The following is a 57671-nucleotide window of genomic DNA, read 5'->3' as shown; positions in this document are numbered from 1 at the left end:
TGGTGGCAACAAGCAAGGTGGTCGCAAACGTCCATCTCGTCCACGCAATCACAATAAGTAAATCAGGAAGATTTGAATAAGCATGAGTCAGGACACCTCTTCACCTTTGTATGCTGCTATCGACCTCGGGTCGAACAGTTTCCACATGCTCGTTGTGCGTCATATCGATGGCAGCGTTCAAACTATGGCGAAGATAAAGCGCAAAGTGCGCCTCGCCGCTGGGTTGGATGAAAATAATAACCTCAGCAGTGAAGCGATGCAGCGTGGCTGGGACTGCCTCAGCTTATTTGCAGAACGATTGCAGGACATCGCACCTGAAAATATTCGCATTGTAGGTACTGCTACCCTGCGCACCGCAACTAATGTGGATATTTTCCTTGAGAAAGCGCATCAAATCCTAGGTTACCCAATCGAGGTGATTTGCGGAGAAGAAGAAGCGGCCACTATCTATAAAGGTGTCGCCCACACATCAGGTGGTATGGGGCGTCGACTTGTGGTGGATATTGGTGGTGCCAGCACAGAGTTGATTATCGGTGAAGGCTTCGATGCTAAAGCCCTCACCAGCCTAAAAATGGGCTGCGTAACGTGGCTAGAGCGTCACTTTAAAGATCGCCAGTTGAATCAGAAAAACTTCGACAATGCGATCGAAGCCGCCAAGCAAACCTTGCAACCGATCCTTAACAACTATCAGTCGATCGGCTGGGATCTTTGTGTCGGTGCCAGTGGTACAGTGCAAGCTCTGCAAGAAATTATGTTGGCGCAGGGCATGGATGAAGTCATCACCCACGCCAAGCTCAAGCGCCTGCAAAAACAGGCAATGCTGGCAGACCACCTAGAAGAGCTGGAAATCGATGGCCTCACCCTTGAACGTGCTTTGGTATTCCCAAGTGGCCTCTCTATTCTAATCGCCATCTTTGAGCTACTAGAAATTGACTCAATGACACTGGCTGGCGGCGCACTGCGTGAAGGCTTGTGCTATGAGATGATTGCACAGATGCGCCAAGACGATATTCGTCAACGCACTATTGCTAGCGTGCAAAAACGTTACCAGTTGGATGTGGCGTATGGCCATCAAGTAGCTAATACAGCACTAGAGCTGCTCAAGCAATGTGGCGATGAACACTGGATTACAGAGCCTCAAGCACACTACCTGTTAAGCACAGTGGCTGAACTGCACGAAATCGGCATGAGTATCGACTACAAGAAAGGCGGCGAGCACAGTGCTTATCTGCTTAAGCATCTCGATTTGCCGGGTTACACTCGAGCACAGAAGTTCTTGATCTCTGAAATGGCTCGTCGTTACCGTGAACAGATCGGCTCACTACCTGATCAGCACGCACTCTCTACAAGCAGTGCCAATCGCCTGTTGCGCCTATTGCGCCTTGCTATACTGCTGACCCATCGTCGCTCCCAACAGCTTCAGCCGAAAGTCAGTTTGACGGCCAATGATGATGTGCTGGAGATGTGCGTTGAGAAAGTCTGGTTAGAGAAAAACCCTCTGACTTGCGCAGAGCTAGAGATTGAAGCAAATCGCCAAAGCGACCTTGGATGGCCACTGACCATCAAAGCATGCTAAGCCTGTCAACCAACGTTAAAAGCTCGCCAATGCGAGCTTTTTTTATATCGATGCCCTACAAAACTTGACCCACTTCTTAGCTTTTGTTCTACCCCATTTTCTGCCTCATTGATCGCTCTACACTAATTTCTAAATCACTGTTATTGGGAGTTGAAATGAAGCAGCTATTGTTAACCGGATTGTCAGGCACACTAGGGCCTAAAGTTGCCGAGCAGTTTAAGAGTCGAGGTTGGGAAGTGATTGCTTGGGATCACCACCAGCACAACCCTGACGATGAACAAGCCAGAGAAGCCTTTTGGCAGCAACACCAAATTGACGCCGTGTGCCATCTTGCCATGGGCAGCGAGGCGTGGGCGGGATGGTTAGCGAAAAAAGCCAAGCAGCAACAAATTCCCTATCTATATTCCAGTACCGCAATGGTTTTTAGTCATAAAAATGATGGCCCCTACGATATTACCCACCCACGAGATGGCGAAGATGAATATGCCCTCTACAAAATTGGTTGTGAAGATACCATATGGCGAAACAACCCAAATGCGATGATCGCTCGAATCGGCTGGCAGTTTCACCCCAATGCCAAAGGCAATAATATGATTGATCAACTGGATGCTCAGCATCGAGAAAATGGTGTGATTGAAGCCAGTACACTTTGGTATCCGGCGACCTCCCATATGAGTGATACTTCAATCGCTTTCTTACAACTGATTGAACGCAACGAACCGGGACTTTATCACCTTGATAGCAACCTAAACTCGAAGCTCTCTTTCTTTGAACTTGTTACCTTAATCAATAAGCGTTACGACAAAGAGTGGCAAATAAAGGTATGCACCAAGCATCAACACGACCAGCGTTTAAGTGATCAGCGAATTGCACTGCCAAGCCTCACGATCCAGCTTGGGGAGCTTTAGGTCACCAATGTTCCAAATGCTTACCAAGCTGTACAGTATTACACTCTCCCCCTTTTCAAGCGGCCGGCGTCCCGGGGGGAGCTGGAGGGGGTTCTTTCATATATAAACAATTGTAAAATAGCAACTTATTTCAGAACCCCTCCCAACCTCCCCTTGGAAAGGGGAGGAGCCAAAAGCAATTCATTTTTTTCGGGTACAGCTTAAGTAGCTTTGGGTTACCTATGATCCAAATACTCTATGCACTGTACAGATACAAAAATACCGCCTCAATGGGCGGTATTTTTGCGGACAATTTGTTGTGAATATTCGACTTAGCGAGTCACGCCGGTCATGGTCAATTCAGAGTCCACAACGGTTAGCTTCTTAACCAAGTAGTTAAGCAACACGCCATACATTGGCACAAACAAACCAAGGCTAATCACCAGCTTAAAACCGTAGTCGACCAGAGCAATCTCAGTCCAGTGCTCGGCCATAAAGGCATCAGGGCTTTGATAGAAAGCAATGCCAAAGAAGGCTAAGGTATCTAGCGCATTACCGATGAGTGTAGAGCAGGTCGGTGCTACCCACCATGCTTTTAGCTGACGTAAGCGGTTAAACACATGCACATCCAAGATCTGACCCAGCATGTAAGCCATGAAGCTAGCCACTGCGATGCGAGCCACAAACAGGTTGAACTCACTCAGTCCCGCCACCCCTTGGAATTGTCCTTCAAAGAAAAGTACCGAAAGTAAATAAGAAACGACCAGCGCTGGCACCATCACTAAGAAGATAATCTTACGCGCCAATTGAGCACCGAAGATGCGTACCGTTAGGTCAGTCGCCAAAAAGATAAATGGAAATGTGAAAGCGCCCCACGTAGTGTGGAACCCAAAAATAGTAAATGGAAGCTGCACCAAGTAGTTACTTGAAGCAATGATCACAAGGTGAAATAGCACTAGAAAACCCAGTGCGTTGCGCTGCTGCGCAGGGGAAAAGTTAGTCATACTTTTGCCTTTTTAGTGTTTTTATTTGGGGGATGAGGGAACCCAAATCGAAGTTAGGCGGATAAGCCTTGGCTTCAGTTAATCAAATTGTCTGCTTGCAGCTCGATAGAGCTGGCCTCTCAAGCGGTGGGCGATTATACATTAATCAAATTGTGAGGCAATGGGTGTTTTTTAGGCAAACGATTTACTCTCGGTAAACGGCTAGCGGTTTACGGAGTTAGCGGCGGACTGCACCACTTTTTAGCAAAGTAGCTAGATACTTTAGTTCTTCTTGGCTTTCAGTGGTGCTAAGAGCTTCTAACCACATAGATGCCGAATAGTGCTCGCCTTTCAACATAAGTTGGCAACCCTCGAAGTCGATCAGCCAGGTGTGCAGGTCGGCGTCTTGTTGGCGCTCAATGACTTTAGCCGACAACAAATCTACAAAAATTTGGCCTAGCTCGGCGAAGCTGTCGTAGTCAAACTCAGGGCATTCGATAATGATGCGTCCATGCTCGGCATCAAAGTGGTTGAGTGAGAAATTAGCCATTGTTGGTGAGGTACTCCTGAATAAGATCTAAAAATGGATCGGCGTATTTATCCAATTTACGCTGGCCCACGCCGTTCACTGCTAGCATCTCCCCATAGGAGGTTGGCATAACTTCGGTCATATCAATAAGTGTGGCATCACTAAAGACAACATAAGGGGGCAAGCCATCTTCATCGGCAATCGACTTACGTAGTTTACGCAGTCTAGCAAACAGTTTCTTATCGTAATTCTTACTAGTGAGCTTGTCCGCTTTGGCGCTTCGAGCAGCGGTGTCTAATCGTGGCACTGCGAGCTCTATTGGCACTTCACCACGCAGCACTGGTCTTGCTTCTTCGGTCAGTTGTAAAGTGGAGTTACGGGTGATGTTTTGGGTCAGTAATCCTTTATGAATCAATTGGCGAATGATACTCACCCAATAGTCATGGCTGTGCTCTCGACCAATACCATATGTGGACAGCTTGTCATGACCCAATTCTCGGATGCGGATGTTTTGCATACCACGCATCACTTCTACCACATAGCCAACGCCAAAGCTTTGATTGACTCGATACACACAAGAGAGTGCTTTTTGCGCCGCTTCTGTGCCATCGAAATGTTTCGGCGGATCTAGGCAAATATCGCAGTTACCACAGGGTTTATCACTGTACTCACCAAAATAATTTAGCAGCACTTGTCGACGACAGGTTTGCGCTTCCGCAAAGGCATTCATCGCATTGAGCTTATGTGCTTCAACGTCCTTTTGTGGGCCGTCATCCTTTTCATCCAGCATACGTCGCAGCCAACTAATGTCAGCGGGATCGTACAGCATCATAGCTTCAGCGGGCAGGCCATCACGCCCTGCACGGCCAGTTTCCTGATAGTAGGACTCGATATTGCGTGGAATATCGAAGTGCACCACGAATCGTACATTTGGCTTGTTTATTCCCATGCCAAATGCAACGGTCGCAACCACCACTTGGATATCATCTTTCTGGAAAGCGTCTTGTACCCAAGCTCGCTCGTCGGTCTCCATGCCCGCATGGTAACCTGCAGCGCGAATATGGTTGTTACACAGCTTTTCAGTCAACATTTCCACTTTTTTCCGACTGCCGCAGTAAATGATGCCACACTGATTTTGCTGAGTTGCAAGGAAGCGAACCACTTGAGAAACCGGCTTATGTTTCTCCACCAAGTTGTACTGGATATTAGGACGGTCAAAACTGCCCAAAAATTCAAAATGGTCTTGAAGATGTAAACGGGAGACGATATCTGCACGAGTGGCATTATCTGCGGTCGCTGTCAGCGCCATGACAGGTACGTTAGGGTACCACTGTTTTAATTCACCTAACTGGGCATACTCACGGCGAAAATCATGTCCCCATTGAGAGATACAGTGGGCTTCATCCACAGCGATCATGGCAATCTGACTTGGGTCAAAACGAGACAGAAAGTCACGATTAAGGATTCGCTCTGGAGAGACATAAAGCAGCTTTAACTGACCCGCATTAATGCGCTGATACACCTTAATCAGCTGGTCTCGATCCATGGTTGAGTTAACACACTCAGCAGCAACCCCATTGGCTTTGAGCTGATCCACCTGATCTTTCATTAAGGAGATCAACGGAGAGATCACTAGCGTTAAGCCCGACTTTGCCAGCGCTGGGATTTGATAGCACAATGACTTGCCGCCACCTGTGGGCAGAATAACCAAGCTATCTTTACCCGAGAGTGCCGCTTCAATGACTTGTTGTTGCCCAGGACGGAATTCTTGATAACCAAAAACGTCAGCTAACACCTGTTTTGGTGTCGGCTGGGAAGTTGTCAGCGGCTGGGCTAACGCAGTATCGGTCATCGTAAACTCTTCGTCTGTGGTAATTTGGCAAGGCGACACATTGTAGAGTCATTCATAGGTGAAGAAAACCGCAATTTGTTAGGTTTATAAACGTCTGGCGCTTATACTGCGCCAATGATAATTAAACCCTCGTGATCTAATGACGTTAGAACAACAACGCTCACGCCAAGGTATCCTTTTGGCAATAGCGGCTTACACCATGTGGGGCATCGCACCCATCTACTTTAAATCTCTTGCACAAGTTAGCCCTTTAGAAATACTTTCCCACCGAGTGGTATGGTCTTTCTTTTTCTTGGCGGCGCTACTTTTTATCGGGCGCGGATGGCGCACCGTAGCCAACACTTTAGCCAACAAGAAAACCACGATGATTTTGCTAATCACCAGTGTACTGGTGGGCGGTAATTGGCTTATTTTTATCTGGGCGGTCAATTCGGGGCACATGCTGGATGCCAGCTTGGGATACTATATCAACCCGCTGCTCAACGTTGTACTGGGCATGGTCTTTCTTAGTGAACGCCTACGTAAGCTGCAATGGTTTGCGGTTGCTCTTGCCGGAACCGGTGTTGCTATTCAGTTAGCGGTATTCGGTTCCGTACCAGTGGTTGCTCTCTCGCTTGCGTTCAGTTTTGGCATCTACGGGCTAATGCGCAAAAAGGTTAACCTTGACGCCAAAACAGGATTGTTCATTGAAACCTTGATGATGTTACCTGCGGCGACCATCTACCTACTGTTTATTGCCGATACGCCGACATCCGATATGTTACTCAATGATTGGCACCTCAATACGCTTCTGATGTGCGCAGGCTTGGTAACAACATTGCCATTGCTATGTTTCACTGGTGCAGCCACTCGCATCAAGTTTTCAACCCTAGGATTTTTCCAGTACATCGGCCCAAGCTTGATGTTTTTGCTTGCCGTCTTGGTCTACGACGAACCCTTTACCGCAGATAAAGGCTTAACTTTTGCGTTTATTTGGGCAGCCTTGGTTATCTTCAGTCTTGATGGGCTACACAGTAGTCGCAAGAACAAAAAGCTAAGTGAGCGCCGCTCATGAATGAGTTAACTACCCTGTCCACCATCGCCCTCGTTCATTTTATTGGTTTAATGAGCCCAGGCCCCGACGTAGCACTAGTGGTACAAAATGCCGCCCGCCATGGTCGTAGTACTGGTATTGCAATCGCCGCTGGCCTATCGGTCGGCATTTTGCTGCACTCACTGTTTAGCCTGACTGGCGTAAGTGTGTTGGTACACCAACACCCAACCCTATTTGCATTGGTGCAAGTCGCTGGAGCTAGCTATCTCTTGTACCTAGGCATTGGAGCACTACGCTCTTTGCGTGGCACTTCAAGCAATGTCTTTGAAAAGCCACAGCAGTTAATCAAAAACAAACGACGTGCCTTTATCAGAGGTTTCATCACCAATATTCTTAACCCGAAAGCGGTGGTGTTCTTCATTAGCCTGATGTCTAGCCTAGTACCTGCGGATATGTCGACCACTGGTAAGGCAATTGCACTGGTGATTTTAGGTGGCTTATCTTTTTTCTGGTTTAGCTTTCTAGCATGGGCCCTATCGACCCAAAGGTTGCAGCGAAAAATGCACCAAGCGAGTCGCTACATTGATGGTCTATGTGGGCTAGTTTTCTGTAGTGTTGGCGTTGGTATCTGGTATTCCGTGCTCTCCGTCACCTTCACCTGACCAGCAACAATCTCAATTCTTCCCTTGGTGTGTAAGAGATATCTCACACGGACGTAAGTATTTATGCTTTTATGCACCAAGCAATGTACCACAACCCATCATAACTCATTGTTTTTAAATGACATGAACAAATAAAAACCAACTAAGGTGCAGATTTTTTCTGTTTGATGCGTTGTGTGAAAAAGGGATTGGAGTAATATTTTCCTTGTCGACAAGATGACGACATGGATTAGGAAGCCGATTGGATTGGCGCTTCTGGACGAAGCCATCACTACTCAGGAAGAGCAGTGAGTCTGGACAAAAAAGGACATTTAAGGACAGCGGCGTTGCTAGGATGGTAACGACAAAGGATTGAATGGACACCTTCAGGAAGAAGGCAAGGACGAAACATCAGGAAGATGTTAAGGACACAATCAGGATGATGGCACGGAAGACTCACTAGGAAGTGATTAAGGATACCATCAGGACGATGGCACGGAAGATTCATCAGGAAGATGAACAAGGACACTGTCAGGATGGCAGCAAGGAACATACATCAGGATGATGAACAAGGACACTGTCAGGATGGCAGCAAGGAACATACATCAGGATGATGAACAAGGACACTGTCAGGATGGCAGCAAGGAACATACATCAGGATGATGTAAAGGACACCGCTCAAGGAACAAGCGATGTGCGCTAGTAGGAAGACTAGCTATTAAGGATGATAGGACACCGTCAGGAAGGCGATGTAAGGAATTAGGCTACGGATTTAAGCCACTATCACGGAAAGATGCATGGAGCACTTTGAGTAGCCGGATTGCTGCGAGTAAGACTACGACCCCGATACGCAAGTATCGGGGTTTTCTTGTTTTAAGAGCCGGTCATCGGGCGCCACGCTAACGGACGCTTTGCTAACGGTAAAGGGTCGTGGTTATCTATTTCCGATAACCGCTTACCGCTCGCCGAATACTAAAAAGCCCCGTCATTCGACGAGGCTCCATATAAAACACTGCGTTTATTAAAAAAACATTAGCCGCCTACAGCGATACGCTTCATGTCTGTCATGTAACCGCGTAGCTCTTCACCGATGTACTCAACAGGGTGGTTACGAATAACTTCATTCACCTTGATTAGAGTTGCGTTATCTACTTGGTTAGACGTTTCGCCTAGACCTTTACCAATAACGTCAGTGTCTACTGATGGCATGAACTTCTCACGTAGTAGTGGAGTCGCAACATTTGCAAACAAGTAGTTACCGTACTCAGCTGTATCTGAGATTACAACGTTCATTTCGTATAGACGCTTACGTGCGATAGTGTTTGCGATAAGCGGTAGTTCGTGTAGTGATTCGTAGTAAGCTGACTCATCGATGATGCCTGAAGCAGTCATCGCTTCAAATGCCAGTTCAACACCTGCACGAACCATAGCAACCATTAGGATACCGTTGTCGAAGTACTCTTGCTCTGAGATTTCTACGTCAGACTCTGGGTAGTTCTCAAATGCTGTTTCGCCTGTCTCTGCACGCCAGCCTAGTAGGTTCACGTCATCGTTAGCCCAGTCAGCCATCATAGTTGATGAGAATTCACCTTGAATGATGTCATCCATGTGCTTGTTGTATAGCGGGCGCATTAGCTCTTTAAGCTCTTCAGAAAGCTCAAATGCTTTAACTTTTGCTGGGTTAGATAGGCGATCCATCATGTGAGTGATGCCACCAAACTTCAGCGCTTCAGTGATGGTTTCCCAACCGTACTGTAGAAGTTTGCCTGCGTAACCTGCATCGATGCCATCAGCAATCATCTTCTCGTAACATACGATTGAACCCGCTTGTAGCATGCCACATAGGATGGTTTGCTCACCCATTAGGTCAGATTTAACTTCGGCAACGAATGAAGACTCAAGACAACCTGCACGGTGACCACCAGTTGCAGCCGCCCACGCTTTAGCGATATCCCAACCTTCACCTTTCGGGTCATTCTCTGGGTGAACAGCGATTAGCGTCGGAACACCGAAACCACGCTTGTACTCTTCACGTACTTCAGTACCAGGACACTTAGGTGCAACCATCACAACCGTAAGGTCAGAACGGATTTGCATACCTTCCTCAACCACGTTAAAACCGTGAGAGTAACCCAGTGCAGCGCCTTCTTTCATTAGAGGCATTACTGTTTCAACAACGTTTGAGTGTTGTTTGTCTGGAGTTAGGTTAACCACCAAGTCAGCTTTAGGAATTAGATCTTCGTATGCACCAACTTCAAAACCATTTTCGCTAGCATTTTTGAACGACTGACGCTTCTCATCAATCGCAGCCTGACGAAGGGCGTAAGCCACATCTAGGCCAGAGTCACGCATGTTCAGGCCTTGGTTTAGACCCTGAGCACCACAACCAACGATGACCACTTTTTTGCCTTTTAGGTAATCCGCTTCTGTTGCGAACTCTTCGCGGTCCATAAAACGACAACGACCAAGTTGATCAAGCTGCTCGCGCAAATTTAGGGTGTTAAAGTAGTTAGCCATATCAAAAAACTCCGTGAATTCTGTTCCTTAGGTCGACGCTCTTCGTCGAATGGTTTGACTATATGTCATATTCTTTGTTGCGAAAAGTGCTATATTCACAACAACTCATTGCAAAAAATGCAACAGATGAATTTTTAATCGGGTCGCCAGATGAACATCAAGAGTATCCAACTATTTTTACACTTATGTGAGAGCAAAAGTTTTTCCCAAACGGCTCAAGCCATGCATGTCAGCCCATCAGCGTTAAGCCGAATCATTCAAAGGCTAGAGGATGAATTTGAGCAACCACTATTCATTCGTGACAAGCGCAGTGTCGAGCTGACACCTGCGGGGAAAACCTTGCTTCCACATGCCGCCACCATTGCAGCCAAGTGGCAAGAAGCCAAGGCTGAAATCACCCAACATGATGCTCTTGCAGGCAAAGTCACCCTATTTTGTTCAGTGACCGCCAGCTATAGTCACCTCCCCGATATTCTGAGTCGCTTTAGAGAGCAGTACCCTCACGTAGAAATTCAGCTGCTCACGGGTGACCCTGCTCAAGCGATTGATAAGATTTTTCAAGACCAAGCGGATATCGCTATCACCGCAAAACCACAAAACATGCCCAATGCACTGACATATGTTGAGCTAGGCAAAGTGGATATGTCGGTGATCGCACCGCTGTTTCCTCAGGCTGGCTTAGTGATAGATGACAACCCTGACTGGTCGTTATTTCCTTATATTCTTCCTGATTCAGGGACTGCGCGAGAAAAAGCAGATAGGTGGTTGAAAAATAAGAAGGTTAGACCTCATATATATGCTCAGGTCGGTGGCCATGAAGCAATTGTCAGTATGGTAGCTTTAGGCTGTGGTATCGGTATCGCACCGGACGTGGTCATCGATAATAGCCCGGTAGGAAGCCGAGTCAGACGCATGGAGCAAATAGAAGCGCTCGAATTGGGTTTGTGCTGCAGGCGAAGCCGACACGATGAACCACTATTAAAAGCGCTGCTGGACCTGTTCCGGCGCAATCAGGAATAATAATAATGATATCCACCCCAATTCTTACGCAAAGCTACTATTCAGACCATTTTGCATCTCGGGGCTACCAGTTCCTTCGTTCCATTGCTGACAGTCACCCTAAGCCTAAAAACTTAATGATTGTTTCGGTGATGCACAGTTACGAAGGTTCACTTCCATACGTCAATGTACTGTCTTCCATCTCCGACACCTTGTTATTTGTGCCCAAAGAGGCCACTTCAAAGGGCTGTGATAGCATCCAAACCACGGTGAAAAAGTTGGCAGGTTGTCATGTGGTTGAACAAAACAACATTAAAAGCGCACTTAAGCAAAAGGTGTTCGCTGTTGAGTTAATCAACAAATACCTCAAACCGCACCAAAAGCTACTCATACTCGACCATGGCGGCTATTTTGCAGAAGTTTCTCCCTACCTATGCCAGGTTTTTGAAAAGCAATTGATTGGGTTTACAGAGCTAACGGCCAACGGCTATTACAAATATCAAGATAAGCCTCTAACCAAACCACTGATCAGTGTCTCTCATCTAAGTATCAAAACCCCAGCGGATTACGAAGCTTCCGAGTGTATCGTGCATTACTCAGATCACATCCTAAGAGAAGAGTTTGGTTTGAAACTCAATAATGACGATCTGCTTAAGATCGGTGTGATCGGAGCCGGTAACTTAGGCCAAGGGGTGATCAAACACCTCAAAGGCAAAGCGATAGGAAATTTAATGATCTCTGACCGAGATCCTCGCAAGCTGACTCACTTTCCTCGCAATGGGGTGAAAGCTGCATCGGTAGAGAAGCTCATTTCGCAATGTACCATGCTGTTTTGCTGCACTGGCAGTGGTGCCCTACCAGAGTCGGCACTTGATAACCTACCCGCAGATCGAGTCATTGCGACAGTCACCTCGGCCGATGATGAGCTCAACCTACCAAAATTGATTCGATCGGGCTGTCTAACCGAAATAAACGGCAATGCACTGGTGAAGGAATATCGTACCCGTAATGGGCGCAGTTTATACCTCCTAGCACAGGGAGAGTCCGCCAACACCCCATTCAAAACCGGCATGGGCGACCCAACGTTGTTCCTATTCGAGGCTGCTCACATGCTGGCAGGGCTAAAACTGCTCAATCAAAAAGTCGAAAACGGCATCCAGTTGATGAGTGAATCCGACGAAATCAGCATCGCTCAACAGTGGCTTGAGCACTTCTATGGGTATGAGTAATTAATGAAGGGTTGAAGGGTTGAAGGGTTGAAGGGTTGAAGGGTTGAAGGGTTGAAGGGTTGAAGGGTTGAAGGGTTGAAGGGTTGAAGGGTTGAAGGGTTGAGCAAGATGATTTTTTGGCTGCCTTTGTCAAATACTTCGGTCGGTCTGCTCTTCCCTTTTACCCTTAGCGCCAGCGTCCGTTAGCGGAGCGTCCCCTTAACCGTAAAATTCAACAAAGCCCCAACGATCGCTGAGGCCTATAAACGCAAAAAAGCCTCGTCAATCGACGAGGCTTTCGTATAAGTGGCGGAGTGGACGGGACTCGAACCCGCGACCCCCGGCGTGACAGGCCGGTATTCTAACCAACTGAACTACCACTCCGCACCAAACTGTTGTATCCAAAGTCTTATATATCTTCGCTTTGGACTTCAAATTGTTGTTGTAACGCCGTCAGATTTTGATTTGAGAAGCGCAGTGTACGTATGTACATGAGCATCGCAGAATCAAAAGATGCAAGTTACAGCAGCAATTAGTGTTCAAATCCTGACGATGTCCTACTCTCACATGGGGAAACCCCACACTACCATCGGCGCTATTGCGTTTCACTTCTGAGTTCGGCATGGAAATCAGGTGGGTCCACAATGCTATGGTCGTCAAGAAAAATAGTGGTGCTAATACCCAGAGTCGAACTGGGGACCTCATCCTTACCAAGGATGCGCTCTACCAACTGAGCTATATCAGCACAAAATCTTTCGATAAGTCGAAAAAAGCCCGCAATTTATGCGGGCTCATTCTAAATTAGAACCTGGCGATGTCCTACTCTCACATGGGGAAGCCCCACACTACCATCGGCGCTATTGCGTTTCACTTCTGAGTTCGGCATGGAAATCAGGTGGGTCCACAATGCTATGGTCGCCAAGCAAATTCTGTTTATCGGTAAACGACCATCGGCATTCGGCCAACGGGGTCTAGCGATAATAATCTGGAAAGCTGTTCTTTGTTCTCACGCCGTCGGCCCTTAGCCGCTCGCCGTTTACCGTCTCTACACATTCAATCTGTTCTTGCTTTGAGTCCATCAAAACCCCTTGGGTGTTGTATGGTTAAGCCTCACGGGCAATTAGTACAGGTTAGCTCAACGCCTCACAACGCTTACACACCCTGCCTATCAACGTTCTAGTCTCGAACAACCCTTTAGGACACTTAAAGTGCCAGGGAAGACTCATCTCAGGGCTCGCTTCCCGCTTAGATGCTTTCAGCGGTTATCGATTCCGAACTTAGCTACCGGGCAATGCCATTGGCATGACAACCCGAACACCAGAGGTTCGTCCACTCCGGTCCTCTCGTACTAGGAGCAGCCCCCTTCAATCTTCCAACGCCCACGGCAGATAGGGACCGAACTGTCTCACGACGTTCTAAACCCAGCTCGCGTACCACTTTAAATGGCGAACAGCCATACCCTTGGGACCGACTTCAGCCCCAGGATGTGATGAGCCGACATCGAGGTGCCAAACACCGCCGTCGATATGAACTCTTGGGCGGTATCAGCCTGTTATCCCCGGAGTACCTTTTATCCGTTGAGCGATGGCCCTTCCATACAGAACCACCGGATCACTATGACCTGCTTTCGCACCTGCTCGAATTGTCATTCTCGCAGTCAAGCGGGCTTATGCCATTGCACTAACCACACGATGTCCAACCGTGTTTAGCCCACCTTCGTGCTCCTCCGTTACTCTTTGGGAGGAGACCGCCCCAGTCAAACTACCCACCAGGCACTGTCCTCAACCCCGATTAGGGGTCTAAGTTAGAACATCAACACTACAAGGGTGGTATTTCAAGGACGGCTCCACTTGAACTGGCGCCCAAGTTTCAAAGCCTCCCACCTATCCTACACATGTAGGGTCAATGTTCAGTGCCAAGCTGTAGTAAAGGTTCACGGGGTCTTTCCGTCTAGCCGCGGGTACACTGCATCTTCACAGCGATTTCAATTTCACTGAGTCTCGGGTGGAGACAGCGTGGCCATCATTACGCCATTCGTGCAGGTCGGAACTTACCCGACAAGGAATTTCGCTACCTTAGGACCGTTATAGTTACGGCCGCCGTTTACCGGGGCTTCGATCAAGAGCTTCGACTTACGTCTAACCCCATCAATTAACCTTCCGGCACCGGGCAGGCGTCACACCGTATACGTCATCTTACGATTTTGCACAGTGCTGTGTTTTTAATAAACAGTTGCAGCCACCTGGTATCTGCGACTCTCGTTAGCTCCATCCGCAAGGGACTTCACCCACAAGAGCGTACCTTCTCCCGAAGTTACGGTACCATTTTGCCTAGTTCCTTCACCCGAGTTCTCTCAAGCGCCTTGGTATTCTCTACCCGACCACCTGTGTCGGTTTGGGGTACGATTCCTTACAATCTGAAGCTTAGAGGCTTTTCCTGGAAGCATGGCATCAATGACTTCACATCCGTAGATGCTCGACATCGTATCTCAGCGTTAAGAAGAACCGGATTTACCTAATTCTTCCGCCTACGTACTTGAACCTGGACAACCGTCGCCAGGCCCACCTAGCCTTCTCCGTCCCCCCATCGCAATTGTAAGAAGTACGGGAATATTAACCCGTTTCCCATCGACTACGCCTTTCGGCCTCGCCTTAGGGGTCGACTTACCCTGCCCCGATTAACGTTGGACAGGAACCCTTGGTCTTCCGGCGAGGAGGTTTTTCACCCCCTTTATCGTTACTCATGTCAGCATTCGCACTTCTGATACGTCCAGCAGCCCTTACAGACCACCTTCAACCGCTTACAGAACGCTCCCCTACCCCGCATACAAAGTATGCAGCCGCAGCTTCGGTTTACTACTTAGCCCCGTTACATCTTCCGCGCAGGCCGACTCGACCAGTGAGCTATTACGCTTTCTTTAAATGATGGCTGCTTCTAAGCCAACATCCTGGCTGTCTGAGCCTTCCCACATCGTTTCCCACTTAGTAGTAATTTGGGACCTTAGCTGGCGGTCTGGGTTGTTTCCCTCTCCACGACGGACGTTAGCACCCGCCGTGTGTCTCCCGGATAGTACTTACTGGTATTCGGAGTTTGCAAAGGGTTGGTAAGTCGGGATGACCCCCTAGCCTTAACAGTGCTCTACCCCCAGTAGTATTCGTCCGAGGCGCTACCTAAATAGCTTTCGGGGAGAACCAGCTATCTCCAGGTTTGATTGGCCTTTCACCCCTAGCCACAAGTCATCCGCTAATTTTTCAACATTAGTCGGTTCGGTCCTCCAGTTGATGTTACTCAACCTTCAACCTGCCCATGGCTAGATCACCTGGTTTCGGGTCTATATCCAGAGACTACATCGCCCAGTTAAGACTCGGTTTCCCTACGGCTCCCCTAGATGGTTAACCTTGCCACTGAATATAAGTCGCTGACCCATTATACAAAAGGTACGCAGTCACCCCACAAGGAGGCTCCTACTGCTTGTACGTACACGGTTTCAGGTTCTATTTCACTCCCCTCACAGGGGTTCTTTTCGCCTTTCCCTCACGGTACTGGTTCACTATCGGTCAGTCAGTAGTATTTAGCCTTGGAGGATGGTCCCCCCATATTCAGACAGGATATCACGTGTCCCGCCCTACTCGATTTCACTGATGATGCGTCGACAACTACGGGACTATCACCCTGTATCGTTGAACTTTCCAGAACATTCGTCTAACGCATTAAAAGCTTAAGGGCTAATCCAATTTCGCTCGCCGCTACTTTCGGAATCTCGGTTGATTTCTCTTCCTTCGGGTACTTAGATGTTTCAGTTCCCCGAGTTCGCTTCACTAACCTATGTATTCAGTTAGTGATGACCGCTTGTGCGGCCGGGTTTCCCCATTCAGAAATCCCAGACTCAAATGGTTTTTACTACCTAATCTGGGCTTATCGCAAGTTAATACGTCTTTCATCGCCTCTGACTGCCAAGGCATCCACCGTGTACGCTTAGTCACTTAACCATACAACCCGAAGGGGTCTTTGCGTATGGCAAACAACCAAGGTTCGTTATCTCATTATTGAATGAGCGAGATAACATTCGATTTTGCCGGACTCAAATTTCCAAGAACACTTGAATGTGTGTTGGTACCTACATCTCTAAGAGATATAGGATTTGAGAACTTTTAATTTGAATAACAACGCATATCCGAAGATATGGGGATTGTTGTTATTCGTCAGCTTTCCAAATTGTTAAAGAGCAATGTTTTCTTTGCTAACAGAGAGCGAAGAATAAACATTTTCTAAGGACTCTTAGGCGACAAAAATTCCAACCACATATTCATTAAACTGAAGTGGTTTGGAAAATCCTAATCCAAAAATTCTTAGAGAATGGTGGGCGATACCGGGCTCGAACCAGTGACCCCCTGCTTGTAAGGCAGGTGCTCTCCCAACTGAGCTAATCGCCCACATAAGTTTTAATTCTTCGTGGAGAAGAATGGTGGGTCGTGCAGGATTCGAACCTGCGACCAATTGATTAAAAGTCAACTGCTCTACCAACTGAGCTAACGACCCAATGGTATCCCGTAGGGGAGTCGAACCCCTGTTACCGCCGTGAAAGGGCGGTGTCCTAGGCCTCTAGACGAACGGGACACTGCGCGAACATGTCTTGGGGGACATATTCAAAACTCTCTTACTTAATAAACCTAATCAATCTGTGTGGACACTAATCAAAGATAATCTTTCGTATAAGGAGGTGATCCAGCCCCAGGTTCCCCTAGGGCTACCTTGTTACGACTTCACCCCAGTCATGAACCACAAAGTGGCAAGCGTCCTCCCGAAGGTTAAACTACCTGCTTCTTTTGCAGCCCACTCCCATGGTGTGACGGGCGGTGTGTACAAGGCCCGGGAACGTATTCACCGTGGCATTCTGATCCACGATTACTAGCGATTCCGACTTCATGGAGTCGAGTTGCAGACTCCAATCCGGACTACGACGCACTTTTTGGGATCCGCTCACCATCGCTGGCTGGCAACCCTCTGTATGCGCCATTGTAGCACGTGTGTAGCCCTACTCGTAAGGGCCATGATGACTTGACGTCGTCCCCACCTTCCTCCGGTTTATCACCGGCAGTCTCCCTGGAGTTCCCGACATTACTCGCTGGCAAACAAGGATAAGGGTTGCGCTCGTTGCGGGACTTAACCCAACATTTCACAACACGAGCTGACGACAGCCATGCAGCACCTGTCTCAGAGTTCCCGAAGGCACACCTGCGTCTCCGCTGGCTTCTCTGGATGTCAAGAGTAGGTAAGGTTCTTCGCGTTGCATCGAATTAAACCACATGCTCCACCGCTTGTGCGGGCCCCCGTCAATTCATTTGAGTTTTAATCTTGCGACCGTACTCCCCAGGCGGTCTACTTAACGCGTTAGCTCCGAAAGCCACGGCTCAAGGCCACAACCTCCAAGTAGACATCGTTTACGGCGTGGACTACCAGGGTATCTAATCCTGTTTGCTCCCCACGCTTTCGCATCTGAGTGTCAGTATCTGTCCAGGGGGCCGCCTTCGCCACCGGTATTCCTTCAGATCTCTACGCATTTCACCGCTACACCTGAAATTCTACCCCCCTCTACAGTACTCTAGCCTGCCAGTTTCAAATGCAGTTCCGAGGTTGAGCCTCGGGCTTTCACATCTGACTTAACAAACCACCTGCATGCGCTTTACGCCCAGTAATTCCGATTAACGCTCGCACCCTCCGTATTACCGCGGCTGCTGGCACGGAGTTAGCCGGTGCTTCTTCTGCAGCTAACGTCAAACACTAACGCTATTAACGTTAATGCCTTCCTCACTGCTGAAAGTACTTTACAACCCGAAGGCCTTCTTCATACACGCGGCATGGCTGCATCAGGCTTGCGCCCATTGTGCAATATTCCCCACTGCTGCCTCCCGTAGGAGTCTGGACCGTGTCTCAGTTCCAGTGTGGCTGATCATCCTCTCAGACCAGCTAGGGATCGTCGCCTTGGTGAGCCATTACCTCACCAACTAGCTAATCCCACCTGGGCTAATCTTGACGCGAGAGGCCCGAAGGTCCCCCTCTTTGGCCCGAAGGCATTATGCGGTATTAGCTATCGTTTCCAATAGTTATCCCCCACATCAAGGCATATTCCCAGGCATTACTCACCCGTCCGCCGCTCGACGCCGTTATCGTTCCCCGAAGGTTCAGATAACTCGTTTCCGCTCGACTTGCATGTGTTAGGCCTGCCGCCAGCGTTCAATCTGAGCCATGATCAAACTCTTCAATTTAAGATTTTGTCGACTCAATGAATACTGAACATTGCTCTTGCTAAATAAATAGCACTAGTAATGTTTGAATTGACTGTGCCGATAACTAAGTTATCGAATTGGTCACTCTGTTCATTGAAATCATTGTTGATACCGAAGTATCTATTTTGATTATCATCAACGAGTGCCCACACAGATTGATAGGTTTAAATTGTTAAAGAGCTTTTTGTCTTTCGACTCACTTTGTGAGTAACCTCTCAAAGTGGACGGCCATTTTAGCGAGTTAAGTTTTAGTGTCAACCACTTTTTTCAAAACTTTTTCAAGCAATTCGCTTGGCTAAGTGACCTTGCTAACTGGCATTTGGTTTCTTTCGAAGCCATCCCGTGTCAGCGAGGTGGCATTATAGAGATCGCCGTCACGTTGGCAACCCTTTTTTTGCATTTTTTCTGATTTTCTTGTTGTTTGGGTATTTTCTATTCAAAAACGCCTATTTTTACTAGTATTCTTGGCTTCAAACCTTAAAAAGCCCCTACTAAAGGAGAAATTATGAGCAGCTTGCGCAGTTATAAAGGTATCGCACCACAGATAGGCTCTAACGTCTATATAGACAGTAGCTCTGTATTGGTTGGGGATATTGTTATTGGTGACGATGTTGGTATCTGGCCACTCGTCGCTGCACGAGGTGATGTTAACTCTATTCGTATTGGTGACCGCACTAATATCCAAGATGGGAGTGTGTTGCACGTTACCCATAAAAACCAAGCCAACCCAAATGGCTACCCACTAATTATTGGTAATGATGTCACTATTGGCCACAAAGTGATGCTGCATGGCTGCATAATTAAAGACCGAGTCTTAGTCGGCATGGGTGCTATCGTGCTCGATGGTGCAGTTATCGAAGATGATGTAATGATTGGGGCGGGCAGCTTGGTGCCACCTGGGAAGGTATTAGAATCAGGCTTTCTTTATGTGGGCAGTCCGGTGAAACAAGCACGCCCACTAAAAGAAGAAGAGCGTGCTTTCTTGCAAAAGTCTGCTGATAACTATGTGCAGAACAAAAATGACTACTTAAATGAAGTAGAGGTTGTTGGCTAACAGTCATTGATTAGGGGCTAGCCGAGTTCAGCTTGACCCTCTGAGTTGAACTCTTCATCTTCTATATACTCTTCCGCAAGCTCTTCTAGGTCGAATCGCAATTCGCTGAAGACCTGAAGTGCTTGTGCTTCTCCTTGTATAGATTGACCACTCAGCTGCTCTAACTTAGCTTTACTGATCACACACTCAATCAAAGCACCAGATTGTTGTGCTGGAAAAGTGATTTGAGCGCTTTGCTCGTCCCACTGCTGAATATCAGGAAAAAGTATCGACTGATTCATCTTCTATTATTGGCCTTCTAAGTTCTTTCTTAGTTCTCGTAAAATCTGTTTAGTACCAGGTCTTAATCCACGCCAAAGCATAAAGCTTTCTGCAGCTTGCCCCACCAGCATACCAAGACCATCAAATGCTTTAGCCGCACCGTTATCGAGCGCCCATTGATTAAATCGAGTAACACCCTTGCCGTAAACCATGTCATAACAGGTGGTATGAGTATCAAAGATACTCGCTGAAATAGCTGGCAAGTCACCGTGCAAGCCTGATGATGAGGCATTAATGACTACATCGAACGCCTGGGTAACTTCCTCCATAGCTATAGAGGTGATGTTTCCATACTCGGAAAACATCTCGGCAAGCGTCTGCGCTTTGGCAAAAGTGCGGTTAGTGATCACTAGTTGTTTAGGATTTTGCTCAAGTAGAGGTTGGATAACACCTCGAGCTGCACCACCCGCACCTATTAGCAAAATTCGAGCGTCTTTGAGTTGTACCTGCATCGCCAGCAGATCCTGAACTAGACCTGCACCGTCGGTGGTATCACCAATGATCTCACCATCATCAAGCTTTTTGAGGGTGTTCACGGCTCCAGCAAGCTTAGCTCGCTCGGTCAAGCGATCGGCAAATTGATACGCCTGCTCTTTAAATGGAGCGGTAATATTACAGCCCTTACCGCCTTGAGTAAAAAAGGCTTTCGCTGCTGGAGCAAACTCCTCTGGTGGCGCTGTTAATGCGGTGTACTCAAGGTTTTGACTAGTTTGGCGTGCAAACAGAGTATGGATAAAGGGAGATTTACTTTGTGAGATCGGGTTGCCGAACACGGCGTATTTGTCAACTTGGTGGTCCATATCCTAGTTTGCTCCATAAACGATAAAAGGGTCACTCTCATGACCCTATCACTATATATAGAGGGAAAAAAGACTTACCAGTTGATTGGTTTTAGGTAATCGTAGAGTTTCGCTTCTTCACTGCCAGCTTCAGGTTGGTAACTATACTCCCAGCGGGCCAATGGCGGCATCGACATCAAAATTGACTCAGTGCGACCACCTGTTTGTAGACCAAACAGAGTGCCTCTATCTAATACTAAGTTGAATTCAACATATCGACCACGACGGTATAGCTGGAACTGACGCTCTCGCTCTCCAAACGCCATCGCTTTTCGGCGCTCGACGATAGGTACATAAGCTTGGGTATAACCTTGACCCACCGCTTTCATATAGTCAAAACACTTATCAAATTCCCACTGATTCAAGTCATCAAAGAACAGACCTCCGACACCACGTGTTTCTTCTCGATGTGGAAGATAAAAATATCGGTCACACCACTCTTTGTGCTCGGTATATAAGTCGTCACCAAATGGTGCACAGATCTGTTTGGCGGTGTCATGCCAGCTTTGGCAATCTTGTTCAAACGGATAAAAAGGCGTGAGATCAAATCCACCACCAAACCACCAGATAGGCTCTTCTCCCTCTTTTTCAGCAATAAAGAAGCGAACATTGGCATGAGAGGTAGGCACATAAGGATTGTTGGGGTGTATGACCAAAGACACGCCCATTGCTTCAAACTTTCTGCCAGCGAGCTCAGGTCGGTGCGCAGTGGCAGAAGCGGGCATTTCTTTGCCTTGAACGTGGGAGAAGTTCACGCCACCTTGCTCAAATACCGCCCCCTCTTTCATCACTCGAGTGCGGCCGCCACCGCCAAGACGCTCGCCAGGTTCACGCTGCCAAGCATCTTCTACAAATTTTGCTTCGCCATCCGCTTGCTCAAGCTGATGGCAAATATGGTCTTGCAGCTCCATCAGAAACTGCTTTACTGCGACTTTATCTATGGCTGACATAATTACTTTTATCCTTATTATTAGGGCGTGCTGAGTATCAAACTCAGCACGCCCTAGATGTTGTAATTCATTTCAACGATTGGCGCTAGCCTTGGCGCAACACTTGTGCGGTTTTTGCGTCTTTTATTTCACTTGGTTTATCTCGACCACCCGTCTCACCTCGGAGCAAAACGACTTGGGTGTGGCCCAACTGTTGCTCTACTTCTTGGTTGGTTTTACATGGCGGCTGTCCGGTTAGGTTAGCACTGGTTGACGTAATGGGTTTTCCAAATGCTGAACACACCTGCTGTACTAGTGGGTGGTCTGTTACGCGTACTGCAATTGAGTCAAACTGGCCTGATACCCAGTTCGAAACCTTATCACTGGCCGGCATTATCCAAGTGACTGGCCCTGGCCAAGAGGCATGCACGGCTTGGAGCTGCTCTTTAGTCAGCTGACTTTCATCGATATAAGGAAGCAGTTGCTGATAGTCGCCTGCAATCAAGATCAGCCCCTTTTCTACTGGTCGCTGTTTTACCGCCAACAGCTTTTGCACCGCTTGGGCATTATCTGGATCACAACCCACACCAAAAACCCCTTCGGTTGGGTAGGCAATCACTTCACCTTGCTGCAGTGCTCGCAGTGCCTGTTCAAAATTCTCCACGCTGGCTTCCTATCTATCTATGATTTTCAGGCCAGAGTGTACAAACTAATTCCGCTGCTGACTAAATCTATTTGTTTATAAAATATGTCAGATCTTAACCGACACTCACGCAAACGTTTTCCTTGTCACAAAATCTACGTATAATGCGCGCAAATTATCAGCGCATCCAATTTAACGCTTTGAAGGAGTTTGAGATGAAAGTCGGTATCATCATGGGTTCTAAATCTGACTGGCCTACCATGAAACTTGCAGCAGACATGCTGGACAAGTTTGGTGTTGAGTACGAAACAAAAGTGGTTTCTGCTCACCGTACTCCACAACTGCTTGCTGACTACGCAAATGGTGCAAAAGATCGTGGCATTAAAGTGATCATCGCTGGTGCTGGCGGCGCAGCTCACCTTCCAGGTATGGCGGCAGCATTTACTAGCCTACCAGTACTTGGTGTTCCTGTTCAGTCTCGTGCTCTTAAAGGCATGGACTCTCTACTATCTATCGTACAGATGCCTAAAGGCATCGCAGTAGGTACTCTGGCTATCGGTGAAGCAGGTGCGGCAAACGCAGGTATCCTAGCGGCGCAGATCCTAGGTACGCACGATGAAGCGATCATGGCAAAAGTTGAAGCGTTCCGCGCTGAGCAAACTGAAACGGTTCTAGCGAACCCAAACCCAGCTGAGGACTAATCCCATGCACGTGCTGGTACTAGGTGCTGGTCAGCTGGCTCGAATGATGTCACTTGCTGGCGCACCACTAAATATCAAGATCTCTGCATTTGATGTGGGCAGCGAGAATATCGTGCACCCACTGACGCAGCAGGTGATCGGTAACGGCCTGCAAGCCGCTATCGATAGTGCTGATGTGATCACGGCTGAGTTTGAACATATCCCTCACGATGTGCTGGATGTGTGTGAGAAGAGCGGCAAGTTCTACCCAACCACTGACGCTATCAAAGCCGGTGGTGATCGCCGCATTGAAAAAGCACTACTCGATAATGCGGGTGTGAAGAATGCGAAGTATGCAGTGATCGAGACTCGTGAAGATTTCGATAAGGCGATTGCCCATGTTGGCATCCCTATGGTGCTGAAAAGTGCTCTAGGTGGTTACGACGGTAAAGGTCAATGGCGTCTAAAAGATGCTGCCGATGCGGATCAGATCTGGACTGAAATGGCGCAGTGCATTGCAGACACCCCAACTCAAGCTATCGTTGCTGAAGAGTTTGTGCCTTTCTGCCGTGAGGTTTCTCTGGTCGGTGCTCGCAACCAAGAAGACGAGATTGCGGTTTACCCGCTGGCTGAGAACGTACACACCAATGGCGTACTAAGCCTATCAACCGCTATTGAAGATGAAACACTGCAAGCACAAGCGAAGCAGATGTTCACAGCGGTAGCAGAAAGCCTCGATTATGTTGGCGTGCTTGCACTTGAGTTCTTCGATGTAAAAGGTGAGCTACTGGTTAACGAGATTGCGCCGCGCGTACACAACTCGGGTCACTGGAGCCAACAAGGCGCATCGGTTTGTCAGTTTGAGAACCACCTACGTGCGGTATGCGGTATGCCTTTGGGTGATACTCGTCTACTACGCCCAACAGCGATGGTGAACATTCTCGGTGAAGACACGCTGCCAGAAGAAGTATTGGCAATGCCAAGCTGTCATATCCACTGGTACGGCAAAGATAAACGTCCTGGTCGTAAGATGGGGCATATCAACGTATCGGCGGATAGTCAGCAAGCGCTACAACAAGCACTGCTTGAGCTTGGTCAGGTACTAAGTGCCGAGGCTTTCCCGGCACTGCCTCGCTAAGCAAATAACTTAGATGATATAGAAACGGCGCATCGAATGATGCGCCGTTTTTTTCAGGTTTTATGCTTGGGTGTGCTGACACTTACGATCTGCACATTGCAGCTTAATGCCACTGGCGAGCTTCTTCTCAATTAAGAGTGGGAACTGGCACTTCGAGCAGACCCCACGCATTGGTTTGTGATTGACCGCAAACTTGCATTTAGGGTACTGATCGCAAGCATAAAAAGTTTTACCATAACGAGATTTACGCTCGGTTAATTGGCCTTTACCACACTCAGGGCAAGCGACCTCGAGTTGTGATTTTTCAGTTGGCTGATCCAAAGACTCGATGTGCTGACACTGCGGATAAGCACTGCATCCAATGAACATACCGTAGCGGCCTTGGCGAAGCAGGAGTTCGTTACCACACTCTGGACATGGAACACCAAGTTCTTTGACCACGTGACCATCATTTTGATGCAGGGGCTGAATATAGTCACAACTTGGGTAGTTTCCACAGCCAAGAAATGGGCCGTGCTTGCCATGTTTCAGGCTCAACTTACCATCACACTGGGGGCAATCTTGGCTCTCTAGTGCGTGTTCATGAGCCGAAAATAGGCTGTGATCGATTTTACCGCTCAATTAATGCAGCACTCCAGTTTCTGTGGTGTACAACAACTCTTCCATCTGGGTGTACGCATTTTCATTGCCAGGTACATTAAACAACACCAACAATACAATCCACTTTAGATCATCGAGTTGGAAGTCCTGTGTTTCCAATCCCATGACTCGGTCTAGGACTAACTCACGAGTTTCGTTCGTCAGCACTTTGACCTGCTCTAAGAACAACAAAAAGCCACGACACTCAATATCTAGGCGCATGCACTCTTTATCGGTATAAATACGTGTCGAAGTCGACGACCCCGTTGCAATGGCAGATTGAGCATCGGTTTGCTGCAATGCAGCCAACTCTTCTAACCAATTCAGGGCTTTGTAAATTTCATCTTGGTGGAAACCAGCGCGTTTAAGCTCATCTTCCAGCTCATCTTGGTCGACATTCAGCTCCACATCGCTGTGGATGTATGTCTCGAATAGATACATCAGAATATCCATCATAGCTAGCCCCTCCCCTTTCGAATATAGCCACCAGGTACAGCAGCAACGTGCCCATCGAGCTCAAGCTCCAGCAGTTGCATCATGACTTCATGCACAGGTATATGGGTGCGCTGTGCAAGAATATCAACGGGTGTTGGTTCAAACCCTACGTTAGCCATTAGTTGAGGAAATGGCAATTCTTGTACATCGTCTTCTACTTCAAATATAGATGTTTGTTGGCTTATTGACCATGTCACCAAAGATTCAACTTCTTCGAGTAACTGTTGACTACACTGGATAAGCGAAGCGCCATCTCTTATCAAGTCGTTACACCCTCGTGCGTTGGGGTTATGAATGGAACCGGGTAAGGCAAACACCTCTCGCCCTTGCTCCAGTGCGTATCTTGCGGTGATGAGAGAGCCACTCTTTTGCGCTGCTTCAATCACCAGCACCCCAGCAGATAAGCCACTGATAATTCGATTGCGACGTGGAAAGAAATCCGCTCTTGGCGGTGTATCGGGTGGCAATTCTGATACCAAGGCACCATTTTCTGCAACTTGCTGAGATAACCGCTTATGTTTAGCTGGGTAGAGCCTATTGAGCCCACAACCTAGTGCGGCGACCGTCGTGCCTTGCGCATCAAGTGCACCTTTATGTGCTCGGCCATCAATGCCTAACGCTAAGCCACTGGTGATGGTGAACCCGCTTTTTGCTAAGTGGTGGGCAAAATGGTAAGCGTTGTCGAGCCCATCCGGAGAGGCGTTACGACTGCCGACAATGGCTATCTGTGGCTGCTTTAAGGTATCTAGGTCACCTTTGACGTATAGCACCGGAGGCGCTGCTGGCGCCTGTGCCAGCAATGGCGGATAGTGCACGCTGTCTAGGGTAATAATGTGATGCTCTGTACTCGCTTGTTGCCACTCCAGTGCACTCACAACACTGGGGTGATTGTGATCTGACACTACCTTAGTTTGAGTGGTTGATAAGCCGTAGGTGGCAAGCTCGCTTTGATCGGCGGCAGCTAACTGCTTGGCACCGACTTTAGCCACCAGTTTGGCGACCTTTACAGCGCCTAAACCGGGAGCGGCGCACAAGCGAATCCAAATATCAGGTGAATTCACTCTTGCGTCTCAGGGGCTATCAACAGGGTCTGATTGGCGATCGGCTGATGACTGGCGGTGACTTTAGCCAAACTGTAGTGATGATAACTTTTAAGCACCATCGCCAAACCTAAAGTCTGATTGGGCAGACTGGCTAACTCTTGTGACTCAACTAGCCGAAACACTTGGCCTAATTCAATCCCGTCGGCATAACCTTTGTCTATCACCACGATGGCGTCTTGGTAGCTGTAGTGACTATTCTCAGTATTACCCAAAATGGTCGCTGTCAGCTCTGATGGTGCAGGCGTTGGCTCGATAGGTTCATCCGTCGACAACAATACGGGAAGTACCCAATCCCCAGCTTTGACTTCCAAGGTATTGCCTTCAATTTGTGCAATCCGACTTTGGTTATCTTTTATATCGACTAGGGTAACGCTGCCAAGTTGCTTTAATACCAACATGTCGTCATCGCGCCCTATTACTGAATGTGTTGAGACGGTTCGGTAGATGGCATAGCGAGTATTTTCTACCGCATGCTGAAGGTGCACCAAGTCGCCAGCACTAAATAGAGTGCGTTGATTAAGGCCCGATTCAATCTGATTCGCACCTTCTAGATCGCTTGATGACACCAACCTGATTCGCTGTATTTGCTGCTCAGTTTGTGAATTGATCACGGGAGCGATCGCCACAGTATTGGGGGCATCTTGTCTGGATAAGCGCAGCGTCGGCACGCCATCTTTCCAAGTTAACCACAAGCTATCACCGGGATAGATAAGATGGGGATTTTGAATGTACTGATTTGCTTGCCAAAGCTCGGGCCAACGCCATGGAGATTTGAGATACAGCTCGGAAATATCCCACAAAGTGTCGCCTTTTTTAATCGTGTATTGGCTGGGTGCGTCTTGGCGAAAATCTAAGCTGCCTGCCCAGGCAAGACTATTGCTCATCAGGCATGCTAAACTGATGCTCATAACACGGCTAACCTTGCTCAATTTCCCTTTCATCCCAATAGCTCCCTAGCGGCAGATTGCTTTGGATGCTGTCATTTGGGGTATAAAATGTCTAGAATTGAGCCAATCAGGATTTAGCTGCTTCGGCACAGTTCAACATTTAGAGTGTATATGTCTGTATTACAAGTATTAACTTTCCCGGACGAGCGTCTACGTACCGTCGCCAAACCGGTAGAAGAAGTCACCCCAGAAATTCAAACCATCGTTGATGACATGATTGAAACCATGTACGACGAAGAAGGTATCGGCCTTGCGGCTACTCAAGTAGATATCCACCAGCGTATCGTGGTTATTGATATCTCTGAGACTCGTGATGAGCCGATGGTGCTTATCAACCCAGAGATCACCGACAAGCGCGGCGAAGATGGCATTGAAGAAGGCTGTCTATCGGTACCGGGCGCTCGCGCACTGGTTGCTCGTGCATCAGAAGTTTCAGTAAAAGCACTGAACCGTGAAGGTGAAGAGTTCACTTTCGAAGCGGATGATCTGCTAGCTATCTGTGTTCAGCATGAGCTTGACCACCTAGAAGGCAAGCTGTTCGTTGATTACCTATCGCCGCTTAAGCGCAAGCGTATTAAAGATAAGCTAGAAAAAATCAAACGTTTCAACGAAAAAAACAAATAATCACGAGGTTACCTTGAGCCAGTCACTACGTATTGTCTTTGCAGGTACTCCGGACTTCGCCGCCCGCCACTTGGCGGCGTTGTTGTCTTCGGAGCACGAAGTTATTGCAGTTTACACCCAGCCAGACCGCCCAGCGGGTCGTGGCAAGAAGCTAACTGCTAGTCCAGTGAAAAACATCGCGCTGGAAAACAACATTCCGGTTTATCAGCCAGAGAACTTTAAATCTGATGAAGCGAAACAGCAGCTTGCTGAACTAAACGCTGACATCATGGTTGTCGTAGCGTATGGCCTACTGCTGCCTCAAGTGGTTCTTGATACCCCTCGTCTTGGCTGCATCAACGTGCACGGTTCTATCCTGCCTCGCTGGCGTGGTGCTGCGCCGATCCAACGCTCAATCTGGGCGGGTGATAACGAGACAGGCGTGACTATCATGCAGATGGATATCGGTCTAGATACTGGTGATATGCTAAAGATTGCTACCACCCCTATCGATGCAACGGACACCAGCGCTTCTATGTATGAAAAGCTGGCAAAACTTGGTCCGACCGCAATGGTTGAGTGTCTAGCAGATATCGCTGCAGGCACTGCTGTTGCAACCAAGCAAGATGATGAGCTGGCTAACTATGCCAAGAAACTAAGCAAAGAAGAAGCGCTTATCGACTGGCAAGATGATGCTGAGCATATCGAGCGTTGCGTGCGTGCATTTAACCCGTGGCCGATGAGCTACTTTATCGTTTCCGATCAAAACGTCAAAGTGTGGCAGAGCCGAGTGGAAGCTGAGTCTTCAGATAAGCCTGCTGGCGCCATCTTGAAAGCTGATAAGACAGGTATCTATGTGGCAACTGGCAAACAAGTGCTAGTACTAGAACAGTTACAGGTACCGGGTAAGAAAGCGATGTCAGTACAAGATATCCTAAACGCCCGCAGCAGCTGGTTTGAAGTTGGCAGTCAGCTACCCCTTAAGCGAGAGAACTAATGAACGTACGTGCCGCCGCAGCCAAAGTGCTGTTTCAAGTAGTGGATCAAGGACAGTCCCTATCTAACGTATTGCCTGTTGCTCAACAGGAAATCCGCCCAAGAGACCATGCGCTGTTGCAAGAGATTTGCTACGGCGTATTGCGCTACCTGCCACGCTTAGAGTCGACCACCAATGAGTTGATGGATAAGCCGTTAAAAGGCAAACAGCGTGTGTTCCACTTCCTGATTTTGGTGGGCATCTACCAACTGAGCTTTATGCGTATCCCAGCTCACGCTGCTGTCGGTGAAACGGTTGAAGGCACCAAAACGCTGAAAGGTCCACGTCTACGTGGTCTTATCAATGCTGTACTGCGCAACTACCAGCGCAGCCAAGAAGAGCTGGATCAGAAAGCCGTATCTCACGATGCTGGCAAATATGGTCACCCAAGCTGGCTGCTTAAGCTACTGCGTGAAGCCTACCCAGAAAGCTGGGAGCAGATCGTTGAAGCCAATAACCACAAGGCACCAATGTGGCTGCGTGTAAACAGCCAACACCATGACCGAGCGGCGTACCTTGAACTGCTCAAAAATGAAAACATTGAAGCCACTGAGCACAGCCAAGCAAGCGATGCGCTAAAGTTGGCGTCGCCAACCGATGTGTACAACCTGCCAGGCTTTGAGCAAGGTTGGGTATCGGTACAAGATGCGGCCGCTCAGTTATCGGCTGAGTACTTAACACCAAAAGCGGGTGAGCTGATCCTAGATTGCTGCGCAGCTCCGGGTGGTAAAACGGCGCATATCCTTGAGCGTACCGACAACCAAGCCGAGGTGGTTGCGATCGATTGTGACGAGACTCGTCTAAAGCGTGTTTACGATAATCTTGAGCGTCTTAACCTGAAAGCAAAAGTAGTATGTGGTGATGCACGTACCCCAAGTGAGTGGTGGCAAGGCGAGCAGTTTGATCGCATCTTGCTCGATGCGCCTTGTTCTGCGACTGGTGTGATTCGTCGTCATCCAGATATCAAGTGGCTACGTCGTGGCAGCGATATTGAGGCGCTGGCAACACTCCAGAGCGAAATTATCGACGCAATGTGGCAACAGCTGAAGCCGGGCGGTACGCTAGTCTATGCGACCTGTTCTATCACTCCGCAAGAGAATAGCCAGCAGGTGAAAGCGTTCCTTGCACGTAAGGATGATGCCACGCTTATCGACTCTGACCCAAGCAACCCGGGTCGTCAGATCCTACCGGGTGAAGAAGATATGGATGGCTTCTACTACGCAGTGCTGCGTAAGGCAGATTAAGTCAGTGGCGTAATGCCACGACAAAACGAACAACAGGTGAAGGATGAAAATCATCATTTTGGGTGCTGGCCAAGTTGGCGGTACTTTGGCGGAAAACTTAGTCGGCGAAAACAATGACATCACGGTCGTTGACCGAGACAGTGAGCGCCTACGAGAGCTGCAAGACAAATACGACCTTCGAGTAGTAAATGGTCATGCAAGCCACCCAGAAACCCTGCAAGAGGCAGGTGCTCAAGATGCTGATATGTTGGTGGCGGTCACCAATACCGATGAGACCAATATGGCGGCTTGTCAGGTCGCCTTCACCCTGTTCAACACCCCTAACCGAGTGGCACGTATTCGCTCGCCTCAATATCTCGCACAAAAAGATGCCCTATTTCAATCCGGTGCGATTCCGGTCGATCACCTAATCGCTCCCGAAGAGCTAGTGACCAGCTATGTTGAGCGCCTGATCCAATACCCTGGTGCACTACAAGTGGTGAGCTTTGCCGAACGCAAAGTCAGCCTAGTGGCAGTGAAAGCCTACTACGGTGGTCCATTAGTGGGTAATGCACTGTCGACCTTACGTGAGCACATGCCGCACATCGATACCCGTGTGGCGGCTATTTTCCGTCAAGGGCGTCCAATTCGTCCGCAAGGCACCACCATCATTGAAGCCGATGACGAAGTGTTCTTCGTCGCAGCCAGCAACCACATTCGCTCAGTAATGAGTGAAATGCAGCGCCTCGAAAAACCGTATCGCCGCATCATGATTGTTGGCGGTGGTAACATCGGCTCAAGCTTGGCTAAGCGCCTTGAGAGTCAGTACAGCGTTAAGCTGATAGAACGCAACTTACCGCGCGCCGAAAAGCTCTCCGAACAGTTAGAAAATACCATCGTCTTTTGTGGTGATGCTGCAGACCAAGAGCTACTGACCGAAGAGAACATCGACCAAGTTGACGTATTTATCGCGCTAACCAACGAAGATGAAACCAACATCATGTCTGCGATGCTGGCGAAACGTCTGGGCGCTAAAAAAGTCATGGTGCTTATCCAGCGTGGTGCTTACGTTGATCTAGTTCAAGGTGGTGCCATCGATGTGGCGATCTCACCTCAGCAAGCGACCATTTCTGCCTTGCTTACTCACGTACGACGAGCGGATATCGTAAACGTATCCTCTCTGCGCCGAGGGGCCGCTGAAGCCATTGAAGCCATCGCTCACGGTGATGAAACCACCTCTAAAGTGGTCGGCCGTGCCGTGGGTGACATCAAATTACCACCGGGTACAACCATTGGTGCAATTGTACGTGGTGAAGAAGTGCTCATCGCCCATGACCGCACGGTTATCGAACAAGACGATCACGTGGTGATGTTCTTAGTCGATAAGAAATACGTGCCAGAAGTGGAGCGCCTGTTCCAACCGAGCCCGTTCTTCCTCTAATCGCATTGACGCTGCGTTAGCCACAAAACAAAACTGGTCAGTAAGCATGGTGAATTTTCGTCCGATACTGTTTGTCATTGGTTTGGTGTTGTCTAAGCTGGCGCTGTTTATGTATGTGCCAACCGCCGTCGCCTTTTTTACCGGCACTGGCGGCTTCATCGAATTTGGCCAATCGGTCATCATCTTGCACAGCGTCGCCTTTGTTTGCTTAACTATTGGTCGAACCGCCAAGTTTCGACTTGGGGTACGCGATATGTTTTTGATCACCTCTTTGGTGTGGACTATCGCCAGCGCCTTCGCAGCTTTGCCGTTTGTATTTATCAATCACATCAGCTTTACCGATGCCTACTTTGAAACCATGTCCGGCATCACCACAACCGGTTCAACCGTATTAAGCGGTCTCGATACCATGGCACCGAGCATCTTATTGTGGCGCTCGATTTTGCAGTGGTTAGGTGGCATCGGTTTTATCGTTATGGGCGTGGCTATTTTGCCAATGCTCAATGTTGGCGGGATGCGACTGTTTCAAACCGAATCTTCTGATTGGTCAGAGAAGAGTTCGCCACGTATGAAGAACGTAGCGATCAACATTGTTAACGTCTACCTCTGTTTGACCTTGCTATGTATTCTTGGCTATCTGCTAACTGGCATGAACCTGTTTGATGCCATCAATCACGCTTTTACCACCCTATCCACGGGTGGCTACTCCACCTCCGATGGTTCTATGAATCATTTCAGCAATGGTGCTCACTGGGTTGGTACTCTGTTTATGTATCTGGGGGGACTGCCGTTCTTGCTGTTTGTCGTGGCACTCAAAAAACGCCAAGCCAGCAGTTTAATTAATGATGCCCAGGTCAGAGGCTTTACTTACCTAGTATTAGGATGTGCATTGGTGGTGGCGACTTGGCTATGGTTGCACAACGGCTATACCATCCTTGATGCACTACGGGTCTCTTTATTCAATATCATTTCCGTGGTGACGACCACTGGGTTTGGCTTAGAAGATTTCGGAGCTTGGGGCGCACTGCCTACGGTACTGTTCGCCTTTTTATTGATGGCGGGTGGGTGCTCTGGTTCAACGGCTGGCGGCATCAAGGTATTTCGTTTTCAAATCGCTATCACTTTGCTGAACAAGCAGATGCTGCGTTTGGTGCATCCGTCTGGGGTATTTGTGCAAAAATACAATCAACGCCCAGTGAATGACGATATCGTGCGCTCGGTGGTGGCTTTTGCCCTGACGTTTTTTATTACCATCATCACCATTGCCGCCATCTTGAGTACGCTAGGACTTGATCCTGTCACCAGTATCTCCGGCGCGGTAACAGCGGTCGCCAATGTAGGGCCGGGAATGGGCTCAGTGATTGGCCCAACGGGGAACTTTGCCCCATTACCAGATGCAGCCAAATGGGTATTAAGTATTGGTATGCTGATGGGGAGGCTTGAGATCCTTACCCTTTTAGTGCTGTTTTTCCCTGCGTTTTGGCGTCGCTAGACGGGAGTGACAAACCAATAAATCGCAAAGAAATGGCAAGCGCAGCCGGCGAGAACAAACCCATGCCAAATCGCATGGTTGTATGGGATGCGTTTATTCACATAGAAAATCACCCCCAACGAATAAACGATGCCACCTACCGCTAGCAAGGTGAGCCCGCCGATATCTAGATGCAGCGCCAACTGATATATCACGATCAATGACAGCCAACCCATGGCTAAATAACTCACCAGCGATAAGCGCTTAAAACGATATACAAAGGCGATCTTGAGCAATATGCCAACCAGCGCAATGCTCCAAATCACTATCATCAGCCCAATCGCCAAAGGGGTACGAAGACTGACCAACAAAAAGGGCGTGTAACTGCCTGCAATCAATAAATAGATAGCACAATGATCTAAGGTCTTTAACCAACGTTTGGCTTTGGGGTAACTGATAGCGTGGTATAAAGTCGAAGCAAGAAACAGCAAAATAATGCTGCCACCATAGATACTCATACTGGTGATGGTCACAGGGTCGGCATTGTGGGATACCGACTTAATCAGCAGAAAAATCAGCCCGATAATGCCAAAAATGATGCCAAGTGCATGGGTAAGAGCGTTGATTAGCTCTTCTTTCTTGCTGTATTCAGCGGCTGTAGCAACAGACATACCGACCCCTCAAAACGTGACTGAGGCATCAGTATGTCATATTGAGCGTACAAGTGTAAGCTAAAATTTTAGGTGGTCTGATCCAAATAATTTAGCACTTGTTCACCCGCTTGCTCAGGTGTCACTTGAGAGTCGATTTCGAGGTGGCGTTTTAACTCACCAGTGCCTAGGAAACTGGACAGCAAACCGGAAAGACCTTTCTTCTGACGATCAATTTCAAACCACAGCTTGATACTGTTCTCGTCGCGATAAGCCACGATTTCCAACTCTCGCCACACCCCGTGATACGGCCCTGTGGTTGGCACGAACTCAAACTCTTGAACAAAAGGAAGTTCAAAGCCTTTCGCCGCTTCGCACTCAACTTGACGAATGCGTAAGCCCTGCTCTTCGAGTGCCTTGAAAATGCCATCCATCACAGGATCGGGACGCACCGTCAAAACATCTTTATCCGAAGGGTCAATCGCTAACTTAATGTCTAAGCCAGTGTCCAGCCATACCTTGGCATCCCCAATGGTCACTGGGGTGTTCCATGGCATATCGAGCTCAACTTCAAACTCTCGTTCCGAGCTCGGTTCAATGGTAAATGCGTAAGGAAGTTGCCAAGAGGCTAAAACATAGGTGCGCTTCTGACGCTCTTTTCGGCGACTATCACTATCGCCACGCTCTACTTCAACTTCCTCCACGTACTGACAGCACAGTTTTACGTCTATGTTATCGATCTCTTGCGCCGTTGAGCCGCCATAAACATGAATAGTCGCATGAAGTTTTTCCCCAGGGATCAGGGTCTCTTGGCTGATCACGGTATCCACTTTTGCACTGCCGATACCAAAACTTGCGAGTGTTTTTTTAAAAAAGGACATAGCCACTCCTTGAATACAAACTAGCCAACAGACTTCATATTAATCTGCCTTATTCACTTGGCGCAATGCTATCTCATCAAACAATAGTGGTGAAAAAAACAGCAAAAAACAGTGTTTCTTTCTCGCGGATAGGCTGATTAAATGTTATGCTTTTTTCTTGACCGCACTATAAACACATTGAGTTTATGCCGTGGTTGAGAATCCCTAATTATTTGGGTCGGATGGGCACAAGCCAGAAGAGATTGCTTCTCCAAAAATAATTAGGCCATAACATTGGCAAAGGATCGCCTGACTGTTAGGTAAAACAATGCGACCAACAACCGTCAGGTTTAACAACACTCGAGCGAGTGCATCTCGCCGTCGTTGCAGTGCTGTTGCAGCACCTGTAGCGAAACAAGCAGCGCCTCAAGTATCACTGGTTCAACGCAATGCAATCTCTGCAGCAGCCAAAGACCCATCGATCAAAGCGGCATAACTAAAAAGCGCAGCCTAAAACTGCGCTTTTTTATTGGCGGTAATTTTGGTAGTTTAGTGACCTAGATCAAACTCTGAATGCTCAACTCAGAGTGAAAACTACAATAACTAACGTCCAAGAAGATTGTCAGGAGTAAAGTCATGAAGTGTCATCGCGTCAATGAGGTTATCGAGCTTATCCACCCAGAGTGGCAAAAAGATCCTGAGATGAACTTACTAGAGTTCATCCAAAAGCTCGCTCAAGAAGCCGGTTACGAAGGCAAATTAGAAGATCTGACCGATGATGTGCTTATCTACCATCTAAAAATGCGCAACAGTGCCAAAGATGAAATGATCCCTGGTCTGAAAAAAGACCAAGAAGACGATTTCAAGACCGCCATTCTTAAAGCGCGCGGTGTTATCTAAATCGACCCTGTTGATCACGAAGCGACCCTCTTGGTCGCTTTTTTTGATCTTAACCCTAAATTTTATAAATAACATTTTTCCCAAAGCATGATAGCGCTAAAGAAAATTAGCATGCTCTAAATGTATACTTCCCCTCCAAGAGCGCACTAAAGCGCCAAGTAAAACAACAATTAAAGTAATGTCGGAAATGCAGCTGTTACCACCAAGCCAAGCGTATGCAGCTTTCGGTGTAGCACTGCCTATAGCCAAGAAGGATTTGGACCCATGAGTCAAGACAACAAAATTGATGTCAAAGACGTAACTCCAAAAACGTTTAACCCCAAAACCCACAAAGGGAATAAAGACCGATTCAACCCAAGTAATCGGATCTATATTCGCGAAAGCAAAGGCACTTTTCAGAAACTTCGTCGTTATGGCGGCTGGTTCCTGTTACTGCTATTTGGACTGGTGCCATGGATACCTTACGGTGAGCGCCAAGCGATTTTGCTCGACATCGGCAATCAACAATTCAATTTCTTTGGTACCACCTTATACCCGCAAGATCTTACCTTGCTGGCGCTATTGTTTATGATCGCCGCCTTCGGCCTGTTCTTTATCACCACCTTTTTAGGTCGAGTCTGGTGTGGCTACCTCTGCCCACAAACCGTTTGGACCTTTATGTTTGTCTGGTTTGAGGAGAAGCTGGAAGGCTCGGCGAACAAACGTAGAAAGCAAGACTCGGGCAAGCTAACACCACAGCTCGCGGGGAAAAAAGCGCTCAAGCACGCAGCATGGTTTGGCATATCACTCATCACGGGCTTAACCTTCGTTGGCTACTTCGTGCCTATTGGTGAGCTCGTAGTGGATGTGGTCACTTTCAACGCTGCGTTCTGGCCTATGTTTTGGGTGCTGTTCTTTGCTATTTGTACCTACGCCAACGCAGGCTGGATGCGCTCGATCGTCTGTCTTCACATGTGTCCTTATGCTCGATTCCAATCCGCAATGTTTGATAAAGACACTTACATCGTAGGTTATGATGCCAAACGCGGTGAAACCCGTGGCCCACGCTCTCGCAAAGCTGATCCGGCCAAAATGGGTCTTGGCGATTGTATCGACTGTGACTTGTGTGTTCAGGTTTGTCCTACTGGCATCGATATTCGCGACGGTTTGCAATATGAGTGTATCAACTGTGGCGCCTGTATCGACGCGTGTAACGTCACCATGAAGCGGATGGGCTATGAACAAAACTTGATTAGCTACACCACAGAGCACCGCCTAGCAGGCAACAAAACTAAGGTTATGCGACCTAAGTTGCTGGGTTACGGTGCAGTATTGATCGCCATGTTGGCGCTGTTTGTATTCCAAGTGGTCAGTGTCGACCCTGCGGGCATGAGTGTACTGCGTGACCGAAACCAGCTCTACAAAGTGAATTCATCTGGGCTTATCGAAAACACATACACCCTTAAAGTGATCAATAAGACCCAATCAACCCAGCAATATCAGCTCTCGGTAGAAGGGCTGGATGGGGTCATTTGGTATGGTTCTCAACAAATCGATGTCAAACCTGGTGAAGTGTTCAGCTTACCGATGAGCTTGGGTATGGATGCTGACCAACTCAAGTCGCCGATCACCAACATTCGGTTTATACTCACCGACAGTAACCAATTCCAAGTTGAAGTCGAAAGTCGCTTCATCAACCAACTTTAAACTGGAAAGGGCTCAGCAATGAGCCCTTTTAATTTCATGTCCGAACCTGAATTTCACTTCTCTGCGCTAACCCCTGATTTCATGTGGTATGCGCTTGAGAGTATTGGCATTCGTGCCGAATCTGGCTTTTTAGCCCTTAATAGCTACGAAAACCGCGTTTACCAGTTTAGTGATGAAGATCGTAAGCGTTATGTGGTGAAGTTCTACCGACCACAGCGCTGGAGTGCTGAGCAAATTACCGAAGAGCACGAGTTTACGCTTGATCTGATAGAACAAGAGATCCCTGTTGCTCCCCCCATCAAAGTGAATGGAGATACATTGCACAACTATCAAGGCTATCTATTTGCCTTATTTGAGAGTGTGGGTGGACGCCAGTTTGAAGTCGACAATTTTGACCAGCTCGAAGGCGTAGGCCGCTTTTTAGGTCGTATCCACAAGGTAGGGCAAAACAAGCTATTCACTCATCGCCCGACCGTCGGCCTTGATGAATACCTGTACCAACCTAAAAAACTATTAGAGAACAGTAACCTGCTGCCTATGCATTTGGAAAATGCATTTTTTAGCGACCTAGACTTGCTGATCAAGCACATTGAGCCGCACTGGAGTGATAGTGCCACTTCGCTACGCCTTCACGGAGACTGCCACCCTGGCAATATCCTTTGGCGTGATGGCCCGATGTTTGTTGATTTGGATGATGCCCGTAACGGCCCTGCGGTCCAAGATATCTGGATGTTGCTCAACGGTGAGCGTCACGACAAACTGGCCCAGCTGGATACGATTCTCGAGGCGTATCAAGAATTTTGTGACTTTAACCCGTCAGAATTGAAACTGATCGAGCCGCTTCGTGGTCTACGAATGGTACATTACATGGCATGGTTGGCGAAGCGCTGGCACGATCCAGCATTTCCGGTGGCATTCCCTTGGTTTGCCGATGATAAATACTGGGAAGGCCAAGTCCTCGCCTTTAAGGAACAAATCGCAGCATTACAAGAATCACCGCTCAGCTTAACACCGCAGTGGTGATCAGCGACTCAAGTTGTTAGGAGACCCTCAATGAAAAAACTTGTTATTTTGCTCTCTACTCTGCTTTTAAGCCTGTCTTCAGTGGCAGCGAATTTTCAACCCGGAGAGCATTATCAAGTCTTAGAAACCCGTCACACCCGTTCACCTATGGTGACGGAGCTGTTTTCATTTTACTGCCCGCACTGCTTTACTATGGAGCCGATCATCAAGGGCCTAAAAGCGCAGTTGCCAGCCAATGCGAAATTTGAAAAAGCGCATGTTTCCTTCATGGGGGGTGAGATGGGTACGCTGATGAGCAAAGCATACGCCACCATGGTGAGCTTGAAAGTCGAAGAGTTCATGGTGCCAGCCATGTTTGAGCAAGTTCAAGTGAAGCAAAAGCCGCCACAAACTGCACAAGAAATGCGGGCCTTTTTTGTCGCTAATGGTGTTGATGGTAACAAGTTTGACGCCGCCTTCAATGGATTTGCGGTGGATTCTATGGTGCGACGTTACGACCAACAGTTCAAAAATGCCGATCTAAAAGGAGTGCCTGCGGTCGTGGTCAACAACAAGTATTTGGTCAAAGCAGGCTCGGTCAGCTCTGCCGAAGAGTACCACCAGCTGGTCAACTTCTTGCTGACCAAGTAATGCCTACGAAAAAGGGTGGGAGCCATTGGCTTCCACCCTTTTTTTTATTTGTAGATATTGGCGAGCAACCTGTCTTTGCGACTCCACACGTCGCCGAGCCAATGCTGAAATTGGCGCTTGTAGCGCTTATCGTTAAAGTAATCACCTTGCACTTCTTCGCTCATGGAAAGGGTGTCGATATGCACTTCTATCTTGGTCATCTTGCCCATCAAGATATCTTTAAATGGCTTATGACGATTTTGTGGGTAGGCGAGCGTCACATCAACAATTGCGTCAAACTGCTCCCCCATTGCGGCTAAAGTGTAGGCAATACCGCCAGATTTTGGGGCGAGTAGGTGCTGATAACCCGCCTTAGATTTGGCTTGTTTTTCTTGGGTAAAACGGGTGCCTTCAACATAATTTACCACCGTGGTCGGAATGTGCTGAAACTTCTCACACGAGCGTCGGGTCGTGGTTAGGTCTTGGCCTCGTTTTTCTGGATGACGGATCAAATACTCGCGGGAATAACGACGCATGAACGGCATATCCAACGCCCAACAAGCCATGCCAACAAATGGCACATACATCAGCGACTGTTTGAGGAAAAACTTGGGCATCGGGATACGGTCTTTAAATACCGTGCACAGTACAACGATATCGGTCCAGCTCATGTGGTTGCTGATCATCAAATACCAACGGTCTTTACTCAGCGACTCTCCGCCCTCGATATTCCACTCAATATTGTTCGATACGTTTAGGATCCAGCCATTTATCGTCGCCCAAAGCCACATAAACCAATTCGCCATCTTTGACAGAGGTAAACGCAGGGATTCAAAAGGCAACAAGAACTTGAATAGTGCCAATATCACTATCGCAATTGAACACGCGGCTGAGTTAGCAATAACTAAAGAAACATTAATAATTAGAGTAAGATAAGAAAACATAGCCAAGTGGTTATTTTGATAAAAATGCAATTAAAAACGGCGTATTATTGTACAAGCGAGACCCTGTTTTGTAATCCCTTTTATTGATGGTCAGATTAGTTTCAATTAATTCAGTAAATCAATGCTCGCTTTTAAAACATAAGTAAATCTATACTGGCGTAGTCATCATCAATAAAATCAAGGATGTACTATGACCTCGTTGAAGAAAGGATTTCTTGGACCGCTACTGATTGTGCCTCTCGTTATGGCCAGTGACAGCTTTGCTCGTGGCGCTCCAGAGCAAGGATTAAGTGGCGAGCTGTCCGTCAATGTCGTCAGCATAGACTCTAAATCCAATACCAGTACTAGCGCATCGAGCACCCGTAGTGACGGTGAGCTACAGCAAGTCACTTCCACTGGTGTATTTCCCTTAGGTAACATCAAATACGTATTTGGTAACCACCAAGTGTTTGCTGGTACTTCACGTGCCGACATTGCTATCGGTACAGTTGCACTAGAGCTGGGTTATCAATACAGTTTTAGCAATAAAAGTCAGATTGCCTTATCGGTATTGCCAACCGTTCTCGCAAATGACGTTTGGAAAGACCCTTACCAAACCGATAGCGCCCGCGGCGAAACCGAAGAGAAAGGCATGGCCTATCGTATGCAGCTGAAAAAAATTGGCGGCTCTTTGGTAAGCCTTGATTTGGCCTATGGTGAAAGCCAAGTGGATGATGAGCAATCTGGCGCTGCCGATTATGCCAGCCAAATGAGCCTGCTGGACCGTGATAAGAAGGTGTTTTACTCCAAACTGGATGTCATGGTACCGCTGTCGCGCAACGTATTACTGTTCCCAGCGATAAAATACATCAAAAGTGACGCAGATGGCGCGGCAATGAGCAACACCGGACTCGGAGGCGATTTGACGGCACTGGTGTTCTTGGGTAAACACCAATTTGCGGCCACTTATAGCTACGCAAAATATGACTACGATGCGGCAAACCCAATCTCAAACACGACCAGAGAAGATACTGCAACCAAAGCATTTCTTGCGTATGAGTACCAACAGTTGATGGATATCGAGAACTTGTCTTTGATCGCATTTGTCTCTTTGACAAACAACGATTCAAACATCGACTTCTACAACGAAGAAGGCACCATCTACTCGGTGGGTGCTAACTGGAAATTCTAAACCGCTTGCGCGGTCAATTGCCGTAACAACCTATCCATAGCTCGATACCCGAGCGCTTCGGCAAGATGCGCTCGGGTAATCACAGGGCTCGCTTCAAGGTCAGCTATGGTTCTCGCTACCTTAATGATGCGGTGATACGCCCGAATCGATAACCCCAAGCGATGCAATGCAGATTCTAAAAATTGAGCATCGCTCTTTTCCAGCTTACACACTTGATCCAACTCTCGACTACCAAGCAGGGCGTTAACTTTGCCACTTCGGCTGAGCATCTGTTCGCGTGCGACGAGAACCCGCTGTTTTACAACCGATGTGGTTTCCCCTCTATCACCTCCTTCGGCCAAGGTTCCTTTTGGCAAAGCCGGGATTTCGAGCGACATATCAAAACGATCCAGCAGTGGTCCTGATAATCGATTCAGGTAGCGCAGAATCACTTGAGGATTTACCCGTGCTTGGTTGCCCTCATAATAGCCCGTAGGGCTTGGGTTGAGTGCCCCGACCAACTGAAATCTAGCTGGGAAGCGGGTTTTCCCCGCCGCTCGAGAAATGATGATCTCTCCCGATTCCAGCGGTTCTCTTAATGAGTCGAGTACTTTGCGCTCAAATTCCGGCATTTCATCTAAAAACAGTAATCCATTATGTGCCAGAGAGATCTCGCCCGGCTTGGGTACAGATCCTCCACCCACCAGCGCTGCCATGGAGCTGGAGTGGTGTGGTGAACGAAACGGGCGACGTTTCCAGTTGTATTGGGTGATCTCTTGCTCAGTCAATGAGGCGACGGCCGCTGTTTCCATCGCTTCTGCCTCATCCATCTCAGGCAGCAAGTCACGCAGTCGTGAGGCCAACATGGTTTTTCCAGTACCTGGAGGCCCCATAAACAAAATATTATGGTGGCCGGCCGCAGCAATTTCTAACGCACGTTTGCCCTGCTGCTGGCCAATAATATCTTGCAAGCAGCGAGAATCGCTCGGCTGATGTTCGGCTTGCTCAGTTTGATTGAGCCCAAGTGGGGTTTGACCACAAATCTCAGCGCACACCGCCACTAAAGAGGGAGCCGATTTATGTCGCTCACTACTTACCAAAGCCGCCTGATCACCATTGCTATCAGGCACAACCAAACAGCGTTTACGCTGTTTGGCAGCTAAGGCGGCAGGCAATACCCCCTTAACTCGACGCATTTCCCCCGACAGGGCCAGCTCACCAATAAACTCATAGTTATGCAGCTGCGTGTTCGGTAACTGCTCTGATGCCGCCAAGATCCCGAGGGCAATTGGCAGGTCAAACCGTCCACCTTCCTTAGGCAGATCCGCCGGAGCCAAATTGACAGTGATCCTTTTCGCCGGAAACTCAAACCCTGAATTGACGATGGCACTGCGTACTCGGTCTCTTGACTCTTTAACCGTCGTTTCCGGTAAACCAACCAAGGCAAATCCCGGCATTCCATTGCTGATATGCACCTCGACAGTCACGTCCGGTGCCTCTACGCCGATACACGCTCGACTGTTGATAATGGCTAAGCCCATGGTTGCGGTCCCTGCAATTGTTGAGCGTTATAACTCATTGATGAATGTACACTCCATGTTATATACCGCAGTTGGTTGCTGAGAAAATGTGAAAAAAGTCCTAGGTTTTGCTTGTCATGTAACCAATTTCTGTGATACCACTAATGACGCAAACAATTTCACATAAATTGAATAATTAAAACGTATGAACTTAACCGCTCGCATTAACGCACTCATTATCCTGATTGTCGTGGTCATTATTGACACCACGCGGGGGCGAGTGGGCGGAAAGTAAACCACAAGATTTCAAAAAACCCCCGCACTGAAAGGTTCGGGGGTTTTTTACAATTTAAAAGCATCAATTAGTCTTTAGGGGCTAATACAGGAAGTAACGGAGCACGAGATGTGCAGTAATGGAAAAATGTGGCAACAGCCACAAGGAGGCGCACAATGACAGGAGCAGAACTGGTTGTTGCTGCGCTTAGACAGCAAGGCATTAAAACCGTATTTGGTTATCCGGGCGGGGCTATCATGCCAATCTACGATGCCTTATATGATGGTGGTGTAGAACACATTCTGTGCCGCCATGAGCAAGGTGCAGCTATGGCTGCTATCGGTATGGCACGTTCAACTCAAGACGTGGCTGTATGTATGGCAACCTCTGGCCCAGGTGCGACCAACTTGGTCACCGGTCTTGCTGACGCATTTCTTGATTCTGTGCCTCTAGTTGCTATCACAGGTCAGGTAGCAAGCTCCCACATCGGTACCGACGCCTTCCAAGAGATGGATGTTATCGGTATGTCCCTTTCGTGCACTAAGCACAGCTACCTTGTGACCGATATTAACGAGCTTGCACCGATCCTCGCAGAAGCGTTCGAAGTGGCGAAAACAGGTCGACCAGGACCTGTCATTGTTGATATCGCTAAAGATGTTCAACTTGCCGAAGCACCTGTGAGCACCCTGCCATCATTTACGCCACCAGCAAACCCGACAGCCAGCGATGAAGCTATCGCAACCGCTCAAGAGCTCCTGTCTCAAGCTGACAAGCCAGTATTTTACGTCGGTGGTGGTGTTCAACTAGCGCACGCAACAGACACAGTACGTGAGTTCCTGCGCCTTAATCCGATGCCTGCGGTCAGCACACTAAAAGGCTTAGGCACCATTGAGCGCCACGACCCACACTACTTAGGCATGTTAGGGATGCACGGTACCAAAGCAGCAAACTTAGTCGTGCAGCAATGTGATTTGCTGATAGCGGTAGGAGCGCGCTTTGATGACAGAGTGACTGGCAAGCTAGATACCTTCGCACCACACGCCAAAGTTATCCATATAGATATTGATGCGGCAGAAATTGACAAGCTTCGCTTAGCCAATGCGCCAGTGCGTGGTGAAATTGCCGACATCTTACCGAAACTTGAGCTTTCACAAGACATCGGTGAGTGGATTGCACACTGTGATGAGCTGCGTACCCAGTACAAATGGCGCTACGATCACCCGGGTGATTTGATTTATGCACCACTGATGCTTAAGCAGCTATCCGATATGATGCCAGATAGCTCAATGATCTCGACCGACGTTGGTCAACACCAAATGTGGGCAGCCCAGCATACCCAACCAAGAGATCCGCAAAACTACATCACGTCAGCTGGTCTTGGCACTATGGGCTTTGGCCTACCTGCTGCAATGGGCGCTGCGGTGGCTCGTCCAAATGACCAATCAATTTTGGTCTCAGGTGATGGCTCGTTCATGATGAATGTGCAAGAACTCGGCACACTCAAGCGTCGTCAGATCCCAGTCAAAATGGTGCTTATCAACAACCAACGCCTTGGCATGGTTCGCCAGTGGCAATCACTGTTCTTTGATGGTCGCCACAGTGAAACCATTCTTGATGACAACCCTGACTTTGTGATGCTAGCAAAAGCATTCGACATTCCGGGCAAAACCATCACCCGTAAAGAGGAAGTGGAGCCAGCACTGAAAGAGATGCTAGAGAGCAAAACCGCTTACCTGCTTCACGTACTGATCTCTGAAGAAGAGAACGTATGGCCGCTCGTCCCACCGGGTGCGGCAAACCAAGACATGCTGGAGAACACCTGATGAAACGTTATTTTTTAGACATCAAAGCGGAAGATAAACCGGTTCTACTAGAACGAGTATTGCGCGTCGTTCGTCATCGTGGTTTTATCGTACGTCAGGTCGCTGGTACTCAGAACTGTATTAGCAAAGTGGCCAGTGTAGAGATCATCGTCGATAGCGACCGACCAATCACTACTCTGACCAACCAAATCGAAAAATTGTGGGATATTCGTAGCGTCGAAGTGACAGAACTCGGCATGGACGAACTACCAAACAACAACTTACAACAAAGCGTGAGCGCATAAGGAAGGGATACCGTAATGGCAAAGAAGACTGCTGACTACATCTGGTTTAATGGAGAAATGGTACCGTGGGCGGAAGCGAACGTGCACGTATTAACTCACGCCATGCACTACGGCACTTCAGTATTTGAAGGTGTACGTTGTTACAACACTCCAAAAGGCCCGGTGGTATTTCGTCACCCAGAGCACGCTAAACGCTTAAAAGACTCCGCAAAAATCTACCGCTTCCCTATCCCTTACACCGAAGAAGAGATCATGGAAGCAACGCGTGAAACAATTCGCCAAAACAAGCTGGAAAGTGCCTACATTCGTCCACTAGGTTTTGTCGGTAATGTCGGCCTTGGTGTTTGTCCACCAGCCGATACCGAAATGGACCTGATCATTGCGGCCTTCCCATGGGGCTCATACCTTGGTGAAGAAGCACTAGAAAATGGTGTTGATGCGATGATCTCAAGCTGGAACCGCGCAGCACCAAACACTATCCCAACCGCCGCAAAAGCGGGCGGTAACTACCTATCATCACTACTGGTGGGCGGTGAAGCTCGTCGCCACGGTTACGATGAAGGTATCGCACTAAGTGTTGATGGCTACCTATCGGAAGGTGCGGGTGAAAACATCTTTGTCGTCAAAGATGGCGTGATCACCACACCACCAGCAACCAGTGCCATCCTTCCGGGCATCACTCGTGACACCATTATGATTTTGGCGCGTGACATGGGCTATGAAGTTCGTGAAGCCAATATCGCTCGTGAAGCGCTATATCTTGCAGACGAAGTGTTCATGACAGGTACCGCAGCAGAAGTTGTGCCAGTGCGCAGTGTTGACAAGATCGATGTTGGCGAAGGTAAGCGCGGCCCAATTACCCAAAAAGTTCAAGAGGCTTACTTTGGCCTGTTCAACGGCACCACTGAAGACAAGTGGGGCTGGTTAGATTACGTATACCCGCAGAAGTAAGAGGAAAAGGAAATGCCTAAATATAGATCAGCGACCACGACTCACGGTCGTAACATGGCGGGTGCCCGAGCACTATGGCGTGCAACAGGCGTAAAAGACGAAGATTTCGGAAAACCTATCATTGCGGTAGTGAACTCATTCACTCAGTTTGTACCGGGCCACGTACATCTAAAAGACATGGGTCAATTGGTGGCTGGTGAAATCGAAAAAGCTGGCGGTATCGCTAAAGAGTTCAATACCATCGCCGTTGATGATGGTATCGCAATGGGCCACGGCGGCATGCTTTACTCTTTACCATCACGAGAGCTAATTGCTGACTCAGTAGAGTACATGGTCAATGCGCACTGTGCCGATGCCATGGTATGTATCTCTAACTGTGACAAAATCACTCCGGGAATGATGATGGCAGCACTGCGCCTAAACATTCCGGTAATTTTTGTCTCTGGCGGTCCGATGGAAGCGGGTAAAACTAAGCTTTCAGACCAGATCATCAAGCTCGACCTGGTTGATGCCATGATCCAAGGTGCAGACCCTAAAGTTTCAGATGAGCAGAGTGAGCAGATCGAACGTTCAGCCTGTCCGACTTGTGGTTCATGTTCAGGCATGTTCACTGCGAACTCAATGAACTGTCTGACCGAAGCGCTAGGTCTATCACAGCCAGGTAATGGTTCAATGCTTGCTACTCACGCTGACCGTGAAGCACTGTTCCTAAATGCGGGTCGTCGTATCGTTGAGCTCACTCGTCGCTACTACGAGCAAGATGATGCGTCTGCACTACCACGCAACATTGCTAACAAAGCCGCATTCGAAAACGCTATGGCGCTTGATATCGCGATGGGCGGTTCAACCAACACCGTACTTCACCTACTGGCAGGTGCTCAGGAAGGTGAGGTTGATTTTGATATGGATGATATCGACCGCATGTCTCGCCGAGTGCCTCACCTTTGTAAGGTTGCACCATCGACTCAGCAATACCACATGGAAGATGTACACCGCGCTGGTGGTGTGATGGCGATTCTGGGTGAACTAGATCGTGCCGGTCTTATCAATGGTGATACTCGCACCGTGCTAGGTCTTTCGATGAAGGAGCAGCTGGCTCAATACGACATCATGCAAACCGAGTCACAAGAGGTGAAAGACTTCTTCCGTGCAGGCCCTGCGGGTATCCGTACCACTCAAGCTTTCTCTCAAGATTGCCGTTGGGACACTCTGGACGATGACCGTGAAAATGGCTGTATCCGCACGAAAGAAAACGCATTTAGCCAAGATGGCGGCCTTGCGGTACTGTCAGGCAATATCGCACTCGATGGCTGTATCGTTAAGACTGCGGGTGTCGATGAAAGCATTCTTAAATTTACTGGTCCAGCGGTGGTGTTTGAAAGCCAAGAAGACGCCGTCGATGGCATCCTAGGTGGAAAAGTTAAAGCGGGTGATGTTGTGGTTATCCGCTACGAAGGCCCTAAAGGTGGCCCAGGCATGCAAGAGATGCTTTACCCAACCACTTACCTGAAGTCTATGGGTCTAGGCAAAGAGTGTGCTCTTCTAACCGATGGTCGCTTCTCAGGCGGTACATCTGGTCTGTCTATTGGCCACGCCTCTCCTGAAGCGGCGAATGGCGGTGCGATTGGTCTGGTGAAGCAAGGCGACATCATTGCCATCGACATTCCAAACCGCTCAATCTCGCTACAAGTGTCTGAAGAAGAGCTTTTGGCTCGACGCACTGCGCAAGATGAAAAAGGTTGGAAGCCAGAGTCACGTGAGCGTGAAGTATCTTTTGCCCTGAAAGCCTACGCAAGTATGGCAACCAGTGCGGACAAAGGTGCAGTACGTGATAAATCCAAGCTAGAGGGGTAAACCTCTATGACGCTAACTGAGCAAACTGGTGCAGATTATCTGCGCCAGATCCTTAGAGCGCCTGTATATGAAGTGGCGATGGTGACGCCACTTCAAGAGATGTCTCGTTTATCCGAGCGCATTGGCAATAAGGTCCAACTTAAGCGTGAAGACCGTCAACCAGTGCACTCTTTTAAACTGCGTGGCGCATACACTATGGTGGCAAACCTGAGTGAAGAGCAGAAACACGCTGGGGTGATAGCCGCCTCAGCGGGTAACCACGCTCAAGGCATGGCGTTATCAGGAACAAAACTAGGCATTAAGACCACCATCGTCATGCCTAAGACCACACCAGACATCAAAGTCGAAGCAGTTCGAGGGTTCGGTGGCAATGTCGTGCTACACGGCAGTAACTTTGATGAAGCGAAAGCCGAGGCAGAGCGCCTTGCAGGTGAGCATGGTTTTACCTTTGTACCGCCGTTCGATCACCCGCTAGTGATTGCAGGCCAAGGTACGATTGGTATGGAGATGCTGCAACAAAACGGGCACCTCAACTACATCTTCGTTCCTGTTGGGGGCGGTGGTCTTGCCGCAGGTGTCGCTGTGCTGGTTAAGCAACTGATGCCTGAAGTTAAAGTGATTGCCGTTGAGCCAGAAGAGTCTGCTTGCCTCAAAGCCGCTTTAGATGCAGGTGAGCCAGTGGTGCTTGACCAAGTCAGCATGTTTGCCGACGGCGTTGCGGTAAAACGAATTGGTGATGAAACCTTCCGTTTGTGCCAGAAATACCTTGATGGTCACATTGCGGTCAGCAGTGATGAAATTTGCTCAGCGGTAAAAGACATTTTTGAAGATACTCGCGCTATTGCTGAGCCTTCAGGTGCATTAGCTCTGGCAGGGCTTAAGAAATACGCTGAGCTGCATGAGCTCAAAGATCAGAACCTAGCGACCGTGTTGTCAGGTGCTAACACCAACTTCCATGGCTTACGTTACGTTTCTGAGCGCTGTGAGCTGGGTGAGAAACGTGAAGGCTTACTGGCCGTCACCATCCCAGAAAGGCAAGGTGCATTCTTGGAGTTCTGCAATATCATCGGCGGACGAGCGGTCACTGAGTTTAACTACCGCTTTAATGACGATGAGCTGGCGAATATCTTTGTCGGTGTGCGCTTGCAAGGCGGCCAAGATGAGTTAGATAACATCATCCATGACTTACGTGAAGGCGGCTACCCGGTAGTCGATTTGTCAGATGATGAAATGGCAAAACTGCACGTGCGCTACATGATTGGTGGTAAACCTTCTCAGCCGAAAAACGAGCGTTTGTATAGCTTCGAGTTTCCTGAGTATCCGGGAGCGCTGCTTAAGTTCTTAACCACTCTTGGCACACACTGGAATATCAGTCTGTTCAACTACCGCAACCAAGGCGCTGACTACGGCCGAGTACTGTGTGGTTTTGAATTGCAAGAGAGTGACTTAGCCCAGTTCTCAACTCACCTTCGTGAGCTTGGCTATCAATGCAAAGATGAAACGGATAACCCTTCCTATCAGTTCTTCTTAGCCAATCGCTGATCTAAGGTCTTGCTCTGAATAATTCAGAGCAAGACCTTACTTTCTAATGCCATCAAGCCTGCAACCAATCTCGATACAGTTTCTCTTCATCGCCAAGATAATCGACTAACCACTCAAGTAAGCGATGGTTTTCCTGATCTCGCCATACCATCACACAACTGCTTAACGGCTTATTATCGACCAGTGCTCGCTCGACCAACTGGCCTTTATTGAGGTATTTCTTGGCAATGTGGCGTGGCATATAACCAACCCCGATTCCATCTCTAAGGCAGTTGGTGGCGCTGGACCAGTTCGGCAGTAACAAACGACGTTGCCCAGCGTAATGCCAATTGTGACGCTTAGGCAGATTAATCGAGGTATCATCTAAGCAGATAGCAGGAAAAGCCGATACGGTTTGTTCATCAAGGTGAGACTCCTGCGCTAGAGGGTGATCTGGCGACATAACAAACGCCCACTCTAACTCTCCCATGTTTTTAACCGCAAAGTCGCCGTTGACCGGAATGGCAGATGTCGCCCCCAAGACAATATCCGCACGACCATCAGCAATGGCATCCCAGCAGCCATTAAACACTTCCATGTTGATCTGCAGCTCGGCGTAATCGAATGTCTGATAAAACGCCTCTATCAAAGGTTTTAGCTGCTCAATCTTCACCACGTTGTCTATGGTCAATCGCAGTGTCTGATGCCAGCCGACTGCTGCTCGCTTGGTCTGGGCTTCAATTTGCTCCATCTCTCGCAGCAGGTGACGTGCTTGCTGGATAAACACTTCCCCAGCAGGGGTCAGCTCGACACGCCGAGGCAGACGCTCGAACAAGCTCACCCCAAGCTGCTGCTCAATCTGCCGCACCGCATAACTGATCGCCGAAGGCACTTTATGCAGGTGACTGGCGGCCAAAGTAAAGCTTCCGAATCGAGCTACGGTATCGAGCAGCTCTAGCGACTGTTTAGAGAACATAGGTTGCCATCAAATTTTTTGAACGATAACTAGCAAATATAGCGTTTAATTTTTATATCGCCAGCGAATACAATGCTTACAACCTTAATTCATGGGTTAGCGCTAATCCATTCATCGACAAATTTTTTGATAGTGAATGGTAAAACAATGAAATTCTCCCAACTTTTCTACCTAGCTTGTCTCTCTATGCTGGGTTTTGTGGCGACAGATATGTATCTGCCCGCCTTCAAAGCAATGCAAACCGACTTTGCCACAGGGCCAGAAGCCATTGCCCTTTCACTGTCTGTCTTTCTTGCAGGTCTTGCATCAGGTCAGTTCCTGTGGGGGCTGGCTAGTGATAAATTTGGTCATCGCAACACCTTAGCCGTTGGCCTGACAATTTTTACCTTGGCCTCTTTCGGATTGGCCTTCAGTGAACAGGTATGGCAATTACTCTCACTACGCTTTATACAAGCAATCGGCGTATGTGCGCCTGCGGTGATTTGGCAAGCAATGGTGATCCAACGTTATGAAGGGAAAACCAGCCAGCAAATCTTCGCAACCTTGATGCCGCTGGTGGCACTATCTCCAGCTTTAGCGCCTCAACTTGGCGTGGTACTGCTTAACCAATTGGGTTGGAACAGCATCTTTATTACCCTAACCTTAGTGGGTCTAGCGCTAGTCATTGCGACCATGATGCAGCCTAAAACTCAGGTAGAGGCAAAGACCACCAGCGTAAAACAAGACGTTTCAGCATTATTGAAGTCAAAGACCTACCTTGGCAACGTGATGATGTTTGCGATGGCATCAGCGTCGTTTTTTGCTTATCTGACAGGTATGCCAGAAATCATGGCGCAACTGGGATATAACGCTCAAGAGATCGGCATGAGCTTTATTCCTCAGACGATTGCCTTCATGACGGGCGGTTACTTAGGTAAGCGTTTGGTGGCAAAGTACGGGGATGAAAAAATTCTTAAGCACCTGCTGGCTCTATTTAGCGTCGCAAGTTTGCTGGTGTTTATGGCAACCCAATGGGAACTGACGTCCATCATTCCATTATTGGCACCGTTTTGCTTTATCGCTGTGGCGAATGGTGCTATTTATCCGATTGTGGTTAACCGTGCCCTATCAAGTGCTAAGCAGAGCCCAGCCACTGCCGCTGGCTTGCAAAATAGCCTTCAAGTGAGTGCGAGTGGCCTTGCCAGTGCACTGGTCGCCGCCTTTGCCAGTCAAGCATTGCCCGTCACTGGCTTTGCTATCCTAATTTGCTTAGTGGGACTTTGGGTAGGATACGTACTTGCCAACCAAAAACTTGCTGAGCATTTCCAAACGCCTGATAACTCTAGAGTGGTCAGCGACGAATAAAGTAGCAGGTGTTGCAAGCATAAAAAAAGCGCTGATAATTCAGCGCTTTTTTTGTAGCTATTGCTTCGACTACACGTCGAGGTTCGCCACTTTCAATGCGTTCTCTTCGATGAAGTTACGACGCGGTTCAACTTGGTCACCCATTAGGGTGGTGAACAGTTGGTCAGCACCCACAGCATCTTCAATCGTCACCTGCATCATGCGACGAGTTTCTGGGTCCATCGTGGTTTCCCAAAGTTGATCTGGGTTCATCTCACCTAGACCTTTGTAGCGTTGTAGGCTTAGACCACGACGAGACTCTTTGATCAGCCAGTTTAGTGCGTCAGCAAAGTTAGATACATTGTAAGTACGCTCACCACGTTTGATGTAAGCGCCCTCTTCAATCAGGCCATCAAGAGCTTCTGATAGATCCGCTAGCTTGCGGTATTCTTTAGAATTAATGAGGTCAATGCTGATTGCGTATTCATGGTCAACACCATGTGTACGTACCAATACTTTCGGCAGGTTCAAACCAAGCTCTTCGTGTTGCTCAACTTCAAAGCTGTATTGGCTAGCGCCAACTTCTTTGGCGTTTAGCTGCTCAACTAACTGCTTAGTCCAAGCTTCCACGGCATCAGCGTCGTGACACTGCTCAGCGGTTAGGCGAGGAACATAAACAAGTTCATGAACTAGTGAACGTGGGTAACGACGGCTCATGCGATCTATAAGCTTCATACCCGCATTGTACTGCTGAACAAGGCCTTCAAGTGCTTCACCACCAAGTGCTGGCGCTTCTGGATTGACGTGCAGTGCAGCGTTATCCATAGCCAAAGCCACTTGATACTGATTCATTGCATCTTCATCTTTGATGTACTGCTCTTGTTTGCCCTTCTTCACCTTGTAAAGTGGTGGCTGAGCAATGTACACGTAGCCACGCTCGATAAGCTCAGGCATTTGACGGTAGAAGAAGGTCAACAGTAGCGTACGGATGTGCGAACCATCGACATCGGCATCGGTCATGATGATGATGTTGTGGTAACGCAGTTTGTCTGGGTTGTACTCGTCACGACCGATACCACAGCCAAGTGCCGTGATAAGGGTAGCCACTTCTTGGGAAGATAGCATCTTGTCGAAACGTGCTTTTTCTACGTTAAGGATTTTACCTTTCAGAGGAAGAATCGCTTGGTTCTTACGGTTACGACCCTGCTTAGCACTACCGCCCGCAGAGTCACCCTCCACAATGTAGAGTTCAGAAAGCGCTGGGTCTTTCTCTTGGCAATCCGCAAGCTTGCCTGGCAGGCCAGCAAGATCGAGTGCGCCTTTACGACGAGTCATTTCACGCGCTTTACGCGCCGCTTCACGGGCACGAGCGGCATCGATGATCTTAGAACATACCATCTTAGCTTCTGATGGGTTCTCAACTAGGAACTCAGATAGCTTCTCACCCATTGCAGACTCAACCGCTGATTTCACCTCAGATGAAACCAGCTTGTCTTTGGTCTGGCTTGAGAACTTAGGATCAGGCACCTTCACCGACACAACCGCCGTTAGACCTTCACGAGCATCATCACCTGAAGTCGCAGTTTTTGCTTTCTTCGAGAAGCCTTCCTTGTCCATGAACGAGTTCAGGGTACGAGTTAGCGCCGCACGGAAGCCCGCAAGGTGAGTACCACCATCACGCTGAGGAATGTTGTTGGTGAAACAGAAGATGTTCTCTTGGAAACCATCGTTCCACTGCATTGCTACTTCTACAGCGATACCATCTTCACGTTCGAAGTCGAAGTGGAAAATCTTTTCGATGATTGGTGTTTTGTTGGTGTTCAGGTGCTCAACAAACGCTTGGATACCACCTTCAAACATGAAGTGGTCACTCTTGTCTGCTTCACGCTCATCAACCAATTTGATTGATACACCAGAGTTTAGGAACGAAAGCTCGCGCAGACGTTTTGCTAGGATGTCGTAGTGGAATTCTGTTTGTGAGAAAGTCTCAGCACTTGGCCAGAAGCGGATCTTAGTACCCGTTGCTTCCGTCTCACCAATGACGCTTAGTGGCGCTTGTGGCTCACCGTGATGGTAAGTTTGAGTGTGGATCTTGCCTTCACGATGAATAACAAGCTCAACTTTTTCCGACAGTGCGTTCACTACCGAAACACCTACACCGTGTAGACCACCCGATACCTTGTACGAGTTATCATCGAACTTACCACCTGCGTGAAGTACCGTCATGATAACTTCTGCAGCTGATACCTGCTCTTCTGGGTGCATTTCAGTTGGAATACCACGGCCGTCATCGCTTACCGATACTGAGTTATCCTCATGAATGGTCACGATGATGTCTTTACAGTGACCCGCCAACGCTTCATCAATTGAGTTATCGACGACCTCAAACACCATATGGTGCAGACCGGTACCGTCATCAGTGTCGCCAATGTACATACCCGGACGCTTACGTACTGCATCCAGACCCTTAAGTACCTTAATACTCGATGAATCGTAATTTTCAGACATGAGTTACTCTCTCACTATTTATCCTTGCTCAATTGTACCCTGTTCCACATGAAACATCTTGCTCTTATCGTCGAGCATATCCTCGACTTGGCTAGCGGTAATTGAGCTTACAAAAACTTGAGCCCCCGTCGCTTTCAAGCAGTCAGCGAGACGCTTGCGACGTTGGCTATCTAATTCTGATGCAAAGTCATCTATTAGATAGATACATTGCTTACCGGTCTTCTCGGTTAGGTGTTGCCCTTGGGCGACTCGGAGCGCACAAACCATCAATTTGAGTTGTCCGCGTGACAGCACGTCTTCCACCGGAGTGCCTGCCACTTTGATCCGTAAATCCGCTTTATTCGGACCGCTGAAAGTATACCCTAGTTGCTGATCTCTCTCGAAGTTTTCGCGCAAAACTTGCTCATAGGGCGTATCTTTTTCCCACCCTCGATAGTATTTGAGAGAAATTTCGAACTCTGGCAAGAATTCTCGACAGATTTGCTCGGCGGTTTGGCTGACTTCTTGAATATAATCACTGCGCCACTGACTGATAGATTCCGCCAGTTGGGCAAGCTCTTTATCCCAATAACTCAGCTCACGATAACTTTGAGCGTTTTTTAGTAGCGCATTACGCTGTTTACTCAGTCGCTTAAATCGCCCCCAAGCTTGATAGAACTCAGGCTCGGTATGAAACACGCCCCAATCAATAAATGCTCGGCGGTGCTTCGGCCCATCGGTCAACAAATCGAACCCTTCTGGGTGAATCAATTGCAGTGGTAACACCTGAGCGAGCTGGGCCAGCTTCTGTCCAGATTGACCGCCTATTTTAACCTCTGTTGTGCCATCGCGCTGTTTATTTATGCCAATCGGTAGCTCAAATTGATCCGAGTTCAAAAAACGGCCGTGAACAAACAGCTCACTGCACTCATTTTGGATAACTCGCCCAGTTAATGAGCTTTTAAAAGAGCGGCCATGACCAAGAAGATAAACGGCCTCAAGCACGCTAGTTTTACCACTACCGTTAGGGCCAATAAGAAAATTAAAGCCTGATGATAACGAGATATCACAGGCTTTAATATTGCGAAACTGCTGGACAATCAGTCGAGTCAGAGGCATTACGCCACACCCATTAGAGACGAATTGGCATTACGACATACATCGCACTGTCGTCCTGTGCGTTTTCTATCAGCGCACTGGCGTTAGCATCAGACATGGAGATACGCACTTGCTCACAACGCAGCGTATTAAGTACATCAAGTACGTAACTTACGTTAAAGCCAATCTCCAATGCTTCCCCTTGGAAGGAAACATCCAGTTGCTCTTCTGCTTCTTCCTGCTCTGGGTTGTTCGCCGTGATACGCATTTGGTCACCTTCAAAGTTAACCCGAACACCACGGAATTTTTCATTGGATAGAATCGCAGCACGTGAAAAAGCTTGACGCAGCTCATCACAACCCGCTTCTAGGGTTTTGTTGCTAGATTGCGGCATTACGCGGCGATAATCTGGGAAACGACCATCAACTAACTTAGACGTGAAGGTAAAGTTACTGACCTCTGCACGAAGGTTGGATGAACCAATCTGTAAAGTTACGTTCGCTTCTGGCATATCCAAAAGCTTCACCAGCTCTAGTACACCTTTACGTGGCACGATGATTTGCTGGTTTGCAAACTCAGCGTCTAGTGTGGTTTGCGCTACCGCCATACGGTGGCCATCGGTGGCAACTGAGCGCAGTGTAGTGCCATCAATTTCAAACAGCATACCATTTAGGTAGTAACGCACATCTTGGTTTGCCATTGAGAATTGGGTCTTCTCAATAATGCCGCGCAGCGCTGCTTGGGTTAAGGTGATCTCTACTTCACTTTGCCAATCTTCGATGTTTGGAAAATCGCTCGCAGGCAGTGTTGCTAGAGAGAAACGGCTACGACCAGAACGAAGTTGTACTCGGTCAGCTTCTAGTACCACGGTGATCACTGCATCATCAGGCAGACCACGGCAGATATCTAGGAACTTGCGTGACGGCACTGTGGTGCTGCCCGCTTCGAACTCACCTTCCAACGTCACACGGCTGATCAGCTCGACCTCAAGGTCGGTCGCTGTCATTGACAGCTCGCCGTTTTCTACTTTCAACAGTAAGTTACCTAGGATTGGCAAGGTCGGACGACCGCCTAATGCCCCAGAGACTTGTTGAAGTGGTTTAATTAGATGACTGCGTTGAATGGTAAATTTCATCGTTATCTCTTTTAGTGTCTTATGAAGACAAGGTTCGGATCAGGTTTGAGTAGTCTTCTTTTATATCATGACTCTCTTCACGTAGCTGCTCAATCTTACGGCAAGCGTGCAGTACCGTGGTGTGGTCGCGGCCACCAAAGGCGTCACCAATTTCAGGCAAGCTGTGGTTGGTTAGCTCTTTAGATAGTGCCATCGCCAGCTGGCGTGGACGAGCAACCGAACGTGAACGGCGCTTAGACAGCAGATCCGCCACTTTAATCTTGTAGTATTCCGCGACTGTTTTCTGAATATTGTCAATCGTGACCAGTTTCTCTTGCAGTGCAAGCAGGTCGCGCAGCGCCTCTCGCACAAAATCAATCGTGATCGGGCGACCAGTGAAGTTTGCGTTAGCAATAACACGGTTCAACGCCCCTTCTAGCTCACGTACATTTGAGCGTAGGCGTTTAGCGATAAAGAATGCCACTTCATCGGCAAGATGGATCTGGTGGTCTTCAGCTTTTTTCATCAAGATCGCTACGCGGGTCTCAAGCTCAGGTGGCTCAATTGCCACGGTTAGACCCCAGCCAAATCGAGATTTCAAACGATCCTCTACGCCGTTAATCTCTTTTGGATAACGATCAGAGGTTAGGATGATCTGTTGGTTACCTTCTAATAGCGCATTAAAGGTATGGAAGAACTCTTCTTGCGAACGCTCTTTATTAGCAAAGAACTGGATGTCATCGATAAGCAGTGCATCAACACTACGGTAGTAACGTTTGAACTCTTCGATAGCATTGTTTTGCAGCGCTTTTACCATATCTTGCACAAAACGCTCGGAGTGCATGTAGACAACCTTTGCGTTTGGCTTGTTATCCACAATAGCGTTGCCGACGGCATGAAGCAGGTGCGTTTTACCTAGGCCAGTACCACCATAAAGAAACAGCGGGTTATACGCAGCTCCAGGGTTATCAGCGACTTGACGTGCTGCCGCTAGGCCAAGTTGATTCGATTTACCTTCAACGAAGTTAACGAACTTGTGCTTGATATTGACGTTCGAGCGGTGATTCATATCGACAACTTCAACGTCGTTGTCATCCCAAGTTTTATGCACAGGCTTACGAGCTTGCAATTGCGCAGGCGCAGAAGTCTCTGCCGCAACATCCGCTTGAGAGCGAACTTGACGTGGTCTTGGCGGCGCAGAAACAGGCTTGCTGCCCACTTCAAAGCGCAAGCTTGGGATATCGTTACCACAGAATTGCTGTAGCAGACGATTGATGTTGTCAAAGTACTTGTCGCGAACCCAATCGAGTACGAAACGGTTCGGAGCGAACAGAGTCAGGGTATTGTCGTTAAGCTCTGCCTGAAGCGGCTTCACCCACATACTGAATTCGGTCGCTGGAAGCTCTTCTTGTAGCTGTTGCAAACATTGCAACCAAAGCGAAGATGACACACTGCCCTCACTATGAATCACGATAAAATTGAAAAGGTTGCTAATTCTAGCGCCACGGCCTGCAGATCACCAGTAAATGATCGCCGATCCAGTGAATAAG

At 48.3% G+C, this 57671-nt stretch carries 48 protein-coding genes, 5 tRNA genes and 4 rRNA genes (1 of these 57 running past the window's edge); 27 read left to right on the top strand and 30 right to left on the bottom strand.

All coding sequences use genetic code 11. The features are described 5' to 3' along the window. The 3 genes from rhlB to J4N39_RS00275 all read left to right on the top strand — a co-directional run. A protein-coding gene (gene rhlB / locus J4N39_RS00285; protein WP_252020937.1) for an ATP-dependent RNA helicase RhlB crosses the window boundary here: on the top strand, window positions 1-61 show its 3' end. 1232 nt of this gene lie to the left of the window's left edge; only the last 61 of its 1293 coding nucleotides appear in the window; its start codon lies beyond the left edge, outside the window; the stop codon is at window positions 59-61. A gap of 21 nt (window positions 62-82) precedes the next feature. Further along, window positions 83-1576 (top strand): guanosine-5'-triphosphate,3'-diphosphate diphosphatase, encoded by a 1494-nt coding sequence (gene gppA / locus J4N39_RS00280; RefSeq protein ID WP_252020936.1) that lies wholly within the window; start codon window positions 83-85, stop codon window positions 1574-1576. A 155-nt stretch (window positions 1577-1731) separates the two neighbouring features. Beyond that, entirely contained in the window at window positions 1732-2484 is a 753-nt protein-coding gene (locus J4N39_RS00275; protein WP_252020935.1) for a sugar nucleotide-binding protein, read from the top strand. 311 nt (window positions 2485-2795) lie between these two features. Here J4N39_RS00275 and J4N39_RS00270 read toward each other — a convergent pair whose 3' ends face one another. From J4N39_RS00270 to recQ, 3 genes are all read right to left on the bottom strand, one after another. Continuing rightward, a complete protein-coding gene (locus J4N39_RS00270; protein ID WP_252020934.1) occupies window positions 2796-3467 on the bottom strand; it encodes a 7-cyano-7-deazaguanine/7-aminomethyl-7-deazaguanine transporter in 672 nt (223 codons plus the stop codon). A gap of 217 nt (window positions 3468-3684) precedes the next feature. Then, on the bottom strand, window positions 3685-3996 hold the full coding sequence (locus tag J4N39_RS00265; RefSeq protein WP_252020933.1) for a DUF3630 family protein: 312 nt from the start codon (window positions 3994-3996) through the stop codon (window positions 3685-3687). Further along, a complete protein-coding gene (gene recQ / locus J4N39_RS00260) occupies window positions 3989-5827 on the bottom strand; it encodes an ATP-dependent DNA helicase RecQ (RefSeq protein WP_252020931.1) in 1839 nt (612 codons plus the stop codon). Before recQ ends, J4N39_RS00265 begins: the two co-directional genes overlap by 8 nt. A 139-nt stretch (window positions 5828-5966) precedes the next feature. On the opposite strand from recQ, the gene rarD reads away from it, so the two are divergent. Both rarD and J4N39_RS00250 read left to right on the top strand, forming a co-directional pair. After that, a complete protein-coding gene (gene rarD / locus J4N39_RS00255) occupies window positions 5967-6881 on the top strand; it encodes an EamA family transporter RarD (protein WP_252020929.1) in 915 nt (304 codons plus the stop codon). Next, complete coding sequence (locus tag J4N39_RS00250; protein WP_252020927.1) at window positions 6878-7522, top strand: LysE family translocator; 645 nt, start codon at window positions 6878-6880, stop codon at window positions 7520-7522. Before rarD ends, J4N39_RS00250 begins: the two co-directional genes overlap by 4 nt. Before the next feature lie 1011 nt (window positions 7523-8533). On the opposite strand, the gene ilvC is transcribed toward J4N39_RS00250, so the two are convergent. Further along, a complete protein-coding gene (gene ilvC, locus J4N39_RS00245; protein WP_252020925.1) occupies window positions 8534-10018 on the bottom strand; it encodes a ketol-acid reductoisomerase in 1485 nt (494 codons plus the stop codon). Between the two features lie 150 nt (window positions 10019-10168). On the opposite strand from ilvC, the gene ilvY reads away from it, so the two are divergent. Both ilvY and J4N39_RS00235 read left to right on the top strand, forming a co-directional pair. Then, on the top strand, window positions 10169-11038 hold the full coding sequence (ilvY, locus tag J4N39_RS00240; RefSeq protein WP_252020923.1) for an HTH-type transcriptional activator IlvY: 870 nt from the start codon (window positions 10169-10171) through the stop codon (window positions 11036-11038). A gap of 5 nt (window positions 11039-11043) precedes the next feature. Then, window positions 11044-12246, top strand: a complete 1203-nt coding sequence (locus J4N39_RS00235; RefSeq protein WP_252020921.1) for an NAD(P)-binding domain-containing protein — start codon at window positions 11044-11046, stop codon at window positions 12244-12246. A gap of 286 nt (window positions 12247-12532) precedes the next feature. Here J4N39_RS00235 and J4N39_RS00230 read toward each other — a convergent pair. The 9 genes from J4N39_RS00230 to J4N39_RS00190 form a co-directional block, all read right to left on the bottom strand. Beyond that, window positions 12533-12609: transfer RNA gene (locus tag J4N39_RS00230), tRNA-Asp, on the bottom strand. Between the two features lie 160 nt (window positions 12610-12769). Next, a 5S ribosomal RNA gene (gene rrf / locus J4N39_RS00225) occupies window positions 12770-12886 on the bottom strand. 8 nt (window positions 12887-12894) lie between these two features. After that, window positions 12895-12970 (bottom strand) — tRNA-Thr (locus tag J4N39_RS00220). A gap of 61 nt (window positions 12971-13031) precedes the next feature. Beyond that, window positions 13032-13148, bottom strand: a 5S ribosomal RNA gene (gene rrf, locus J4N39_RS00215). Between the two features lie 176 nt (window positions 13149-13324). Beyond that, a 23S ribosomal RNA gene (locus J4N39_RS00210) occupies window positions 13325-16214 on the bottom strand. A gap of 368 nt (window positions 16215-16582) precedes the next feature. Next, a tRNA-Val gene (locus J4N39_RS00205) sits at window positions 16583-16658 on the bottom strand. Between the two features lie 30 nt (window positions 16659-16688). Continuing rightward, window positions 16689-16764 (bottom strand) — tRNA-Lys (locus J4N39_RS00200). A gap of 2 nt (window positions 16765-16766) precedes the next feature. After that, window positions 16767-16842 (bottom strand) — tRNA-Glu (locus J4N39_RS00195). Window positions 16843-16938: 96 nt separating this feature from the next. After that, window positions 16939-18491 (bottom strand): 16S ribosomal RNA (locus J4N39_RS00190). The 16S, 23S and 5S rRNA genes sit together here with 5 tRNA genes alongside, the layout of an rRNA operon. A gap of 526 nt (window positions 18492-19017) precedes the next feature. Here J4N39_RS00190 and J4N39_RS00185 point away from each other — a divergent pair. After that, complete coding sequence (locus tag J4N39_RS00185; protein WP_252020919.1) at window positions 19018-19566, top strand: gamma carbonic anhydrase family protein; 549 nt, start codon at window positions 19018-19020, stop codon at window positions 19564-19566. Window positions 19567-19583: 17 nt separating this feature from the next. Here J4N39_RS00185 and J4N39_RS00180 read toward each other — a convergent pair whose 3' ends face one another. The 4 genes from J4N39_RS00180 to tsaC all read right to left on the bottom strand — a co-directional run bounded on the left by J4N39_RS00180 (window position 19584) and on the right by tsaC (window position 22319). Further along, window positions 19584-19847, bottom strand: coding sequence for a DUF1488 family protein (locus J4N39_RS00180; RefSeq protein ID WP_252020917.1), 264 nt, complete (start codon window positions 19845-19847; stop codon window positions 19584-19586). A gap of 6 nt (window positions 19848-19853) precedes the next feature. Beyond that, a complete protein-coding gene (gene aroE, locus J4N39_RS00175; protein WP_252020915.1) occupies window positions 19854-20687 on the bottom strand; it encodes a shikimate dehydrogenase in 834 nt (277 codons plus the stop codon). 74 nt (window positions 20688-20761) lie between these two features. After that, window positions 20762-21676, bottom strand: coding sequence for an oxygen-dependent coproporphyrinogen oxidase (gene hemF / locus J4N39_RS00170; RefSeq protein WP_252020912.1), 915 nt, complete (start codon window positions 21674-21676; stop codon window positions 20762-20764). A gap of 85 nt (window positions 21677-21761) precedes the next feature. Beyond that, entirely contained in the window at window positions 21762-22319 is a 558-nt protein-coding gene (gene tsaC / locus J4N39_RS00165; RefSeq protein WP_252020910.1) for an L-threonylcarbamoyladenylate synthase type 1 TsaC, read from the bottom strand. 194 nt (window positions 22320-22513) lie between these two features. Between tsaC and purE the strand changes: the two genes are divergently transcribed. Then, entirely contained in the window at window positions 22514-22999 is a 486-nt protein-coding gene (gene purE, locus J4N39_RS00160; RefSeq protein ID WP_252020908.1) for a 5-(carboxyamino)imidazole ribonucleotide mutase, read from the top strand. Between the two features lie 4 nt (window positions 23000-23003). Then, entirely contained in the window at window positions 23004-24116 is a 1113-nt protein-coding gene (locus tag J4N39_RS00155) for a 5-(carboxyamino)imidazole ribonucleotide synthase (RefSeq protein WP_252020906.1), read from the top strand. A gap of 60 nt (window positions 24117-24176) precedes the next feature. Here the strand turns inward: J4N39_RS00155 and J4N39_RS00150 are convergent, their stop codons facing one another. Genes J4N39_RS00150 through J4N39_RS00135 form a run of 4 tightly spaced genes read right to left on the bottom strand, consistent with a single transcriptional unit; the run spans window position 24177 to window position 27294 of the window. Continuing rightward, window positions 24177-24737 (bottom strand): DNA topoisomerase family protein, encoded by a 561-nt coding sequence (locus J4N39_RS00150; RefSeq protein WP_252020904.1) that lies wholly within the window; start codon window positions 24735-24737, stop codon window positions 24177-24179. Then, window positions 24738-25211, bottom strand: coding sequence for a DUF494 family protein (locus tag J4N39_RS00145; RefSeq protein WP_252020902.1), 474 nt, complete (start codon window positions 25209-25211; stop codon window positions 24738-24740). 2 nt (window positions 25212-25213) lie between these two features. Further along, entirely contained in the window at window positions 25214-26311 is a 1098-nt protein-coding gene (gene dprA / locus J4N39_RS00140) for a DNA-processing protein DprA (RefSeq protein WP_252020900.1), read from the bottom strand. Further along, complete coding sequence (locus J4N39_RS00135) at window positions 26308-27294, bottom strand: LysM peptidoglycan-binding domain-containing protein (protein ID WP_252020898.1); 987 nt, start codon at window positions 27292-27294, stop codon at window positions 26308-26310. The genes dprA and J4N39_RS00135 overlap by 4 nt, the downstream gene beginning before the upstream one ends. Window positions 27295-27411: 117 nt before the next feature. Here J4N39_RS00135 and def point away from each other — a divergent pair, with 117 nt between their 5' ends. The 5 genes from def to J4N39_RS00110 are packed head-to-tail and all read left to right on the top strand — an operon-like array spanning window position 27412 to window position 33095. Then, a complete protein-coding gene (gene def / locus J4N39_RS00130; RefSeq protein ID WP_252020896.1) occupies window positions 27412-27924 on the top strand; it encodes a peptide deformylase in 513 nt (170 codons plus the stop codon). 13 nt (window positions 27925-27937) lie between these two features. After that, the gene (fmt, locus tag J4N39_RS00125) at window positions 27938-28900 is read left to right on the top strand and encodes a methionyl-tRNA formyltransferase (RefSeq protein WP_252020894.1); all 963 of its coding nucleotides are present in this window, start codon (window positions 27938-27940) and stop codon (window positions 28898-28900) included. Further along, window positions 28900-30183 (top strand): 16S rRNA (cytosine(967)-C(5))-methyltransferase RsmB, encoded by a 1284-nt coding sequence (gene rsmB, locus J4N39_RS00120; RefSeq protein ID WP_252020892.1) that lies wholly within the window; start codon window positions 28900-28902, stop codon window positions 30181-30183. Before fmt ends, rsmB begins: the two co-directional genes overlap by 1 nt. Window positions 30184-30226: 43 nt before the next feature. Next, window positions 30227-31603 carry a Trk system potassium transporter TrkA gene (gene trkA, locus J4N39_RS00115; RefSeq protein ID WP_252020889.1) on the top strand — a complete coding sequence of 459 codons (1377 nt, stop codon included), beginning with the start codon at window positions 30227-30229 and terminating at the stop codon, window positions 31601-31603. 46 nt (window positions 31604-31649) lie between these two features. Then, window positions 31650-33095 (top strand): TrkH family potassium uptake protein, encoded by a 1446-nt coding sequence (locus tag J4N39_RS00110; protein WP_252020887.1) that lies wholly within the window; start codon window positions 31650-31652, stop codon window positions 33093-33095. On the opposite strand, the gene trhA is transcribed toward J4N39_RS00110, so the two are convergent. Beyond that, on the bottom strand, window positions 33092-33745 hold the full coding sequence (gene trhA / locus J4N39_RS00105; protein WP_252020885.1) for a PAQR family membrane homeostasis protein TrhA: 654 nt from the start codon (window positions 33743-33745) through the stop codon (window positions 33092-33094). The two genes, J4N39_RS00110 and trhA, sit on opposite strands and share 4 nt — an antisense overlap. A gap of 68 nt (window positions 33746-33813) precedes the next feature. After that, a complete protein-coding gene (locus J4N39_RS00100; protein WP_252020883.1) occupies window positions 33814-34605 on the bottom strand; it encodes a sporulation protein in 792 nt (263 codons plus the stop codon). A 307-nt stretch (window positions 34606-34912) separates the two neighbouring features. Here J4N39_RS00100 and J4N39_RS00095 point away from each other — a divergent pair, with 307 nt between their 5' ends. From J4N39_RS00095 to J4N39_RS00075, 5 genes are all read left to right on the top strand, one after another. After that, the gene (locus J4N39_RS00095; RefSeq protein WP_252020881.1) at window positions 34913-35080 is read left to right on the top strand and encodes a hypothetical protein; all 168 of its coding nucleotides are present in this window, start codon (window positions 34913-34915) and stop codon (window positions 35078-35080) included. A 140-nt stretch (window positions 35081-35220) separates the two neighbouring features. Next, window positions 35221-35484, top strand: a complete 264-nt coding sequence (locus tag J4N39_RS00090) for a YihD family protein (RefSeq protein ID WP_252020879.1) — start codon at window positions 35221-35223, stop codon at window positions 35482-35484. A gap of 264 nt (window positions 35485-35748) precedes the next feature. Continuing rightward, window positions 35749-37170, top strand: coding sequence for a cytochrome c oxidase accessory protein CcoG (ccoG, locus tag J4N39_RS00085; protein WP_252020877.1), 1422 nt, complete (start codon window positions 35749-35751; stop codon window positions 37168-37170). Window positions 37171-37188: 18 nt separating this feature from the next. After that, window positions 37189-38193, top strand: coding sequence for a serine/threonine protein kinase (locus J4N39_RS00080; protein WP_503063699.1), 1005 nt, complete (start codon window positions 37189-37191; stop codon window positions 38191-38193). A gap of 30 nt (window positions 38194-38223) precedes the next feature. Next, entirely contained in the window at window positions 38224-38823 is a 600-nt protein-coding gene (locus J4N39_RS00075) for a thiol:disulfide interchange protein DsbA/DsbL (protein WP_252020866.1), read from the top strand. Window positions 38824-38867: 44 nt separating this feature from the next. Here the strand turns inward: J4N39_RS00075 and yihG are convergent, their stop codons facing one another. Further along, complete coding sequence (gene yihG, locus J4N39_RS00070; protein ID WP_252020864.1) at window positions 38868-39746, bottom strand: 1-acylglycerol-3-phosphate O-acyltransferase, YihG family; 879 nt, start codon at window positions 39744-39746, stop codon at window positions 38868-38870. 190 nt (window positions 39747-39936) lie between these two features. On the opposite strand from yihG, the gene J4N39_RS00065 reads away from it, so the two are divergent. Then, window positions 39937-40917 (top strand): DUF2860 family protein, encoded by a 981-nt coding sequence (locus J4N39_RS00065; RefSeq protein ID WP_252020862.1) that lies wholly within the window; start codon window positions 39937-39939, stop codon window positions 40915-40917. On the opposite strand, the gene J4N39_RS00060 is transcribed toward J4N39_RS00065, so the two are convergent. Continuing rightward, window positions 40914-42437: a YifB family Mg chelatase-like AAA ATPase gene (locus J4N39_RS00060; RefSeq protein ID WP_252020860.1), complete on the bottom strand. Its 1524-nt coding sequence runs from the start codon at window positions 42435-42437 to the stop codon at window positions 40914-40916. The genes J4N39_RS00065 and J4N39_RS00060 overlap by 4 nt on opposite strands. 429 nt (window positions 42438-42866) lie before the next feature. Here J4N39_RS00060 and ilvG point away from each other — a divergent pair, with 429 nt between their 5' ends. The 5 genes from ilvG to ilvA are packed head-to-tail and all read left to right on the top strand — an operon-like array spanning window position 42867 to window position 49144. Then, window positions 42867-44513, top strand: coding sequence for an acetolactate synthase 2 catalytic subunit (gene ilvG / locus J4N39_RS00055; RefSeq protein ID WP_252020858.1), 1647 nt, complete (start codon window positions 42867-42869; stop codon window positions 44511-44513). Next, window positions 44513-44797 carry an acetolactate synthase 2 small subunit gene (gene ilvM / locus J4N39_RS00050; protein ID WP_252020856.1) on the top strand — a complete coding sequence of 95 codons (285 nt, stop codon included), beginning with the start codon at window positions 44513-44515 and terminating at the stop codon, window positions 44795-44797. Before ilvG ends, ilvM begins: the two co-directional genes overlap by 1 nt. Before the next feature lie 15 nt (window positions 44798-44812). Beyond that, window positions 44813-45748 carry a branched-chain amino acid transaminase gene (locus J4N39_RS00045; RefSeq protein ID WP_252020854.1) on the top strand — a complete coding sequence of 312 codons (936 nt, stop codon included), beginning with the start codon at window positions 44813-44815 and terminating at the stop codon, window positions 45746-45748. Between the two features lie 12 nt (window positions 45749-45760). Then, complete coding sequence (ilvD, locus tag J4N39_RS00040) at window positions 45761-47602, top strand: dihydroxy-acid dehydratase (RefSeq protein ID WP_252020852.1); 1842 nt, start codon at window positions 45761-45763, stop codon at window positions 47600-47602. Window positions 47603-47608: 6 nt separating this feature from the next. Further along, the gene (gene ilvA / locus J4N39_RS00035) at window positions 47609-49144 is read left to right on the top strand and encodes a threonine ammonia-lyase, biosynthetic (protein ID WP_252020850.1); all 1536 of its coding nucleotides are present in this window, start codon (window positions 47609-47611) and stop codon (window positions 49142-49144) included. Between the two features lie 52 nt (window positions 49145-49196). Here ilvA and punR read toward each other — a convergent pair whose 3' ends face one another. Further along, the gene (punR, locus tag J4N39_RS00030; RefSeq protein WP_252020848.1) at window positions 49197-50099 is read right to left on the bottom strand and encodes a DNA-binding transcriptional activator PunR; all 903 of its coding nucleotides are present in this window, start codon (window positions 50097-50099) and stop codon (window positions 49197-49199) included. 147 nt (window positions 50100-50246) lie between these two features. On the opposite strand from punR, the gene punC reads away from it, so the two are divergent. After that, entirely contained in the window at window positions 50247-51443 is a 1197-nt protein-coding gene (gene punC, locus J4N39_RS00025) for a purine nucleoside transporter PunC (protein WP_252020845.1), read from the top strand. A gap of 69 nt (window positions 51444-51512) precedes the next feature. On the opposite strand, the gene gyrB is transcribed toward punC, so the two are convergent. Genes gyrB through dnaA form a run of 4 tightly spaced genes read right to left on the bottom strand, consistent with a single transcriptional unit; the run spans window position 51513 to window position 57571 of the window. Then, window positions 51513-53930, bottom strand: a complete 2418-nt coding sequence (gyrB, locus tag J4N39_RS00020) for a DNA topoisomerase (ATP-hydrolyzing) subunit B (RefSeq protein WP_252020843.1) — start codon at window positions 53928-53930, stop codon at window positions 51513-51515. Between the two features lie 18 nt (window positions 53931-53948). Continuing rightward, window positions 53949-55028 (bottom strand): DNA replication/repair protein RecF, encoded by a 1080-nt coding sequence (recF, locus tag J4N39_RS00015; protein ID WP_252020841.1) that lies wholly within the window; start codon window positions 55026-55028, stop codon window positions 53949-53951. A gap of 13 nt (window positions 55029-55041) precedes the next feature. Next, window positions 55042-56142: a DNA polymerase III subunit beta gene (gene dnaN / locus J4N39_RS00010; RefSeq protein ID WP_252020839.1), complete on the bottom strand. Its 1101-nt coding sequence runs from the start codon at window positions 56140-56142 to the stop codon at window positions 55042-55044. A gap of 19 nt (window positions 56143-56161) precedes the next feature. After that, window positions 56162-57571, bottom strand: coding sequence for a chromosomal replication initiator protein DnaA (dnaA, locus tag J4N39_RS00005; RefSeq protein WP_252020837.1), 1410 nt, complete (start codon window positions 57569-57571; stop codon window positions 56162-56164). Window positions 57572-57671: the final 100 nt, after the last annotated feature.

The organism is Vibrio sp. SCSIO 43136, assembly GCF_023716565.1.
In the GTDB taxonomy this organism is placed as follows: domain Bacteria; phylum Pseudomonadota; class Gammaproteobacteria; order Enterobacterales; family Vibrionaceae; genus Vibrio.
This window is presented reverse-complemented; position numbering and strand designations above follow the sequence as displayed.

Bases quoted from the DNA above. Each gene is read 5' to 3' on its own strand.
- gppA (WP_252020936.1), top strand. From the start codon at position 83: ATGAGTCAGGACACCTCTTCACCTTTGTATGCTGCTATCGACCTCGGG.
- J4N39_RS00275 (WP_252020935.1), top strand. From the start codon at position 1,732: ATGAAGCAGCTATTGTTAACCGGATTGTCAGGCACACTAGGGCCTAAA.
- J4N39_RS00270 (WP_252020934.1), bottom strand. From the start codon at position 3,467: ATGACTAACTTTTCCCCTGCGCAGCAGCGCAACGCACTGGGTTTTCTA.
- J4N39_RS00265 (WP_252020933.1), bottom strand. From the start codon at position 3,996: ATGGCTAATTTCTCACTCAACCACTTTGATGCCGAGCATGGACGCATC.
- recQ (WP_252020931.1), bottom strand. From the start codon at position 5,827: ATGACCGATACTGCGTTAGCCCAGCCGCTGACAACTTCCCAGCCGACA.
- rarD (WP_252020929.1), top strand. From the start codon at position 5,967: ATGACGTTAGAACAACAACGCTCACGCCAAGGTATCCTTTTGGCAATA.
- J4N39_RS00250 (WP_252020927.1), top strand. From the start codon at position 6,878: ATGAATGAGTTAACTACCCTGTCCACCATCGCCCTCGTTCATTTTATT.
- ilvC (WP_252020925.1), bottom strand. From the start codon at position 10,018: ATGGCTAACTACTTTAACACCCTAAATTTGCGCGAGCAGCTTGATCAA.
- ilvY (WP_252020923.1), top strand. From the start codon at position 10,169: ATGAACATCAAGAGTATCCAACTATTTTTACACTTATGTGAGAGCAAA.
- J4N39_RS00235 (WP_252020921.1), top strand. From the start codon at position 11,044: ATGATATCCACCCCAATTCTTACGCAAAGCTACTATTCAGACCATTTT.
- J4N39_RS00185 (WP_252020919.1), top strand. From the start codon at position 19,018: ATGAGCAGCTTGCGCAGTTATAAAGGTATCGCACCACAGATAGGCTCT.
- J4N39_RS00180 (WP_252020917.1), bottom strand. From the start codon at position 19,847: ATGAATCAGTCGATACTTTTTCCTGATATTCAGCAGTGGGACGAGCAA.
- aroE (WP_252020915.1), bottom strand. From the start codon at position 20,687: ATGGACCACCAAGTTGACAAATACGCCGTGTTCGGCAACCCGATCTCA.
- hemF (WP_252020912.1), bottom strand. From the start codon at position 21,676: ATGTCAGCCATAGATAAAGTCGCAGTAAAGCAGTTTCTGATGGAGCTG.
- purE (WP_252020908.1), top strand. From the start codon at position 22,514: ATGAAAGTCGGTATCATCATGGGTTCTAAATCTGACTGGCCTACCATG.
- J4N39_RS00155 (WP_252020906.1), top strand. From the start codon at position 23,004: ATGCACGTGCTGGTACTAGGTGCTGGTCAGCTGGCTCGAATGATGTCA.
- J4N39_RS00145 (WP_252020902.1), bottom strand. From the start codon at position 25,211: ATGATGGATATTCTGATGTATCTATTCGAGACATACATCCACAGCGAT.
- J4N39_RS00135 (WP_252020898.1), bottom strand. From the start codon at position 27,294: ATGAAAGGGAAATTGAGCAAGGTTAGCCGTGTTATGAGCATCAGTTTA.
- def (WP_252020896.1), top strand. From the start codon at position 27,412: ATGTCTGTATTACAAGTATTAACTTTCCCGGACGAGCGTCTACGTACC.
- rsmB (WP_252020892.1), top strand. From the start codon at position 28,900: ATGAACGTACGTGCCGCCGCAGCCAAAGTGCTGTTTCAAGTAGTGGAT.
- trkA (WP_252020889.1), top strand. From the start codon at position 30,227: ATGAAAATCATCATTTTGGGTGCTGGCCAAGTTGGCGGTACTTTGGCG.
- J4N39_RS00110 (WP_252020887.1), top strand. From the start codon at position 31,650: ATGGTGAATTTTCGTCCGATACTGTTTGTCATTGGTTTGGTGTTGTCT.
- trhA (WP_252020885.1), bottom strand. From the start codon at position 33,745: ATGTCTGTTGCTACAGCCGCTGAATACAGCAAGAAAGAAGAGCTAATC.
- J4N39_RS00100 (WP_252020883.1), bottom strand. From the start codon at position 34,605: ATGTCCTTTTTTAAAAAAACACTCGCAAGTTTTGGTATCGGCAGTGCA.
- J4N39_RS00095 (WP_252020881.1), top strand. From the start codon at position 34,913: ATGCGACCAACAACCGTCAGGTTTAACAACACTCGAGCGAGTGCATCT.
- J4N39_RS00090 (WP_252020879.1), top strand. From the start codon at position 35,221: ATGAAGTGTCATCGCGTCAATGAGGTTATCGAGCTTATCCACCCAGAG.
- ccoG (WP_252020877.1), top strand. From the start codon at position 35,749: ATGAGTCAAGACAACAAAATTGATGTCAAAGACGTAACTCCAAAAACG.
- J4N39_RS00080 (WP_503063699.1), top strand. From the start codon at position 37,189: ATGAGCCCTTTTAATTTCATGTCCGAACCTGAATTTCACTTCTCTGCG.
- J4N39_RS00075 (WP_252020866.1), top strand. From the start codon at position 38,224: ATGAAAAAACTTGTTATTTTGCTCTCTACTCTGCTTTTAAGCCTGTCT.
- yihG (WP_252020864.1), bottom strand. From the start codon at position 39,746: ATGTTTTCTTATCTTACTCTAATTATTAATGTTTCTTTAGTTATTGCT.
- J4N39_RS00065 (WP_252020862.1), top strand. From the start codon at position 39,937: ATGACCTCGTTGAAGAAAGGATTTCTTGGACCGCTACTGATTGTGCCT.
- J4N39_RS00060 (WP_252020860.1), bottom strand. From the start codon at position 42,437: ATGGGCTTAGCCATTATCAACAGTCGAGCGTGTATCGGCGTAGAGGCA.
- ilvG (WP_252020858.1), top strand. From the start codon at position 42,867: ATGACAGGAGCAGAACTGGTTGTTGCTGCGCTTAGACAGCAAGGCATT.
- ilvM (WP_252020856.1), top strand. From the start codon at position 44,513: ATGAAACGTTATTTTTTAGACATCAAAGCGGAAGATAAACCGGTTCTA.
- J4N39_RS00045 (WP_252020854.1), top strand. From the start codon at position 44,813: ATGGCAAAGAAGACTGCTGACTACATCTGGTTTAATGGAGAAATGGTA.
- ilvD (WP_252020852.1), top strand. From the start codon at position 45,761: ATGCCTAAATATAGATCAGCGACCACGACTCACGGTCGTAACATGGCG.
- ilvA (WP_252020850.1), top strand. From the start codon at position 47,609: ATGACGCTAACTGAGCAAACTGGTGCAGATTATCTGCGCCAGATCCTT.
- punR (WP_252020848.1), bottom strand. From the start codon at position 50,099: ATGTTCTCTAAACAGTCGCTAGAGCTGCTCGATACCGTAGCTCGATTC.
- punC (WP_252020845.1), top strand. From the start codon at position 50,247: ATGAAATTCTCCCAACTTTTCTACCTAGCTTGTCTCTCTATGCTGGGT.
- gyrB (WP_252020843.1), bottom strand. From the start codon at position 53,930: ATGTCTGAAAATTACGATTCATCGAGTATTAAGGTACTTAAGGGTCTG.
- recF (WP_252020841.1), bottom strand. From the start codon at position 55,028: ATGCCTCTGACTCGACTGATTGTCCAGCAGTTTCGCAATATTAAAGCC.
- dnaN (WP_252020839.1), bottom strand. From the start codon at position 56,142: ATGAAATTTACCATTCAACGCAGTCATCTAATTAAACCACTTCAACAA.